Annotated in this window: 54 protein-coding genes (1 of these 54 running past the window's edge); 29 read left to right on the top strand and 25 right to left on the bottom strand. The window is 35.6% G+C overall.

Going from position 1 to position 57,671, the window contains the following annotated elements; genetic code table 11:
* The first annotated feature begins 745 nt into the window (after positions 1-745).
* Entirely contained in the window at positions 746-1,504 is a 759-nt protein-coding gene (locus J2786_RS08065; protein ID WP_047433451.1) for a response regulator transcription factor, read from the top strand.
* Positions 1,505-1,666: 162 nt separating this feature from the next.
* On the opposite strand, the gene J2786_RS08060 is transcribed toward J2786_RS08065, so the two are convergent.
* Positions 1,667-2,026: a hypothetical protein gene (locus J2786_RS08060; RefSeq protein ID WP_047435795.1), complete on the bottom strand. Its 360-nt coding sequence runs from the start codon at positions 2,024-2,026 to the stop codon at positions 1,667-1,669.
* Positions 2,027-2,277: 251 nt separating this feature from the next.
* On the opposite strand from J2786_RS08060, the gene gnd reads away from it, so the two are divergent.
* The 5 genes from gnd (at position 2,278) to J2786_RS08035 (ending at position 8,591) form a co-directional block, all read left to right on the top strand.
* Complete coding sequence (gene gnd / locus J2786_RS08055; protein WP_310024624.1) at positions 2,278-3,696, top strand: NADP-dependent phosphogluconate dehydrogenase; 1,419 nt, start codon at positions 2,278-2,280, stop codon at positions 3,694-3,696.
* Between the two features lie 13 nt (positions 3,697-3,709).
* The gene (gene zwf, locus J2786_RS08050; protein ID WP_310024621.1) at positions 3,710-5,191 is read left to right on the top strand and encodes a glucose-6-phosphate dehydrogenase; all 1,482 of its coding nucleotides are present in this window, start codon (positions 3,710-3,712) and stop codon (positions 5,189-5,191) included.
* 27 nt (positions 5,192-5,218) lie between these two features.
* On the top strand, positions 5,219-5,929 hold the full coding sequence (pgl, locus tag J2786_RS08045; protein ID WP_310024619.1) for a 6-phosphogluconolactonase: 711 nt from the start codon (positions 5,219-5,221) through the stop codon (positions 5,927-5,929).
* A gap of 684 nt (positions 5,930-6,613) precedes the next feature.
* Complete coding sequence (locus tag J2786_RS08040; RefSeq protein WP_310024617.1) at positions 6,614-7,243, top strand: TetR/AcrR family transcriptional regulator; 630 nt, start codon at positions 6,614-6,616, stop codon at positions 7,241-7,243.
* 709 nt (positions 7,244-7,952) lie between these two features.
* On the top strand, positions 7,953-8,591 hold the full coding sequence (locus J2786_RS08035; RefSeq protein WP_047433448.1) for a TetR/AcrR family transcriptional regulator: 639 nt from the start codon (positions 7,953-7,955) through the stop codon (positions 8,589-8,591).
* A 66-nt stretch (positions 8,592-8,657) separates the two neighbouring features.
* Here J2786_RS08035 and J2786_RS08030 read toward each other — a convergent pair whose 3' ends face one another.
* Genes J2786_RS08030 through J2786_RS08015 form a run of 4 tightly spaced genes read right to left on the bottom strand, consistent with a single transcriptional unit; the run spans position 8,658 to position 14,180 of the window.
* Complete coding sequence (locus tag J2786_RS08030) at positions 8,658-10,181, bottom strand: peroxidase, FMP-type (RefSeq protein WP_310024614.1); 1,524 nt, start codon at positions 10,179-10,181, stop codon at positions 8,658-8,660.
* Between the two features lie 18 nt (positions 10,182-10,199).
* Complete coding sequence (locus J2786_RS08025) at positions 10,200-11,654, bottom strand: ferritin-like domain-containing protein (protein WP_310024612.1); 1,455 nt, start codon at positions 11,652-11,654, stop codon at positions 10,200-10,202.
* Positions 11,655-11,658: 4 nt separating this feature from the next.
* Positions 11,659-13,737, bottom strand: coding sequence for a GMC oxidoreductase (locus tag J2786_RS08020; RefSeq protein ID WP_310024610.1), 2,079 nt, complete (start codon positions 13,735-13,737; stop codon positions 11,659-11,661).
* On the bottom strand, positions 13,734-14,180 hold the full coding sequence (locus tag J2786_RS08015) for a hypothetical protein (RefSeq protein WP_047433444.1): 447 nt from the start codon (positions 14,178-14,180) through the stop codon (positions 13,734-13,736). Before J2786_RS08015 ends, J2786_RS08020 begins: the two co-directional genes overlap by 4 nt.
* 469 nt (positions 14,181-14,649) lie before the next feature.
* Here J2786_RS08015 and J2786_RS08010 point away from each other — a divergent pair, with 469 nt between their 5' ends.
* A complete protein-coding gene (locus tag J2786_RS08010; protein WP_310024607.1) occupies positions 14,650-15,966 on the top strand; it encodes a M20 metallopeptidase family protein in 1,317 nt (438 codons plus the stop codon).
* Here the strand turns inward: J2786_RS08010 and J2786_RS08005 are convergent.
* Positions 15,963-16,379: a RidA family protein gene (locus J2786_RS08005; RefSeq protein ID WP_310024604.1), complete on the bottom strand. Its 417-nt coding sequence runs from the start codon at positions 16,377-16,379 to the stop codon at positions 15,963-15,965. The genes J2786_RS08010 and J2786_RS08005 overlap by 4 nt on opposite strands.
* 157 nt (positions 16,380-16,536) lie before the next feature.
* Complete coding sequence (locus J2786_RS08000; RefSeq protein WP_310024603.1) at positions 16,537-17,139, bottom strand: FMN-dependent NADH-azoreductase; 603 nt, start codon at positions 17,137-17,139, stop codon at positions 16,537-16,539.
* Between the two features lie 115 nt (positions 17,140-17,254).
* Between J2786_RS08000 and J2786_RS07995 the strand changes: the two genes are divergently transcribed.
* Both J2786_RS07995 and J2786_RS07990 read left to right on the top strand, forming a co-directional pair.
* Positions 17,255-17,611 carry a winged helix-turn-helix transcriptional regulator gene (locus J2786_RS07995; protein ID WP_310024599.1) on the top strand — a complete coding sequence of 119 codons (357 nt, stop codon included), beginning with the start codon at positions 17,255-17,257 and terminating at the stop codon, positions 17,609-17,611.
* A 113-nt stretch (positions 17,612-17,724) separates the two neighbouring features.
* Positions 17,725-18,321 carry a Crp/Fnr family transcriptional regulator gene (locus J2786_RS07990; protein WP_167497840.1) on the top strand — a complete coding sequence of 199 codons (597 nt, stop codon included), beginning with the start codon at positions 17,725-17,727 and terminating at the stop codon, positions 18,319-18,321.
* Positions 18,322-18,350: 29 nt separating this feature from the next.
* On the opposite strand, the gene J2786_RS07985 is transcribed toward J2786_RS07990, so the two are convergent.
* Both J2786_RS07985 and J2786_RS07980 read right to left on the bottom strand, forming a co-directional pair.
* A complete protein-coding gene (locus tag J2786_RS07985; protein WP_310024597.1) occupies positions 18,351-19,193 on the bottom strand; it encodes a universal stress protein in 843 nt (280 codons plus the stop codon).
* A complete protein-coding gene (locus J2786_RS07980; protein ID WP_310024595.1) occupies positions 19,190-19,666 on the bottom strand; it encodes a MarR family winged helix-turn-helix transcriptional regulator in 477 nt (158 codons plus the stop codon). The genes J2786_RS07985 and J2786_RS07980 overlap by 4 nt, the downstream gene beginning before the upstream one ends.
* Before the next feature lie 253 nt (positions 19,667-19,919).
* On the opposite strand from J2786_RS07980, the gene sph reads away from it, so the two are divergent.
* Positions 19,920-21,485, top strand: coding sequence for a sphingomyelin phosphodiesterase (sph, locus tag J2786_RS07975; RefSeq protein ID WP_310024593.1), 1,566 nt, complete (start codon positions 19,920-19,922; stop codon positions 21,483-21,485).
* Between the two features lie 49 nt (positions 21,486-21,534).
* Here the strand turns inward: sph and J2786_RS07970 are convergent, their stop codons facing one another.
* The 3 genes from J2786_RS07970 to J2786_RS07960 all read right to left on the bottom strand — a co-directional run bounded on the left by J2786_RS07970 (position 21,535) and on the right by J2786_RS07960 (position 24,426).
* Positions 21,535-22,740 carry an MFS transporter gene (locus J2786_RS07970; protein ID WP_047433437.1) on the bottom strand — a complete coding sequence of 402 codons (1,206 nt, stop codon included), beginning with the start codon at positions 22,738-22,740 and terminating at the stop codon, positions 21,535-21,537.
* Between the two features lie 88 nt (positions 22,741-22,828).
* Positions 22,829-23,743, bottom strand: coding sequence for a helix-turn-helix domain-containing protein (locus J2786_RS07965; RefSeq protein ID WP_047433436.1), 915 nt, complete (start codon positions 23,741-23,743; stop codon positions 22,829-22,831).
* A gap of 167 nt (positions 23,744-23,910) precedes the next feature.
* Positions 23,911-24,426, bottom strand: coding sequence for a hypothetical protein (locus J2786_RS07960; protein WP_310024591.1), 516 nt, complete (start codon positions 24,424-24,426; stop codon positions 23,911-23,913).
* A gap of 117 nt (positions 24,427-24,543) precedes the next feature.
* Between J2786_RS07960 and J2786_RS07955 the strand changes: the two genes are divergently transcribed.
* The 3 genes from J2786_RS07955 (at position 24,544) to J2786_RS07945 (ending at position 28,300) form a co-directional block, all read left to right on the top strand.
* On the top strand, positions 24,544-25,959 hold the full coding sequence (locus tag J2786_RS07955) for an aminotransferase-like domain-containing protein (RefSeq protein ID WP_310024587.1): 1,416 nt from the start codon (positions 24,544-24,546) through the stop codon (positions 25,957-25,959).
* A 305-nt stretch (positions 25,960-26,264) separates the two neighbouring features.
* Entirely contained in the window at positions 26,265-26,441 is a 177-nt protein-coding gene (locus J2786_RS07950) for a BF3379 family histone-like protein (RefSeq protein WP_002978882.1), read from the top strand.
* A gap of 287 nt (positions 26,442-26,728) precedes the next feature.
* Positions 26,729-28,300, top strand: coding sequence for a M28 family peptidase (locus tag J2786_RS07945; protein ID WP_310024584.1), 1,572 nt, complete (start codon positions 26,729-26,731; stop codon positions 28,298-28,300).
* Between the two features lie 261 nt (positions 28,301-28,561).
* Here J2786_RS07945 and J2786_RS07940 read toward each other — a convergent pair whose 3' ends face one another.
* A complete protein-coding gene (locus tag J2786_RS07940; RefSeq protein ID WP_047433433.1) occupies positions 28,562-28,900 on the bottom strand; it encodes a hypothetical protein in 339 nt (112 codons plus the stop codon).
* Between the two features lie 1,000 nt (positions 28,901-29,900).
* Between J2786_RS07940 and J2786_RS07935 the strand changes: the two genes are divergently transcribed.
* From J2786_RS07935 to J2786_RS07925, 3 genes are all read left to right on the top strand, one after another.
* Positions 29,901-30,344 carry a hypothetical protein gene (locus J2786_RS07935; RefSeq protein WP_310024581.1) on the top strand — a complete coding sequence of 148 codons (444 nt, stop codon included), beginning with the start codon at positions 29,901-29,903 and terminating at the stop codon, positions 30,342-30,344.
* Between the two features lie 318 nt (positions 30,345-30,662).
* Entirely contained in the window at positions 30,663-31,844 is a 1,182-nt protein-coding gene (locus tag J2786_RS07930; protein ID WP_310024579.1) for a LuxR C-terminal-related transcriptional regulator, read from the top strand.
* Between the two features lie 180 nt (positions 31,845-32,024).
* Positions 32,025-32,801 carry a hypothetical protein gene (locus tag J2786_RS07925; protein ID WP_047433431.1) on the top strand — a complete coding sequence of 259 codons (777 nt, stop codon included), beginning with the start codon at positions 32,025-32,027 and terminating at the stop codon, positions 32,799-32,801.
* Positions 32,802-32,951: 150 nt separating this feature from the next.
* Here the strand turns inward: J2786_RS07925 and J2786_RS07920 are convergent, their stop codons facing one another.
* On the bottom strand, positions 32,952-33,389 hold the full coding sequence (locus tag J2786_RS07920) for a transposase (RefSeq protein ID WP_047433430.1): 438 nt from the start codon (positions 33,387-33,389) through the stop codon (positions 32,952-32,954).
* A gap of 1,042 nt (positions 33,390-34,431) precedes the next feature.
* Between J2786_RS07920 and J2786_RS07915 the strand changes: the two genes are divergently transcribed.
* Positions 34,432-35,775 (top strand): LuxR C-terminal-related transcriptional regulator, encoded by a 1,344-nt coding sequence (locus J2786_RS07915; RefSeq protein ID WP_310024576.1) that lies wholly within the window; start codon positions 34,432-34,434, stop codon positions 35,773-35,775.
* A gap of 58 nt (positions 35,776-35,833) precedes the next feature.
* On the opposite strand, the gene J2786_RS07910 is transcribed toward J2786_RS07915, so the two are convergent.
* The gene (locus tag J2786_RS07910; RefSeq protein ID WP_047433428.1) at positions 35,834-36,484 is read right to left on the bottom strand and encodes an HAD family hydrolase; all 651 of its coding nucleotides are present in this window, start codon (positions 36,482-36,484) and stop codon (positions 35,834-35,836) included.
* A gap of 45 nt (positions 36,485-36,529) precedes the next feature.
* Complete coding sequence (locus J2786_RS07905) at positions 36,530-38,653, bottom strand: Tex family protein (RefSeq protein ID WP_310024574.1); 2,124 nt, start codon at positions 38,651-38,653, stop codon at positions 36,530-36,532.
* A 196-nt stretch (positions 38,654-38,849) separates the two neighbouring features.
* Here J2786_RS07905 and J2786_RS07900 point away from each other — a divergent pair, with 196 nt between their 5' ends.
* Positions 38,850-39,161, top strand: coding sequence for a hypothetical protein (locus J2786_RS07900; RefSeq protein WP_310024569.1), 312 nt, complete (start codon positions 38,850-38,852; stop codon positions 39,159-39,161).
* A 112-nt stretch (positions 39,162-39,273) separates the two neighbouring features.
* On the top strand, positions 39,274-39,951 hold the full coding sequence (locus J2786_RS07895) for a YceI family protein (RefSeq protein ID WP_047433425.1): 678 nt from the start codon (positions 39,274-39,276) through the stop codon (positions 39,949-39,951).
* Positions 39,952-40,037: 86 nt separating this feature from the next.
* On the opposite strand, the gene J2786_RS07890 is transcribed toward J2786_RS07895, so the two are convergent.
* Complete coding sequence (locus tag J2786_RS07890) at positions 40,038-40,394, bottom strand: hypothetical protein (RefSeq protein ID WP_047435782.1); 357 nt, start codon at positions 40,392-40,394, stop codon at positions 40,038-40,040.
* Between the two features lie 202 nt (positions 40,395-40,596).
* Between J2786_RS07890 and J2786_RS07885 the strand changes: the two genes are divergently transcribed.
* From J2786_RS07885 to J2786_RS07855, 7 genes are all read left to right on the top strand, one after another.
* Positions 40,597-40,851, top strand: coding sequence for a DUF1294 domain-containing protein (locus J2786_RS07885; RefSeq protein ID WP_310024566.1), 255 nt, complete (start codon positions 40,597-40,599; stop codon positions 40,849-40,851).
* Positions 40,852-40,939: 88 nt separating this feature from the next.
* The gene (locus J2786_RS07880; RefSeq protein WP_142016747.1) at positions 40,940-41,146 is read left to right on the top strand and encodes a bacteriocin-like protein; all 207 of its coding nucleotides are present in this window, start codon (positions 40,940-40,942) and stop codon (positions 41,144-41,146) included.
* A gap of 136 nt (positions 41,147-41,282) precedes the next feature.
* Positions 41,283-43,088: a translational GTPase TypA gene (gene typA / locus J2786_RS07875; RefSeq protein WP_047433422.1), complete on the top strand. Its 1,806-nt coding sequence runs from the start codon at positions 41,283-41,285 to the stop codon at positions 43,086-43,088.
* A gap of 130 nt (positions 43,089-43,218) precedes the next feature.
* Positions 43,219-44,835 carry a glycoside hydrolase family 10-like protein gene (locus J2786_RS07870; protein ID WP_310024563.1) on the top strand — a complete coding sequence of 539 codons (1,617 nt, stop codon included), beginning with the start codon at positions 43,219-43,221 and terminating at the stop codon, positions 44,833-44,835.
* Positions 44,836-45,079: 244 nt separating this feature from the next.
* Entirely contained in the window at positions 45,080-45,631 is a 552-nt protein-coding gene (locus J2786_RS07865) for a ferritin (protein ID WP_047433420.1), read from the top strand.
* Between the two features lie 178 nt (positions 45,632-45,809).
* Positions 45,810-46,901 carry a redox-regulated ATPase YchF gene (gene ychF, locus J2786_RS07860; protein ID WP_047433419.1) on the top strand — a complete coding sequence of 364 codons (1,092 nt, stop codon included), beginning with the start codon at positions 45,810-45,812 and terminating at the stop codon, positions 46,899-46,901.
* A gap of 82 nt (positions 46,902-46,983) precedes the next feature.
* Positions 46,984-48,063 (top strand): hypothetical protein, encoded by a 1,080-nt coding sequence (locus J2786_RS07855; protein ID WP_310024561.1) that lies wholly within the window; start codon positions 46,984-46,986, stop codon positions 48,061-48,063.
* A 56-nt stretch (positions 48,064-48,119) separates the two neighbouring features.
* Here J2786_RS07855 and J2786_RS07850 read toward each other — a convergent pair whose 3' ends face one another.
* A complete protein-coding gene (locus J2786_RS07850; RefSeq protein WP_156121511.1) occupies positions 48,120-48,377 on the bottom strand; it encodes a bacteriocin in 258 nt (85 codons plus the stop codon).
* Between the two features lie 37 nt (positions 48,378-48,414).
* Positions 48,415-48,573, bottom strand: a complete 159-nt coding sequence (locus tag J2786_RS07845; RefSeq protein ID WP_167497836.1) for a hypothetical protein — start codon at positions 48,571-48,573, stop codon at positions 48,415-48,417.
* Between the two features lie 729 nt (positions 48,574-49,302).
* Between J2786_RS07845 and J2786_RS07840 the strand changes: the two genes are divergently transcribed.
* Together J2786_RS07840 and J2786_RS07835 are read left to right on the top strand one after the other, a co-directional pair.
* Positions 49,303-50,241 carry a helix-turn-helix domain-containing protein gene (locus tag J2786_RS07840; protein ID WP_310024557.1) on the top strand — a complete coding sequence of 313 codons (939 nt, stop codon included), beginning with the start codon at positions 49,303-49,305 and terminating at the stop codon, positions 50,239-50,241.
* Between the two features lie 89 nt (positions 50,242-50,330).
* Positions 50,331-51,095 carry an SDR family NAD(P)-dependent oxidoreductase gene (locus tag J2786_RS07835; RefSeq protein ID WP_310024554.1) on the top strand — a complete coding sequence of 255 codons (765 nt, stop codon included), beginning with the start codon at positions 50,331-50,333 and terminating at the stop codon, positions 51,093-51,095.
* Positions 51,096-51,187: 92 nt separating this feature from the next.
* Here J2786_RS07835 and J2786_RS07830 read toward each other — a convergent pair whose 3' ends face one another.
* Together J2786_RS07830 and J2786_RS07825 are read right to left on the bottom strand one after the other, a co-directional pair.
* Positions 51,188-51,364 (bottom strand): hypothetical protein, encoded by a 177-nt coding sequence (locus J2786_RS07830; protein WP_156121509.1) that lies wholly within the window; start codon positions 51,362-51,364, stop codon positions 51,188-51,190.
* A 450-nt stretch (positions 51,365-51,814) separates the two neighbouring features.
* A complete protein-coding gene (locus J2786_RS07825; protein WP_310024551.1) occupies positions 51,815-52,963 on the bottom strand; it encodes a methionine aminotransferase in 1,149 nt (382 codons plus the stop codon).
* 219 nt (positions 52,964-53,182) lie between these two features.
* On the opposite strand from J2786_RS07825, the gene J2786_RS07820 reads away from it, so the two are divergent.
* A complete protein-coding gene (locus J2786_RS07820; protein WP_052187062.1) occupies positions 53,183-53,731 on the top strand; it encodes a DUF2867 domain-containing protein in 549 nt (182 codons plus the stop codon).
* 60 nt (positions 53,732-53,791) lie between these two features.
* Here the strand turns inward: J2786_RS07820 and J2786_RS07815 are convergent, their stop codons facing one another.
* The 4 genes from J2786_RS07815 to J2786_RS07800 form a co-directional block, all read right to left on the bottom strand.
* Positions 53,792-55,507 (bottom strand): hypothetical protein, encoded by a 1,716-nt coding sequence (locus J2786_RS07815; RefSeq protein WP_310024548.1) that lies wholly within the window; start codon positions 55,505-55,507, stop codon positions 53,792-53,794.
* A gap of 116 nt (positions 55,508-55,623) precedes the next feature.
* Entirely contained in the window at positions 55,624-55,821 is a 198-nt protein-coding gene (locus tag J2786_RS07810) for a hypothetical protein (protein WP_047433412.1), read from the bottom strand.
* A 107-nt stretch (positions 55,822-55,928) separates the two neighbouring features.
* Positions 55,929-56,660: a LytR/AlgR family response regulator transcription factor gene (locus tag J2786_RS07805; protein ID WP_142016729.1), complete on the bottom strand. Its 732-nt coding sequence runs from the start codon at positions 56,658-56,660 to the stop codon at positions 55,929-55,931.
* A protein-coding gene (locus J2786_RS07800; RefSeq protein WP_310024546.1) for a sensor histidine kinase crosses the window boundary here: on the bottom strand, positions 56,650-57,671 show its end. 1,885 nt of this gene lie beyond the right edge of the window; only the last 1,022 of its 2,907 coding nucleotides appear in the window; the start codon falls outside the window, past its right edge — the gene reads right to left on this strand; it ends in the stop codon at positions 56,650-56,652. The genes J2786_RS07805 and J2786_RS07800 overlap by 11 nt, the downstream gene beginning before the upstream one ends.

Raw genomic sequence — 57,671 nt, 5'->3', positions numbered from 1 at the left:
ACTGTTTTTAAAAGGAAACGCGGAATCATTCTATAGATCTGTTTCAGAAATCTATTAGCCAATCCTCTGTTTGTCAATTATAAAGACAATAAGTGGTTAAAACATATCACTGCATTTCCACATCACCTCTTTATATAAAAGGTGAGCAATGGATAAACAGAAAAATAGTAGGGTCTAAGTAAGTGGGAATAATTGCAGCGACAGGGTAAGCGACTGTTTGATATTTTTTAATAAAAATCACTCACTTTGCTGCATAAGTAGTTGTGGGTTGAATGTTTTTAGGTTTCTCTCATTTTTTCATAGTTTTCTTAGTTTAGTTTTTTATTATTATGGTTTGGGTAAAAATAATTTAATATAAACTTAATATGACTATACTTTTGTATAGTTTTAAATCAAATATTAATGAATTAAGTGGGGAATGTTCCATGTAAAATGCTTTTAGAAAGGCCAATGTAAAAAAGTCACCGTAAAAATGCATGCTTTTTTCTGATCTGTTTTTTTGTTTTTACATCCTTTAACCCGCTTATGCACCAGTATAAGACGTAAAGTGCTTTTTTAGAAATAGTAAAAATTTAATAAAATAACAAAGTGTAGATTTTTTTGATATTAAAATAAATGCTTTGTAGTTTTAATTTTAGTTATACTTAAGTTTTAACAGATTTTTTATTTAGCATAATTATGAATATGTTTGCAGAAAGTAGCCAAATAAAAATAGTTTTGAAACCCTTGTTATCATGTCAAAAATATGAGTGATAAAATAAATTCATTGTATGCCAGGAATGCGTCAGGCATATCAGTTTCTGGAAAAAAGAACGCATCCGACAGATATTTAAATGTGCTTAAAGCAGTCTCGGAAACCAGTCTGGGCTGTATTTATATCGCTGATCTTAAAACAAAGAAATTAGAGTTTATTTCTGAGAATCCTCTTCTTTTCTCCGGCTTAAGTTCTGCTGAAGTTGAAAAAATGGGTTATAACTTTTTTCGTAAATATACCAAGAAGGAAGATCTTGAAATTTTAAAGAAAGTAAGTACTTATGGATTCCAGTTTTTTGAATGTCTTTCACCTGAAGAGAAAAAAGTACACACCATTACCTATGATTTCCATCTAAAATATACCAATAGCATAGATGTACTGGTCAATCATAAGATTACACCCATAGAACTGTATGATGACGGAGAAATCTCCAAAATAGTCTGCGTAGCCTCTTATTCCCTCAACCGGTCTGCAGGAAATATCAGGATCGTTTCCAATGCCTCAGAAACGTATTGGAAATATAATCTCTCCACGGGAAAATGGACGGAAGAATCTAAAGTTGCCCTGAAATTGAGAGAAATTGAAATACTTCGGCTTTACCTTCAGGGATTAAAAATAGAAGAAATCGCAGAGCAGTTGTTTGTGTCTCCAAGTACAATAAAGTTTCACAGAAGCAAATTGTTTGAAAGAATCGGAGTGAAAAATATCATCGAAGCAATATCCTACGTAATAACGAATAATTTGATTTAAACTATACTTTTTTAAATATTTCCAGCTCAAAATCGCTGAGAATTAAAATAGAATGCTCAGTATCACTTACCGTTTTTATTTTAAAAACCGGCTGCTCTCTGTGTATTGTTTTCCTGACCGTTCTCCTTCTCCAAGTGATAGAAGGAGAATGGTCGGAACAGCTTAGTTAAGCTGATAATTTGTAATTACTAAACTCAGGATGAAATGAACATAATTCTGTTCTACGTCTTTTCTGTTAATCAGTTTGTTTTTGTATTCGTAAGAATTCAGGTCTCTGGATAATTTCTGATATGTTTCAAAATCATCTCCCTTTACCTTTACTCTTATATGACCATCTTTTCTGTTGATAATGACATTATCTAAAGTTCTTACTTTAAATAAAACCTCACATAAGGTAGGACGAGCCTTCATTGACCCGATATATCTTTCAACTATATTAATCTTGAACGAATCAAATATGATATTATTAAAAACGATTTTAGAATTAGGCTCCTGAGTGTTGAGTTCAAGTTTATAGTTCATTACTTTATAAATTTTGGCAAATATAAGTTTAATTATGCCAAAAACAGACTGTTTTCATAGATCATTCCCATATTAATGATTGAATTTTATTCTGTAAACACAAAATCATGTGAAAATGTGAATATTAGGGGATTATAAATGAGGGAAAAACAAAAGTGCTCTCAACTTTTTATTTCCTTTTATTTTTTTCATACTAGGCATTTCCGTAATTTTATTGTCTGTATAACAAAATTCATATTAATACCGATATAATGGAAAGATATAGTTATGGAATGGTTGGCCTTGGAGTAATGGGGCGGAATCTGCTTTATAATATTGCTGACAACGGGTTTTCAATCGCAGGATTTGACCTTGATCAGGAAAAAGTGAAAGAATTAGAAGGCGGAGCTGCTTCAGAAATGAAGGTGAAAGGTACAGGCTCTTTAGAAGATTTTGTGTCTGCGCTGGAAGTTCCAAGAAAAATTATTCTTATGGTTCCTGCAGGAAAACCTGTAGATGCTGTGCTGGAAAATATTACCCCACTTTTGAGTGAAGGTGATATCGTGATTGATGCAGGAAATTCTTATTTCGAAGATACCAACAGACGTGTTGCTGACCTGGCATCCAAAAAACTGCATTTTATGGGAATGGGAGTGTCAGGAGGTGAAAAAGGAGCCCGAACAGGACCCAGTATAATGCCGGGAGGTGATCCGGAAGCATTCAAACTTCTGAAACCAATGCTGGAAGCCATTGCTGCAAAAGTAGATAATGAAGCCTGTACAGCATACATGGGAAAAGGATCTGCCGGAAACTATGTGAAAATGGTACACAACGGTATTGAATATGCTATTATGCAGCTGATCAGTGAAGCCTATGACCTTCTTAAAAGAGGAGCAGGGCTAAATAATGAGCAGCTCTATCAGGTTTTCAAGGAATGGAATAATGGTGAAATGAACTCATTCCTTATTGAAATTACCAGAGATATCTTCACCCAAAAAGATTCATTAACAGAGGGCTATCTTGTGGATCAGATTTTAGATAAAGCAGGAGCAAAAGGAACAGGGAAATGGACTTCCGAACAAGCTATGGAAATCGGAGTTTCTATTCCTACGATTGATATTGCGGTAACTTCAAGAATTTTATCTGCCTATAAAAACGAAAGAGTTCAGGCATCAAAAATATATGCTGAAAGCGAAATTGTAAAGCCGGAAAATACAGAATTATTCATTAAGGAAGTAGGCGATGCTCTTTTCCTTTCTACACTGATCAGCTATGCACAAGGTTTATCTTTACTGGTAAAAGCATCTGAAGAATATGGTTTTGAAATTCCTCTTAAAGATGTTGTGAAAATCTGGAGAGGAGGATGTATTATCCGTTCCGTACTGCTGGAAAAATTCTATTCAGCTTATATCCAGAATCCTAATCTTTCTAATATTCTTCTTGATCACGATATTTCTGAACTGGTAAAATCAAAAATCAAAGCGTTAAGAAAAACAGCGGGATATGCTGCTGCCAACGGAATATCAAGCTTAGGAATCCAAACGGCTTTGGGATATTTTGATGCCTACACTACAGAATCTCTTCCTGTAAATCTGATCCAGGCTCAGCGTGATTATTTTGGAGCTCATACGTATCAGCGTATTGACAGAGAAGGTGTTTTTCATACATCTTGGCAAAGTGCAAACAATTAAAAATTCGGAAGAAATGAATCAAAATAGAATCTTGCAGCCAACAACTATCGTTATCTTTGGTGCTACAGGAGATCTGGCAAAAAGAAAACTTTTTCCGGCATTTTATAACTTATATATCGATGGCAGAATGCCCAAAGGCTTTAATATTGTAGCATTGGGAAGGGCAGAAAATACCAACGAGAATTTTAGAAATTATATCAAAGAAAATCTCGAGAGTTTCTCCAGAAAAAAAGTGACTTCGGAAGACTGGGCAGGTTTCCAGGCTCATATTACTTACTTTCAGCATCAGGTGGATGAGGAAAGTTCTTATGAGAAGCTGCAGCAGAAATTGCAGGAATTTGATTCCGTGTATGGGATGAGAGCAAACAGATTGTTCTACTTGTCCATAGGACCTAATTTTATTTCTACGATATCCAATCATATCAAGACAACCTCATTAGCTTCTGATCCGAAAAAGGACCGTATCATTATTGAGAAACCTTTTGGGCATAACAAACAGTCAGCGATTGAATTGAACAGCCTCTTGGCAAAGACTTTTGAAGAAGAGCAGATCTATCGTATCGACCACTATCTTGGAAAAGAAACGGTGCAGAATATATTGGCATTCAGATTCGGAAATTCAATTTTTGAACCGTTATGGGATCATAAATACATAGAATCTGTACAGATTACAGTAGCAGAAGAAGTTGGGGTCGAAACAAGAGGAGCGTTTTATGAACAGACTGGCGCGTTAAGGGATATGATTCAGAACCACCTGTTGCAGATCCTGTGTATGGTGGCTATGGAGCCACCTGCTTCATTGCAGTCCGGCGAAATCAGAGACCGGAAGGTTGATGTGCTGAAATCAATCCGGAGAATATCTTCCGATCAGGTTGATCATTATGCGGTAAGAGGCCAGTATGCCAAAGGAATCATAAATGGAGTGGAAGTGAAAGGCTACCGTCAGGAAGACGGAATTGCTTCGGATTCCAATACAGAGACTTTTGCAGCGATCAAGTTTTATCTGGATAACGAAAGATGGCAGGATGTTCCTTTCTATGTCCGTACCGGAAAGAAAATGAAAGAAAAGCACTCTTACATTACCATCCAGTTTAAACCGCTTCCTCATTCAACGTTCTCAGACAGTCCGCATCATTTATCAGCTAACAGGCTTATTATTAATATTCAGCCCATGATGGATATCAGACTACAGTTCATGACCAAAAAACCGGGACTGACACTGGATCTGAAACCTGCAGAAATGATTTTTGATAATTTTGCCTGTAAAGAAGATACTCCGGAAGCTTATGAAACCTTGTTACAGGATGCTCTTTTAGGAGATCTTACTTTATTTATGCGTTCCGATCAGGTGGAAGAAGCCTGGGATGTTGTCACAACGATCCAGGAAGCCTGGGAAAACAATAAAGATTTATCTTTCCCGAATTATAAAGCAGGAAGCTGGGGACCGGAAGACGTTAATGCTTTGGTGGAAAGACAAGGCCATAGCTGGGTATAAAACAATATAAATTTAAACAGACAAAAAATGAATATTACAGTATTTGACGATCTGGAAAAACTGTACAAAAAGGCAGCAGATGTATTTGTTGACCTTTCAAAAAAATCTATTCAGAAAAATGACCGTTTTGTGGTGGCGTTAAGTGGAGGTTCTTCTCCTAAAGCCATTTTCAAATTACTGGCAACACCGGAATATAAAGAACAGATAGAATGGAATAAAGTCTACTTTTTTTGGGTAGATGAAAGATGGGTTCCTTTAAACGATGATAAAAGCAACTTCCGAATGACGGATGAGGCGCTTCTTCATCAGGTTCCGGTAGATCAAAACCATATCTTTCCTATGTATGCTGAAGGAGTAACTCCTGAAGATTATGCAAAAGCATATGAACAGCAGATCAGAACTGTTCTGGGTGATGATGGTATTTTTGATTTTATCCTGCTGGGAATGGGAGATGACGGTCATACAGCCTCATTATTTCCAAGGGAAGAAGTTTTAAATGAAAAGGAAAAATGGGTGTCTGCCTATTATCTTAAGTCTCAGGAAATGTTCAGAATCACATTAACAGCACCTATCATCAATAATGCAGATAATATTCTGGCTATTGCATTTGGTGAATCCAAAAAGCATGCGCTGAACGAAGTTTTGAATGGTGAATATAACCCTTCACTATATCCAATGCAACTTATTGAGAAGAAGGATGGATTTCAGTTTTTTACAGACGAAAAAGCCAGAGGTTAATAGATTTTCAATATTAAAAAAATAAGAGACTGTCCGGGGACAGTCTCTCTTCATATCAACTATTCTCATACCGAATTCCCGGTATATACAATTTTCTGCAGAGTAAAATAAAAATAAGTCATACTAAATGAAAACAGCATCATTAGAGAATTTATGACGCTGCTGCATTTAGTGTTTTACCTTAGTTGCTTTTTGTTCGAAACTTTTAATTTTTCCAAATTACATTGTGTTTCTATATAAAATGGTTATTAGTTTGGAGCAAATATACAAAATAAGACACTGCGAAGTGTCTAAAATTTAAAAAAAATGAAAATTATTTTATCAGTCATTTGAAATCTAACGAAAACCCTTTATTATAAGGCGTTCTATGAAAGTAAAAATTTATAAAAGTAGATTAAAACCAGTCAAAAACTGAAATAAGATGGCGTAACCTCTTAAAAATATTGTCATTAATAAAAGCAGCATCATTAATTTGTGTAATGATGCTGCCGAAGTAATGTTTTACCTCAGTACTATTGATACTGAGGGAACTAACGGTGCAATCTAATCTCTCTCAACCTCACAACTCAGATTGTCTGTTTAAGTAAAAATGGTTATTAGTTGATGCAAATATATAAATTTAGACACTAAAAAGTGTCTAAAATGAAAAAAATTTCATAAACTTGTATGATTGAAAAGTGTACCATGGAAAGAAAGTCGGCAGCAGGAAGTATTCGGAACAAAGAACGCAGTAAAAAAAAATTTTTGGATGCAGTTGGAAAAATACTGAGAACAAAAGGGTATACTGCCTTGAAAGTGAATAGTATTGCTGCTACAGCCGGGGTGGATAAGAAAATGATTTATTCTTATTTTGGAGGAATAGACGGTTTAATAGATGAGTATATCCGGTCACAGGATTATTGGAGTAAAATAGAGACTGAAGAATTAAAGTCCCACTTGGATGATGGAGGAAAATCCTTCATGGAAAATATGTTTTTATCTCAGTTCGAGTATGTTTATTCCAGTAAAGAAGCACAAAAACTACTTCTCTGGCGGTTATCAGAATCCCGTAAATCCTTAAAGAGACTTACTGAAACCCAGGAAAAAAACGGAGAATATATTTTTAAACTTTTGATGGACCGCTATTTTAAAGATAATGCTGAAGATGCACGTTCCATTATGGCGATTATGGTTTCAGGACTTTATTACCTGAATATGTTTGCGTCTCTTAATGGAAGTATTTTCTGCGGGATCGATGTTGACAGTCCTAAAGGGCGGGATAATATCAGGAAAGCCGTTTCTTTCATGCTGGATCATACTTACAAAAACCTGTAGCTTTTTGTGTGAAACCTGAATTCCATAAAAAAACAAAACCATTAGAGTTCTAATGGTCTGTCTATAAGTTGTGTTACTTCTTTAGTTGTTTCTTATTCGAATTGTCTTAAAGGAAGGGAACTCAATAATACAATTTGGATTGTCTTATTTTTCAACCTAATAGTGTTTTAAAATATATAGTTGGTTTTAGTTTGTACAAATATATAAAATAAGACACTGTGAAGTGTTTAAAATGATAAAATTTTTCTTAATTTTATTTAATATTCTGAAATTCAATGAATTAATTTTCGTATTGAGTGTAAAAATTTCTATTAATTTGTGGTATTGCTTAGTTAAGCCTGTAAAATAGAGCAACGGATGTCTTAAAAATAAGAGCACTTTTAAGTACAAAAGAAAAACTGATCAAAAATTTCTATCGAAAAAGTTATTTTATTTAATATCAGATCAAATTGTAAATAAAAAACAGCATCATTATGGAAAATGATGCTGTTGGTTGTGTTTTTACCTCAGTCGTTGATGTTCGAAATATTTTAAACTGAGGGAACTAACGATACAATCTGAATAGTTTTTAAATTTTCAACTTCGATAGTGTTTTATATATATAATGGTTTTAGTTTGTGCAAATATATACAAATAGTTTAAATTAGACACTGGTTGGTGTCTAAAATGATAAAAAAATTTCTTAAACTTGTATATTGAATGTTTAGTCATGGAAAGAAAGTCAGCATCAGGAAGTATTAGAAATAAGGAACGCAGCAAAAAAAAGTTTTTGGATGCCGTTGGAAAAATACTGAAAACGAAGGGACATGCAGGGTTGAAGATTAATGATATCGCTGCTACTGCCGGGGTAGATAAGAAAATGATCTATACTTATTTTGGAGGAATGGATGGTCTCATGGACGAATATGTTCGTACACAGGATTTCTGGGTAAAAGTAACCAGCGAGGAAGTGGAAAAGATGAAACCGAATCTTGAAGATGGGGGTAGAGAATTTATCGAGCATATGCTTCTTTCACAGTTTGATTATGTATACGCCAATAAAGAAGCTCAAAAACTATTGTTGTGGACTATTTCTGAGCCCCGGAAATCATTAAAAAAACTGATTGACACTCAGGAAGAAAACGGAGAATATATCTTCAAATTATTGATGGAATCCCGTTTTAAAGATAAAATGGATATCTACCGTTCTATTATGGCGATCATGGTTTCCGGACTATACTACCTGAATATGTTTTCTTCTCTGAATGGCAGTCTTTTCTGTGGTATAGATACCAATACTCCTGAAGGACGGGAAAAAATCAAAAAGGCAATATCTTTTATGGTAGAACAAACACACGATAATCTTTAATCTATGATAAAGAGTATAAAAAAGAGGCAATAATCTGCCTCTTTTTTGTTTGATATTTACTATAGTTTATCCTTTATGATAAGGACATCCTGAAGCTGCACCATTTCCACTGGTATTAAAGAACTGCTCTTCAATTACCTTCCTCTGGTCCTCTGGAATATCCTGTATTTTACGAAGGGTATTTACCTGGATATGAGGCCAGCTTGTTGTTCCCCCATCGTTCCCGAAATCAAACTCAAAGAATACGATTTGTTCATATTGAAGCTGAAGAATTTCTTTTCCGTCTTCAATTACTGTTTCAATCCACATGTCCATATCCACTTCAACAGTCGGAACGAAACGGTTTACAAAAGGAACATTCAAAACTCCTCCCTGGGCTCCGGTTTTCATTTTGGAAGACATTTTCACATGAACATAGTTGCTGACTTTCTGGCCTCTTAAGGTATCTCTCAGTCGCAGATCAGGCCGTACAGAATAAGGATATAAATCGTCCGCCAATATTCTCTGGGTATAAATCTTGTTTGAACCCGGATCATTGTTATCATCAAGAGTTTCATGAACCCAATCCGGCGCAGGTTTATCAAGATCAATGATTTCTTTCGAAGTTACTCCTGCATTTCCCATGGTACGTGAAATTGAAAGATGATTGGTCTCCCACGCCTCTTTACCATAAGGGAACTGAGGTGAACCTTCAATTAAATAGAACGTTGTATTATCTTTATTTTGAGGAACGATATCTCCAAGCAAAGTAATAGTGCTTCCATGAGGAATAACACCGCTTCGGGAGATAGAGTAGTCCGGAATAAAATAAGGACCATCAATCCCTGCTCCCGGCTTTATTTCCTGTGCCGGAATGATCTCATAATATGCCTGTCCCGGTTGCAGCTGGCTTTGAAGGACATATTTGGGGTTGGCATCTCCGTCTGGTGTTATCCTTAGCAAAGGCTCATCTCTGTACTCACCGGTATATCCATACTTGGCATCTTCTGTCGAAACGGCATGAATACCACGGTCTCTCTTAATAGATTCTTTTGTCGCTGCATGATTATAGACGTCACTCAGCCACAGGTACATTCCGTTTTCTTCGTGGATGGGTGTGTATTTCAGAGCATCCTGCCCTGGTATTGCATTAACACTTTTAATGCTCTGTTCGTATTTAACTGCCCCGCAGAAAAGTTCACTGGCACCGCCACGGTTACGTACTCCTCCCGGAACGATGGAAAATGTCAGTTTCTCAATATATTCTTCACTGTCAAAAGCGAATTTCCCCGGTATGGTTCCTGAATTGGTTCCGGGTGAAGGCATGATAGTAGTATGTACTCCGCTTGCTAATGATGGCCTGGCAACATTTTCATTGTAATTAACATTATAACTAACCCATGTACCATCCAGCGCAGCCAGAATTCCATAATCTACATTATTTTCAATGGCCTGCAGGTTGTCTTCTCTGAATGGTCTTACCGGATCATCGATAAGAAGTTTTGAATATCCGTCCATTACTTGCGCCAGATTAACTTCATTCTGACCCGGCATTTTGCGGAATAACTGTTCTCCTCCCGCTTCCGGACTCTCTTTTTTTCTTTTAAGCATGATATATCGTTTTTATGGTTATAATTCAGTGTATTCGAAAGTCGGACCTGCATTATTTTGAGCATCCAACGGTTGTTTCATCAGATTAACAGCCTGTTCTTTCAAAGCATACATGTACATAATAGATTTCTCCAGTTCCCTCTGGTTTCCTTCCACAGCACTTTGTATAGCATCTAATAAACGTCTGTAGGTTTTATTGAACTCAACACCCTGGGCGTGTAATTCTTTGTTTTTGATGTAATCTTCAACTTTAGGGTTGGGTTTCATAGGATAGGCCTCATTCCAGTCTACCGGAAGATCTTTTCCTGTAGGAGGCGTTGTTACAGGCATCATTCCGTTTTCATCCATGAAATTTTCATAGTTTCCTCCCAGATAGAAGTGCTCGTGGAAAACCTCTTTAAATCTGAAATAATGAGCCAGTTCAACTCCTTCTTCAAACTGAGATGGGTCCACATCAAAAATAGAATCATCAGCACCTTCCCCCTGGCCTTTAATTTCCTGGAAAACAGCAATGACTCCAGCTAAAGCTTCTACAGAGTGCAGTTTTCCACCACTTCCATAATATTGCTCAGGGCGGATCTGTTTTGACGGGTTTCCAGTGAAAATTCCTCCGGTATTTAATTCCTCAAAATTTGTTGGAAATTTCCCATGCTCTTTGTAATAAGCAATAATTTGAAAAACAACAATGTAGAAGAATAAAACATCATAATACTCCCCAATCGTGTGTACATTTTCCATGATGAAACCTTTCATATTTTCAAGAGTCCAGAAGTTGCTATCCTGTACTGCTGCTCTTTGAGAATATAATGAAGAAGAATCGGTTTCGTAATCATATTTCGGAGCTTTTACCAAAGGTTTACTTGGACTTTCAATGGCTATAAATGTGGCAATGCTGTTGCTTGAAAATGTTTCCAGACCCACATAGAAATCCACATTCATTGGTAATTTCATAGGATAAGTAGGGTAGTTCTCCTTTTGATTGACAGAAGGCTGAATATCGATGGCATTCAGAACATTACAAACCATAATCAGGTGAAGCATTTCTTCTACAGCCACACTTCTGATAATTTGCGAAGCCAGAGCATTGGCTCCATCCTTGATGGAGTATAAAGCCGTAAGGTAAGGAGGAATGGTAGAATGTTCGATAAGGATTGCTGTTTGCAAAAGGTCCTGCAAAACAGGTTTGTAATCAATTTCTGTTACTCCTTTTTTTACTTCTGGAGCTACAGAACCGAATTGAGCTTCCAGATAGGCATTAAAGTCCTCAATCTGATCATTCAATAAAAGATTAGTAAGGGTTTTGCTGTGATGTTTTAATCCTTCTATCCAGTCTTCTTTGCTCAATGTTGAATCAAATAATAAAGAAGGTAATGAAATGGCTTCTGTAACCACGGCGCTTCTTGCTGCCATTCTTCCTGCGGTTAATAGGGTTTCCTGCGGTTGTGCTGTTTTATTGATAAGTCTTTGTCTCATGTTATTATTTTTTAAGTTGAATTTCAAGATCAGCAAGGATAGATTCTACAGAACGGATCGTGAATGCTGATAATGTTAAAGTAGGATTTGAAGTTCCCAGTGTGGTCATATTTCCTGCGCCTACGACATATAAATTCGGGTGATCCCAGGTTTTGCAATAGCTGTTGGTTACAGAATCTTCGGCTTTAGAACCCATTCTGTGAGTTCCCACGATGTGGCCGGCTCCGTTGTAAGAATATCTTTTCCCATTGTATATCACAGAGTTTTTGTCTTCTGCAGTATATTTTGTGAAATCCTTAATGTTTAATCTTTCAAACATTTGATCCGACGCATCTTTTGCCTGCTCCATAGCTTTCATTTCATACTCTGTCAGTTCATAATGAATGACAGGACGCGGAATTCCAAGCACATCCAGATATTGATCGTTAATGGTAACCCTGTTATTGGGATTAGGTAACTGCTCAATCTCAAAATGGAATAATACCTGTTTTGAAAGCCTGTTGGTAAGTTCTTTTCTTAATTCTGTTCCAAAAAGATTCTCCTCTGTGATAAAATAGGTAACATCTGATCCCGGAGAAAATGCCGGCCATCCCCATCCCCAATTGTCAAGCGGAGAAATCCATGCTGAAAATTCACCTCTGAAATTTCCGTCACGGAAAGACGAAATGTTTGTAGTAGAACCTGGACCTCTGTAAGGATAAACGGGTTCAGGGAAAAGTCCCCATGTCAGCATTACCATATGATCCATAAGGTTTCTTCCTACCTGATCACTGCTGTTAGCAGCCGTTTTTTCAACATTGTTAACGGTATATTTGGAGTTCAGCAGAATTTTGGGATTTTCAAAAGCGTTAGCAGCCAGAATCACAATGGCATCTGAAGTATCAACGGATTCTTCAACAAAATCTGTTTTCTCTTTTGAAGCATATCTTCTTAAGTGAACCCTGGATATCTTATCTTTATCATTGGGGTCAATGCTCAGCCTGTAAACCACACTCTGCGCCTGAATCTGCATGTATGGATTGCGCTTAAGATTTTCATTATCATTAAGTTTATATAAAGCTTTTTTCAATGTTTTTAATGCATTGTACTTCGCCTGAACGGGGCAGATCGGAACACAGGATGCGTTTCCTTCACAGCGTTCTCCCATGTAAGGATTCCATACAGAACCAAGAGCTTTGTATTCTTCTTTTTCTGAGCTGTCTAAAACCAGTTGATATCCGGAATCCTTCGGTTCAGCTTTGATGATCTTTGTTTTTCCGTATTTTGGATTTGGAATGGAATTCCTTCCCTGTGGAGAAGGTACCATCATTAAAGGAATCTCTCCGGAACTTAGTTTCACGCTTGTACCCTTAAGTCCCTCAATAATCTTATGATCCATGTAACTCTGAGGAATTTCTTCCATAGGAAATACATAATTTCCATAATATTCTTCCATTTTTTCATAAATAGGATATTCCTGTCTGGAAACATCCCCGGAAACCCCGATTTCAAATTCAGCCATCTCGTAATAAGGTCTTAATTCTTCATAGCTTATCGGCCAGTTAACAGGTGTTTGCTCATCAGAACCCGGCTTTGGAATGGTAATGCCATATTTTTCTGTAAGTTTGAAATCGTTGGGAAGCATTCTTGGAGTCGTTCCCAGCCAGTGAAGGGTTGTTCCGCCTCCCACTCTTATGGCATCACTGGCAAAGGGCATCGGTCCGAATTGCACCAGATACCCTTTTTTATCCGGATACGGCTGAATAATATGTTCCATATCCAACACATTGGGAGAAGGTGCCTGCTTTAAGTTGGGATAAGGAGAGTTGGGAACTTTGGCTTCCTCTCTGTAAAAAGTACGGATATATTCATTGTAAGTGGTCATTGAGGATACGGAATCCAGTTCAATACCTGCTTCCAGCCCCGCCTCATACATGAGTATTGATATTTCTTTGATATGATCCGATTTTCCGGCATCTGCACGGTGGATCATTTTTCCTTTGGTTACGTCAAATACATGATCAGACAGTAGCTTTGCGATCAATGATCCTGCGATCCCCGTTCCTACGATGATCACATCTTTTTTGTTGGTAGTCTGGCTCATGAGTTGCTGTTTACAGGTTTAATATTCCATGATTTATATCCCGGCTGTTTTGCTCCCGGAGGATGCGAGTGCATCAGATTCCAGACAAGACCTTCTTTATAAGAAAGATCATTGATATAGGCTCCTTCCCAGGTTCCCAAATACCACATGGTGATTACTTTTCCGGCAATGTCATTCATTCCCGGGTTGCCAATGATTTCAGATTGAATGGCCTTTTTTAATTCCTCTTCACCGGAAGAATTTTCAAGAATATTTTTAGAAACGGTAAGGAATTCTACGAAAGTGGCTGCTTCCAGGCTTTTTAAAACATAGGTGTAGTAAGTTTCTGCAAGCCCTGTTGACTGTAGTTCGTTTACCGTAAATCCGGCAAGCGCTTCCGAGATAGACATAAACACGTCGAAATAATAATCGTCGACGTTGAGAATTTTGTTAATAATATTCATTTCGTAAAAAATTTGGGTTAGATATCTTCAACTCCTTTCACCAGGAGGTTATCAAGCCTGTTGATCTACAGCTGCCGGTTTTTCAGATCCCACCTCTTTTTCAGAAATGATTGAAGGTATTTCAAGCCGTCCATAGTTATCAATTTTGTTTATCCGAAATTAATCAGAACTCAGCAGATACGATTCAGTATTTCTACGTAATTTGTTTTTATTTTATTTTAATTTTTTGTAAAAAAGTCTTTCTGATAGGTGGTTTCAGGAGATTGTATTTTCACCTAGTTTAGAATTATTTTAAATAATGTGGTATCAAATATAGAATCCGATTGTAATGTCGGAATGTCAATACCCGTGAAAAATAATACTTAAATTGATGATCAGAATGTAACGAAAGCGAAGAGTAAATGTCTAATCTTAATAAATGAACTTTTAACCCAATAACCAGCAACAATAAACGCAATTATCCCCGACCATGAAAAGACTTACCATCACTTTATTATGCTTTGCTTCCTCTGTTTTACCTGCACAAGGATTTAATAACAAAAAAGAAGCAACTAGTCATTCCAGGATTTTGAATGAGCAAATAGTACATCAAGCTATTCAAAAGGAAACAGACAAGATATTTAATAAATTGGTGAATATCAGACGGGATTTTCATGAAAACCCGGAGTTGGCAGGAATGGAGAAGCAAACTCAGGAAAAAATAAAAAAGTACCTTCTGGATTTGGGTATGGAAGTTCAAACAGATATCTACGGACATAGTGTTGTAGGAATTCTGAAGGGAGATAAAAAAGGCAGAAAAATTGCCTGGAGAGCAGATATGGATGCCCTTCCGAATGAATATTCCGATCCGGAAACTTTCAAATCAACAATAAAAGGAGTTCAGCATGGTTGCGGTCACGATATCCATATGGCCATTGGATTAGGAATTGCAGAGGTTCTCGCAAAAAATAAAAAGTCAGTAAAAGGAACCGTTTATTTTATATTTCAGCCTGAAGAGGAGACCTTTAAGGGAGCAAAAGAAATGCTGAATAATGGATTGCTTTCCAAAATAAATCCCGATGAAATCTACGGATTGCATGTGACAGCTATACCGGTCGGGCAAATTATGGTGAAATCCAACGAAATGTTTGCTTATCAGAAAAGAATAAGAATTCAGCTAAAAAACGGATTATCAGAAGACGAACTTAACAGCTTGGGAAAAAAGATCAGTCATTCTTTATTCCGGACTTCTAACGGCAGTAAACCCTGGGAAATACAATCCATTGTTGATCCTGAAGCAGGGCTGACAAACCCCGATACTATTTTCAAAGATTATCTGTTCACAGACGGAAAATTCAATATGTATTCCAAAAACAACGAGTCTTTTCTTGAAACCTATTTGTATGAGACCAATTCCTTTAATTTGGATAAAATAATTCCTACCGTTCAAAAAGCTATTGAAGACAGCGGATATAAAGATCATCTTCTTTCCGTTTCATTTGTTCAGGGAAATCCAACAGTTGTTAATGATGAAAAACTGACCCATTCGGCAACAGAAATACTTCAGAATCTGTATGGTAAAAATGCAGTTGCTCCAGATTATGGTCAGGTTCCGTTTTTTAATGATGATTTTTCTTATTTTCAACAAAAAATCCCAGGGGTATATTTCTTCCTGGGTGGTTCCAATGTTGAAAAAGGAATGATCGCTATGAATCATGCTCCCAATTTTCAGGTGGATGAAGAAAGTATCAGAACCGGAGTTAAAAGCTTTTCATCATTAATCATTGAGCGTCTTAACAGAAACTAATTTTTCACTGCAATGGCATCAATCTCAAACAACATTCCGGGTAAAGCCAGCTGATTTACAGGAATAAGAGTACTGGTAGGCAGCCATGAAGATGTCCATGTTTTTTTAGCTTCCTCTGCCCATATCTCAAGTTTTTCCTGGTTGTGATCAACAATAAGCAAGGTGATTTTAACTATATTTTCAAACGTCATTGAATGGCTCTGTAAAACAAGCTGTAAATTTTTCAAAGCATCCTGAACCTGAGTTTTAAAGTCATCTGCCAGTACGTGATGTTCACCTACGCCGCCACTCTGTCCAGATATAAAACAGATCCTGGAAGGAGTTTCCACAGAAATACTGTGAGAAAAACCATAAGGACCGGGATTAAATAGCCCGGTAGGGTTAATCAGTTTCGGTTGTTTATTATTTTCCATAATCTTTCATTTAATAAAGTAAAAATGAGAGAAAAAAATCGGAGAAGCCTTTACATATGTTGAGAAAAAAATTCTTTTAATTCTGTAAATACCGCTTGCATTGATCATGAGATTCTGATACAAAAAATGCTGTTCAGAGGAACAGCATTTTTAATTTTTACTCTACAACAATACTTTCAATTCCTTTCTGCAGAGCCGTATCCTGAATAACCGGAACAGAAAGCCCTTCTGCACGTACAACAGAAATATCCGTCATTCCCATAAAACCAAGAGTTTTTTCTAAGTAAGGAACTACAAAATCATAGGCCTGTCTTTCCCCTTCAGAGTACACTCCGCCACTCGAAAAAGCAAGATAAACTTTCTTATTTTTCACAAGACCTTCAGGACCATTTTCACTATAGCTGAATGTTTTTCCTGCTCTGGCGATATGATCAAGCCATGATTTCAATGTTGACGTGATACTGAAGTTGTATAGAGGAGCTTCAATAATGATAATATCAGCCTCAAGCAATTCATCAATGACGGTATCCGAAAGTTTTACAGTTTCAAGCTGCTCAGCAGTACGGTTTTCAGCTGGAGTGAAAAATGCATTGATATGCGTTTCTTCCAAATGAGGAAAAAGAGGATTGGTTAAATCACGTTTCTTTAAAACACTATCTGGATATTTGTCCGTAATTTTTTCTACAACAGCATTTCCCAGCTTTTTACTGATGGATGACCCGCTTCTTGGGCTTGAAGTAATATGAAGTACTCGTTTCATTTTTTATTTTTTTTAAAATTGATGTTTCAAAATTATCTATATTTACTAATAAAAAGATAGTAGTTACCAAAAGGTTAGTAATAACATTTAGGTTAGTAATAAAAAAAAAGAGACAATGGAAGAAGAGAAAATTGTGTATTCGAGACCGGAATGCAGTAATCATCTGTCTGCTACAGAGGATGCTTTGTATGTCCTGGGAGGCAGATGGACCATCCGGGTGATGATTGCTATTCTGGGAGGCCATACACGCTTCAATGAACTGCAAAGAACCATCAGTGGAATTTCAGCAAGAGTATTATCCAGTGAACTGAAAAAGCTGGAGATTAATCATTTGGTAGAAAGAACCGTTATTACAGATCAGAAGCCGGTGTTGGTAGAATATGTTCCCACAGAATATAGCGAATCACTGAAAGATGTAATTGCTGCACTGGCAGATTGGGGAGCAAGACATAAAAAGAAAATTACAGCCTGATAAAAAGATCGTAGTGTAGTGTTAAAATTAGGAATACTATGTTTTTGTGGTATTTGATAAGTTGTAGCATTGCTTACACTTTAACTATTTTTACTCAAATTAATAATAACAAGATGGTCATAAGCGAAGACTTATTATTTTTTCACAAAGCCACCCTGGAAAATTATGAAGCAGGAGATGCTGTTTTTCAGGAAGGTACTGCAGCGAAATATTATTTCCAGATCAGACAAGGCACCGTGAAACTGAATACGTTTTTGGAAGACGGAAAAGAATTTGTTCATGGGTTTCCTTTTGACGGGCATTGCATTGGTGAAAGCTATTTATTTACTGATCATCATTACGCCATTAATGCTATTGCCGTTACCCAGTGTGAAATTATTAGAATTTCCAAAACCAAAGTTCTCGAAATACTGATGGAAAATCCGGAATTACTCCTTGAGATTAATAAATACATGGCAGACAGAATGCATTTCAGGTTTATGATTTCCAGCTTTCTGGCCATTTCAGATCCTATTGTAAAGCTTATGAAGCTTTTTGATCATATTAAAAGATATTTCGGATTTGAAGAGCCCTATTCATTTCTGGTTCCCTATACCAGACAGCAAATAGCAACCTTAACCGGTCTACGGGTGGAGACGGTGATCCGGTATGTCAAGAAAATGGAAGAGCAGAAAATGGTTAAAATTGAAAGCACCAAAATTTATTATTAGCTTTCAGTTATTCACTTTCCGTTCACTTATTATTTTAAAATTAAAACAGGCTGATGGGTATTCTGGTAAATTCCCTCGGAAATACTTCTGCTTGCCAGATAGTACAGAAAGCTGTGTTTACCGGGTAGCGCTATTATAAGATCTGCGTTATCAGATGCCGCAAAGTTCAGGATACCTTTTATAATATTTTCATCGTGAGAATAATGAATGCTGCTCGGAATCTCTGTTAAATGTTCGCGGATATAATCTTCCAGTTCCTTTTTCTGGTTCTCGTCTTCTTTTTCGCGGGTATTGATATTTAAAAATGAAAGATGAACATCCTGTTTATGAATAACAGATTTGTGATGAAACAGTCTCTCCAATCTTTTAATACCCTTGATATCACAAGGAATAAATATATTCTTAACAGGAGTATATTGGTAGCTGTGCGGTACAATTAGTGTTTTTACAGGACTTGTTCTGGCAATACTTATAATATGCTCCGAAACAAAACTCTCAGTGGAGGAAGTCTGATCATCACTTCCCAGAATAATCAGTTCTACAGACGGCTGATTTTTTAAGAGCTCATTAATGCTTCTGGTTAATGTCCAATCACTCAATACTTTGGAAACCTTTATTTCTGGTGATTTTTCAGCAACAATTCCTATCAGTTGATCGAATAACAATTCTGTCCTTTGCAACAGGTTATTGACACTTTCTTCATTCACAAATGAATGCCCTTCTGCGATATGCAGATAATCAAATTCAGATTCCCCTGCTGTTTTGAGTAGGATAATATTTTGATATTCGTAGGCTTTTGCCCAATCTGCAGCAATTCTTACTGCATTTTCCGTGGTTGATGTAAAATCAACAGGTACAAGGATTGTTCTCATATTGTATGATGTTTTGGTCCTGATTCTTCCAGGTTTGCTGTCATTTTTTTTACCAGAAGCAGAGCTTTGATGATTTCTTCTTCCTGAATATCATCTGCTGCCTTTTTATAAAGATCCAATGCCCAGGGATAAACGGTTTCTACAATCTGTTTACCTTTTGGAGTTAAAAAGATCTGTTTATTTCTGCGGTCATTTTTATCAGCTATCCGTTCAACAAGATTTCGGTTGACAAGACTGTTGATAAGATAAGTAATACTTGACTTGTCTTTGCTTACTTTATTTCCTATTTCCTGCTGGTTGATACCACAATTTCGTGAAAGCAATCCGAGGATTTCAATCAGTTCAAAAGACAAATCCGGATCATATTCATTAATAATAGTCTGAATTTTCTGTCGAAGACGGCTTTTCATTTCACTCATGGCAAGGCCAAGCTCCAAAGCAAGTTCTGATATGTTATTCTGTTTTGCGGACATACTTTTATACTAATATAGCAGGATAAGGTATCTGTCAAAAGGATTTTCAGCATAAACTTACCCTAACAAATATACGTAAAATTAGTTTTAATTAAAACTAATTAGGCCGTTAGATTCTTACCTTTTTTAATAGTTAAATCGCGTAGCAGAAAATTATCATTTAGATAATATTGGGTTCATTTTAGTTAATGGGGTAAATCATACTTTGGCCACACAAAACAAAACAATTTTAACTTAAAAACTTATGAATCACATGCGAATTTCGTTGTGCCGGTTTCTATCGGTACTTTTTCTTCTTACCCTTTTATCGTGCAGATCAGACCAGTTTCAGCCTGATGAAACACTTCCTGTTGCTAAAGAAAATGCAATGAGGGGTTCTTTCCCCAATATTAAGGTATTATCTTACAATACTTTCCTATTGAAAGAACTCCTGGTATCTGGTATGACGCAATGGTCTCAGCAAAATAGAGCCGAGAGGCTGGGGGCAGCGTCCTTTTTAAGGAATTATGACGTTCTTATGCTTCAGGAATGCTTTGATAATTCTGCTGCTGCTAAGCTGCGTAACAAACTTCTTCCAAGCTTCCCTTATCAGACCCCTGTATTGGGACAGACGAAAGATGGCTGGGATAAGACTTCCGGTTACTGGCGTGAGTTTATTTCCGGAGGATTCGAAGACGGAGGAGTGATGATTGCCAGTAAATATCCCATAGAGAGAAAAGAGCAATATATTTTTCCGGCAGGATGTTCTTATGATGGAAACTGTCTGAAGGGCCTTGTGTATGTCAGAATCTTAAAAGATGGAAAACGTGTCCATTTTATAGCAACACACGCACAGTCTACACAACCTTCCTGTAATGGGAATGAGGTAGCGATCCGTAAACAGCAGCTGCAAATGATGAAGACATTTGTTGACCGGTTGAATATACCTGAAGATGAAATGGTGATCTATGGCGGAGATTTTAATATCATTAAAGATACTCCCGAATATGCCGATATGCTGCAAACGCTTAATGTAAGTGCTCCCATATACAAAGGATTGCCTTATTCATGGGATCCGAAAACCAATATAATGGCTTCCTATCATTATCCTTATCCGGAAAATAAACGTGAATATCTTGATTATATCCTGGTTTCCAATGATCATCTTGTACCACCAACGTGGCAGAATATCGTTTTTGACCCTGTATCTTCAAATCTCATGACGTATACAAATATAGCCGGAATTCAATATCATTGGGCAGAATATTCAGATCACTATCCTGTAGAAGCTAATGTTTACTCGGATGAGAAGACACCTACAAAAAGTCTGAAATTCAGAAAGCATGACCGTATTTCATTAAAATCTGTCTCTTCAGGGAAATATATCACTTCAAATCTTTCAACACCTAATGACTGGCTGACGGTCTCTTCTTCACAACCGGATGCAAGTACCTGGTTCAATATTGTAAATATCGGCGATTCTGATAATTATTTTGATCTGAAAGAAGGATATGTAAGAGTAGAAACCAGTGAAAGGCTTAATCATTTCTGGTATTGGTACTCAACAGGAAGTGGAAGCTATTATTTTTATCCGAAACATGGAAAGACAACTTACAACATGAGGATTCAGATTGTAAAGAAAAAAGCAGGAAATCTTTCAACAAGTGTTGAAGATGGAGATATTGTAGCTTTCAAGGATACAACAGGAATTGGAAATACCTATTATCTTCAGGTATATAAAAAGTCAGGAACAGATTGGATTTACCTGAATGGAACAAGTTTAACCCCTGATGTGCAGTTCGAAGTAAAAATGAACAATACGGTTGCAGATCCTTTTTAGAATTAATTGCCAATCCATTGATCTTTTAATAACTATAAAAAAGCAGAGATTAGTTCTCTGCTTTTTCTTTTTTAACGGCTTGATGCATAATTAGAATAATCCCCAAAAGGAAACACGCAATGATCAGATAGCGCCAGGAAAGACCTTTTTGATCTGTTACCGTTCCACTTACCGAGATAATGAAACTTGTTACCGAAGTGATCACATATACCAATCCACCCATCAATCCACCGGCAGTACCTGCATTTTTAGGAAAGTAAAGCATACTTGTCGTGAAAAATGAGGTGAATAAAATTCCGGAGCAGATATGGATAAAAAAGGCAAAAGGAATCATAATGAAAAGGCTTTCTGCAAAATAACTGGTAGTGATCAGTCCTGCAATCAGAATCAGCTGCAAAAGAATAGGCTGTAGAATTCGTGGTTTAAAATCCAGAGTCAGTCTGCGTTTTCCTATAAACCCTCCAATCATCCACGAAAATCCTAAGATTAAAGTACAGTATCCAATAACCACCGGTGTAAAATGAAAGGTGTTTTCAATAATAAAGGGTCCGGTAATATTAAACAACATAACAATAGAGTAGCTCAGTCCTAAAATGAAAATCCCCAACATGAAAATCCTGTTTTTAAGCATCATTTTATAAAGACTTATATTCTCTGAAAGATCCAGCTTCTTTTTCTGCGGAAGACTTTCCCCGCTAAAAAACCATTCGAAAAGAAACAGAAACCCGGCATAAGCTGCCAGAAAATAGAAATTAGCATGCCAGTTAAAGATTTTCTCAAGATATCCACCAAGGAAAGGCGCCAGAATAGGACCACACGACCAGACAATGGTAAAATAGCTTAAATAATGTTTCACCCTTTCTGCATCATAAATATCCACAAAAATAGCACGTGTTGCCACAACAAGCACTGAAACTGCAGCTCCCTGAAGAATACGAAGCAAACAGATCAGTAAAATACTATTTGTCATGGTAATTAAAATACTGGTCAGAATCAACAGAAATAATGCTATCAATTTGGGACGGTAGCGGCCAATGCTGTCAAGAATTCCCCCTACAAACAATTGAGAAATTCCGTAGCTCAACAGATATGAAGTCAGGGTAATCTGAATATCTTTTTCTGAAACCATCATTTCTTTGGCCATAGAAGGGAACGATGGTAAATAAATATCCGTGACAAACCCAGAAAGCGGGATAGACACGAAAGCCATAATGGTAATTAATCTGATTCTTTGCTCAGATGCTTCTCTCAACATATTCATTCATTTTTTACATTGCAAAAATAAGTCAAGAAATACAAAACCCGATTTTAAAAGACAAAGCAAAAATTACAAAAATCAAATATTAAGATAAATTCTTAAACTTTAAGGGCGAAGTCCGGGCATGCTTTTTAAAAAAATTATTAAAATGCGCAGGCTGATCAAACCCTAAAGTATAACCTATCTGGGCAATATCCCAATTCGTATATTTCAGCAGGTTTTTAGACTCTTCAAACATTTTTTCTTTAATAATCTGTGTTGTAGTAAGATTCGTTACAGATTTTACAGAAGAATTCAAATGATTGACATGCACATTCAGGTGTTCTGCAAAATCAGAAGGTGTTTTTAATGCCAGCGGATAAGCAGGAGAATCCAAAGGGAACTGTTTGTTGAGCAACTCATCAAATAACCTGTACAAGCGCACATTTGCGGGAAGTTCATTAGGATTGATATCTTCTACACGGTTTTCCAGTGCCAGATGCATTACAGAAGCAAGATTGCTTTTGATACTGCTGCAACGGAAAGGATATGAAGAATTATTCATCCGGTAGATCTGGTCAAAATAAAGAGTAGCCAGCTGGGCCTGCTCTTCTGTCAGAAAAACAACAGGCTTGCTCCATTCCTTGAACATTGAAGTTTTTTTAAACAGGTTAAATTCTGAATTTCCAGTGAAGAATTCCTGGTTGAACAAACAGAAATACCCTTCCTGAACATCACTTTCGCATTCCCATGAATAAGGAATACTTGGAGAAGGAAAGAATAGGGCGGGACCATCTATAAAAAGCTGATGTGCACCATAATGAATAGTTCCTTTTCCAATGATAAAGCTTATTTTATAATAATCACGACGGTTGTAGGGACTTTTGAAACTACAGTATCTCCGCATGGAAATATTGAAATGGGATTTTCCGGTTTCAAAATCCTCAGAATCAAATATTTTGATCTGATCTTTACGGATGCGTCTGTAATAATCTTCTATTGTTTCCAGCTGATCGCTCATAAGTAAAAATTATAAAAATCAAAGATAGGTAAACTGTTGCTTACTCAAATTAATTGTAAGCCAGATAATGAAAATATGAATTATAGTCTCTCTCAATATGATAAGGAATTGCCATCATAAAATATAGGTTACCACCTTTAGAAATCAGTGTTTCAGGATGAAGTAAGTTAGCGTTTATTGATTTCCAATTCCAAAATATGTGATGGCAGCTGGAAAGGACCAGTCTTTGAACTTTCCATAGCTATAAAACCGGACTCTTTTAAAAATTCAGAAAGCGGATCATGATCAAGCATATTGGTCCATATAATATCCGTAAAGCTTATTGCGGATCTGCATTTTTTCCAAAGAGACTGTCTTGTCTGCGGAGTGTCAAACTCTGAAAGAATCACAAAACTGATTTCTGTAGCCCTTTTTCCCTCAGGAATTCCCATGTGTAAAGAACCGCTCTTTATAATACTATATCCAATGGGTTTTTGATCAGCATACATCATGATCAGTTGGTTGGAAAGGTCATTCAGATCATTGATCATCTTTCTTGGATCTATTTCGTGGTGAATATATTTTTTTATGTCTTCCTCACTTACAAACTCTTTGTACAATGTATAAATGGAAGAATCAATAATGGTTATAAGATCAGAAATTCCCTCTTCAGAACCTACTGTAAATTTTGAAATGATATCCATGGGATTTTTTTTATTCAAAATTATAAGATTAATCTATTCAAAAAGGATACAGTTCGCTAAAATATCATCGGTACAGAAAGGTATTTTTGTAAATTTGTTCAGTACAGTTGATGTATTATGATGAAACCCTATAAGTACGAAATTTTTACAGCAGAAATAGAGAGACAGATCTACAATGGAATTTTACAGGAAAATGACAGGCTTCCTTCCGTTCGTATCATTAAGAAAAAATACAAACTGAGCACAAGCTCTGTACAAAGTGGATTTGAATATCTTATGATTAAAGGATTGATCAGGAGCAATCCACGGTCTGGCTATTTTGTCACAGGAATTCAGGAGGAAAATATTCCGGAAGTAAAAACAAAGCTTCCGGCCGTAGTGAGGGATGAGGTATTTATGAAAAATATGATGCTTACTTCCAAAAGAACTTCAGAATTCAGTTCTTTCAATACGGCTGTACCCGGAGATCTCCTGATTCCGCAGAAGCTTATCCTCAGAACAATGCAGGAAGTTATTCGTGAGAAAGGAGCATCACTGCTCAGGTATTATCCCTCAAACGGATTGGAGCTGTTAAGGAAACATATTGCAAAACAAATGGGAGCTTATGGCTGTGTATTAAATCCGGACGAAATAATTATCACTGATGGGGCTTTGCAGGCCCTTACAATTGCTTTAAAATCGGTTACAAAAGCAGGAGATGTAGTGGCTGTTGAGAGTCCATGTGTATTTTCTGTACTGGAAGTACTTACACATCTCGAACTGAAAGTCATAGAAATCCCTGTACATTATAAAACAGGTTTTGATACTGAATATTTCAAAACGATCTGTGAGGAAAATAAGATCTGCGCTCTTGTCACGACTCCCAATTTTCACAATCCCACCGGTGTTGTAATGAAAGATGAAACAAAAAAAGAAGTTCTGAGCATGGCAGAAACGTATCAGTTCTGTATTATTGAGAATGATATGTACTCCGATCTTTATTTTGAAGAACAAAGACCGCAAAGTATAAAAAGCTTTGATAAAAAAGGGATAGTAATGATGTATTCATCGTTTTCAAAGACGTTAGCTCCCGGAATTCGTTTAGGCTGGTTATATGCCGGAAGTTTTTATGCAAAATCCGAAAGAGTAAGGTTTGCTTTAGGGCGCACCGTTTCTCCTGTTTATCAGGAATTGGTTCTGAAACTGCTACAGGGAAGCAGTTATGAAAGACACCTTCGGTTATTCCGGAAAAAACTCAGCCAGCAGGCTGTTCAGGTAGTAGAGGTGTTAAGAAATTCCTTTCCTGAAGGCTCTTATTTTCACAGGCCCAAAGGAGGTTACAGTATTTGGGGACAGCTTCCTGAGAATACTGATATGAAAAGGTTTTACCAATATTGTGAAGAGCATCAGGTTTTGTTCACCCCCGGAAATACTTTTTCTTTCACGGATAAATATTATTTTCATTTCAGGGTGATTTTTACCGAAAGAATTACTTCTGAAAGCATTGTTTTACTGAAAAATGCAGGCGCGAAAGCAAAAGAGCTGCAGTTTTAAAACTTTAAGAACAATGAAGTAAGGTAAAGAAACTCAAATGGTTTCCTGCATAAAATTTATTAAGAGAATCTTGGTTTGTTTTTTTTGATTCTTATTGATTTTGAATGGTTTATTTAAATATTAACTACTGCTTAATATAGTACCCAATACATGGCTGGTTTTCTACAATAATTCGATTTTATTTTAAAAATTAAATTGAATTTACGGAAGACTTAGAAAAAATGATTAAATCCACTATTTTTTTTCGACACAATTAGGCTGGAATCGCCATAAAACCTATATTTGCAGCCTAAATTTTTAAATAAATGAAAGAACTAATTGAAAAAATCAACGCAGAATTTGAAGCGTTCACAACTGAGGCAAACCAACAAGCGGAAAAAGGAAACAAAGCAGCTGGTACAAGAGCTCGTAAAGCAGCTTTAGAACTAAGCAAATTGTTCAAAGAATTCAGAAAAGTTTCTGTAGAAGAAGCTAAGAAATAATTCTCCTTTAGCCGGCTTTTTGAAGCCGGTTTTTTTTTGCCTGAATTCAATAGTGTTTTAATGGGAAACAAGTTAAAGCTATTATCAGGGAAAATGAAATACTATTTCTAAAGAATACAAAGACTGTCGTATTGATAGTCTTTTTTTGTGAGTTATAGTTGTTTGTAGATTTTTATTATTTTTTTTGGATAAAATAGTTAATAATATAATTGTAAAGTTTCTTTTTTAAGCTTAATCTTTCATCATCTCCCCAATTTCCTTTATCTTTAAACCAATCAATAAATAGTATGAGGATAAATAGATTTTTTGCAGTGCCTGCAGTAATGCTGGCTGCTCAGTTTTCATGGGCCCAGGTAAAGGTTGACCCAAAAGAAAGGCTTAACCCTATCGTAAAAAGTTTTGTAGATGAAGTTAATAATAATTCCCAGCTGGAAAATCTTGCATCTGAACTGCTGGATGGGATCGGACCCCGTCTTGTGGGAACTCCCGAAATGCTGGCAGCAAACGAATGGAGTGCCAGTAAACTTCGTTCGTGGGGAGTAGACGCTAACCTTCAGCAATTCGGGACATGGAAAGGATGGCAAAGAGGAACTACTCATGTTGATATGACATATCCGCGAGTAAAATCTCTTTCCGCAACACAGCTGGCATGGAGCCCGGCTACTAAAAAAGCAATTGAGGCAGAAGTGATTGTTCTTCCGAAAGTATCTTCTAAAGCTGAATTTGATCAATGGCTTACTGCTGTGAAAGGGAAAATTGTATTGATGGCACAATACCAGAAAATCGGTCGTTCTGATGAGCAGATCAAAGAATTTGCAACGCCGGAATTGTATGAAAAACTGAAAGCCGAAAAAGAGCAGGCTACCAAAGATTTTGCTGCTTATATAAAGAACATCGGCTATGATAATAACACCCTTCCCGAAGCATTGGAAAGAGCAGGAGCGGCAGGTATTGCCATTTCAAACTGGACGGGTATTATGGGAGCTAACAGAATATTTGGAGCGAAAACAAGCAAGATTCCAATGATTGATATTGATGTGGAAGACTATGGAATGCTTTACAGAATGGCTGAAAAAGGAACTCAGCCTAAAATCAAAATTGATGCCCAGTCAAAAGTACTTCCTGAAGCCAAAAGTTTTAATACAATTGGAATGATCAAAGGAAAAGAAAAGCCGGATGAATATGTAATTCTTTCAGCTCACCTTGATTCATGGGACGGAGCTCAGGGAGCTACAGATAACGGAACCGGAACAATCACCATGCTGGAAACCATGAGAATTCTGAAAAAATATTATCCTAATAATAAAAGAACTATTGTAATCGGACTTTGGGGGAGTGAAGAACAGGGATTAAACGGTTCGAGAGGTTTTGTGATGGATAATCCTCAGATTATTAAAGGAGTACAGGCTGCTTTTAACCAGGATAACGGAACAGGACGTGTTGTCAATATCAGCGGACAAGGATTTGTAAAAGCTTATGATTACGTAGGACGATGGCTTGACGGAGTTCCAAAAGCAGTAAGAGGTCATATTAAAACTGATTTCCCAGGAATGCCAGGCGGAGGAGGTTCTGACCATGCTTCGTTTGTGGCAGCAGGAGTACCCGGAATTTCGTTAGGTTCTCTGAACTGGGGCTATTTTGGATATACCTGGCATACCACCAAAGATACTTATGACAAGATTGTTTTTGATGAGGTGAAAAATAATGTGGTTTTAACCGCAGCATTAGCTTATATGGCATCCGAAGATCCTGAATTCAGTAATCGGGAAAAAAGAGTAATGCCTCAGGATGAAAAAGGAGAGACTGTGAAGTGGCCGGAAGTAAAAGAGCCTAGAAGAAGCTCTAAAGATTATAAATAGAATCTTATTCACAACAAGAAAAGAAAAGATGTGATATTCTGATATCACATCTTTTTTCGCCATTATTGGCTAAACATTTATTTTAAAATTAATAATAAATATATGTTTTAGCCCATAATGGCATTTTTTATTATGAACTTCTAGGAAATAGAATGGCTCCTCATAACCTAATCTAAATAGGAAAGAGGTAAGATTCTGCAATCCTTAATATGAATACTGTAAATAGGATATCATAATAAATGTATAGAGAATGTGAATGGATTAAATATTGAATAAACTTTTCCATTTTGCAACGGTATTGCGACTCAGCTTAAAATGTAGAGCAAGCTGCGTATTATTAAGATAATTCTTTTTCTGGTATTCAAGAATTTTATAAATCGTTTCTTTATTGTAAGAACGATGAGACTGATTGGCCTTGATGTTTTGGCTGTAACTAAATATTATTCTATTAATTTCTATCACATCAAATGCCGAGAGATTCTTCTTCGATAAAATTTTTTCACACTCATGCTTTTTCTCCGGATATTTCATGTCAACAAGATCACTGTAAATTTTTTTGTAATCAGGCGTCACTGAGGGAGATTGTTTGTAATGATTCATTGTAATATAATGATGTAGATTTTGTCAATTTATAAGCCATTTTTAATGGCTGTATTTGAATAAATACTAGAGTTCGTAAATAATTAAAGAAGGTGTCTCAACCAATCATAAATAATGCTTTCAATTGAAAATAACAAAGTAAACTGCTTTTGAACTTTATAATAGTTTATTCTTTAATGCCTCTTACGGCTCTAGTATTTTTTGGTCTTAATATCAATAAATGATTTGCATGCTAATAAAAAATATGTAGTTTGTGTTTTTGCGCAAAAGTATATTTTCTGTCCTATATATTCCAATATTTTGAATACATCATGCATACAGCCTCTGCTGGGTGGCGGAAAAATAGGAAAATTCTCTATCAGTACAAGTTGACTGCTTCTTACATTAAGGTAAATCTATTTGCCTGAAAACATGTATGTTTTATATGTTGTTGTATCTATGATGTATGTGTTATTTGGTACAGCGCAATGCTTATTTTATACTTTTGCGGCGAAACCAAAGAACAGTAATTTGTATGGAAAAAGAAATTGTATTAACCTTGTTAATATTATATTGGCTAGGTATGCATTCCCAAGTCGAGATTAATATCTCCTGTCCTGACACTCAAAATATAGGACGAAACTCAATGAGGCCAACTATACTGGACAGTATAATCAACGGAGTTCAACGTAAAACAAAAAAATATAATTCTGCTGAAAGAAAAATTTTTGTTTTTGCTACCAATGCTGACTGCATCTTCCGGTCAAACATTGAATATAACTTCTTCAGGTTACTTTTTCTTTGATAGTAAAGTGTGGACAAAACTGGATAATTGAGATTTTAACATTACCAACGATACATTTATTAATAATTCTTCTGATGCTAATGCAAGAATAGTACCCGGAACTGATTTTAATGATTCTATTGTACGTACAGCAGGATCTGAATTTGTTGCTCAGGGTAATGTTCTCTAAAGTTTTGATAAATGATTAGTATGGCTTTTATACACAATAGATAAAAAATGAAAAATATCATCATAATTTTAATAAGTACGCTACTGGTTTCTTCGTGTACTGTAAATACCCCTCAAAAAAATATTTCATATAAACAAGCAAAGAAATATTTTTTAAAAAATGCTTACGATAATAAAGATCTTACTGAAAAAATAATTACTTCACAGGATGAGTTTGAGCGGGTTTTTGGAGCTGCAACAACAATGGGTATCAATGGGAAACCAACACCTATTGATTTCTCAAAAGAAAATGTACTTGCTCTCATTTACCCTAAAACCAGTTTGGAAGTGAAGATTATACCTATAAGTCTTCAGGAAAACGAACAGAATATCGTGTATTCTTATAAAGTAATTGAAGGACCTCAGCATAGTTTTACAACAATTCCCAACACAATTATTATCATTCAGAAATCAGATTCAAAAAAAATAGTTTTTCACAAAATAAAAGAATAATAAACGGCATTATTTCCAATTAATTTAACCTATTATCAAAAGAACAGTAATTGAATATACAATATGATCAGAGCGAGCATAAAAAGAATATTTCAATTTTTAATGATGGTCTTTGGCTGTCTGTCTATTTTCACTGTCTTATATTCCCAAAATTATACTCCAGGGCAAATAGATGACGCATTAATAACTAAATCCGAGAAACTTAGAATAAGAGGTCAAAAAAAAGAGTTAATTTCTTTAAATGAAAAATTTATTGCTATTTCTCAAAATCAGAATTATCTGAAAGGAGAGATTTTAGGTTATATTAATATTGCTAATATGCATGCAACCATAGGTGATTACAAAAATTCTTTTTATTATTTGCAGAAAGCTGAAAAAAACATCAAAAAAAGTAATAATGCTTATTTATCTGCAAAACTTTATCAGGAATACGGACAGGTTAATGATGCTATTGGTTTATATGTAAAAGCTCTGAAATACAATGCACAGTCTATTTATTATGGTAAACTGATTTCCGGTCATGACGAAAAGAAAATACTATCAGATATTTATGCAAACAGGGCAGATTTTCTGCATAATATTCACCGTGAGGATTCTTCGCTGATTTATTTACACAGAGCATTAAAAATAAAATCCAGCCCGGTAGTTAATTCATTGATAGGGGATTATTATATGGTTTATAAAAAAAATACGGATTCGTCTTCGTATTACATAAATAATGCATTGAAGCTATTGCAGAAAATGAATTACTGGAATATTCAAAGAGGGCTGACCTATTACTATTATGGTAACTTTCTTAATAAAATGAAAGAGCATGAAAAAGCTTTGTTATACTATAAAAAATCAGTTGCCATTCTGGAAAGAACCAAAAGAGTGTATAATATTCCTCTGCTTTACAGTACAATATCAAGTGCTTATGGTGTTTTAAATGATGAAGAAAAAGAAAAAGAATATCTTGAAAAGTATACCAAACTAAAAGATAGTTTGAGCAGGATATCCAATGAAAGTGTAAATACTTCAATTGATGAAATTATAAGAGAAAAAGAATCTGAAAATATTTCAAGAAAGAATATATTACTAATTTATAATATTGTAGTTTGTTGTCTTATTGTCATTTTGCTCTTTTTCTACATTCATTATCAAAAAAATAAAGATATTATAAAGCAGAAGGAATTCGAAACGGATGTTTTAAAAGAAAAGCTCAGTAATTCTTACGATTGTATCATTAATCTGGCTAAAAAAAATGATCCTAATTTTCTCAACAAATTTCAGGAAGCATATCCGGACTTTATTAAAAAAATGCTTACAATAAATGCTAATCTGTCAAAATCTGATTTAACTTTTTGTGCCATGATTTGGCTGGGATTTACATCAAAAGAAATTGGACAATATACTTTTGTGGAACATCGGTCTGTTCAGAATAAAAAGAACAGGCTTAGAAAAAAATTAAATATTTCTTCAGATGTTGATCTGTATTTTTTCTTTAAAAATCTCAGATAATTTAGGCTGAGAATAATAAATTAAGATAGGCATATTTCTTTAAAATAAAATTCGGGATGTTGATTTTTTAGAGCTTTGTAGGTGTTACTTCTTAATGATGTATCCTTGTTGTAGTAGGTTTTATCATCAAAAAAGTATTGTATTGTAACTTTAGCATGAAATTAAAATACAATATACAGTATGAAAAAGAAAACTATTCTTATCGCAAGTATTTTTTGTTCATTATGCTATCATTCCCAAATTGGAATTAATACTGCTACTCCTATGAAAAACCTGCACGTTAACGGATCTTTGCAGGTTGTAAATGAACTGAATGTAGGAGGAAATGCTTCTACTGCTGGTTCTGCGGGAGTTGCGGGGCAGGTTCTTAAATCTAATGGGCCCGGCAATGCTCCTACGTGGCAAACTATTGCAGGTGTTCCGAGCTCTACAGGAACTGTGATTGCGTTGAATGGCCAATTTGTGGTTGCTCAGGAAATAATAGTACAGATGACTAATGATTTTATAGTTACAGGTGGTTCCAATGGTGGTGTTCCGGTTGCTATAGGAAGTTTAAATAATGAAATTGTAGATAATGAAAACATGTATACGGGTTCGTTGTCAGCTAATTCATTTAAAGTTTCTGCAGATGGGGTATATCAGATAATGATGAACGCACAGTTATCAACAATCAACACTGCTGATGGTTCACCTTCAAGTCCAGTGGTGGGTATATGGGATGATACAATTAATGCTTGGGTGGCACGTGTGAATGATATTTATTGGGCCGGAGCATCAAGTGGAGCTGGGGGCGGACCTAAGCAGACTTATACTTTGATTACGTCAATTCCTATGTTAACTTCTCATACCTATTCTTTCAGGGTGTATAATACAGTGGATGTAACTATCAGGTATTTAAGTTCAGGTACTACAGGATCTGGTCCCGTAACACAAATGTCTGTAAAACGTCTAAAATAGAGTGATTATAGTGTCTTCTAATTTTATTTGAATTCTTAACAAAAAAAATAGACTAATTTCTTAGTCTATTTTTTCGTATTTATTGAATATTGTTTTACAATAGAGTATTCACTATAAAACTAATTATAACTGTACAAGACATACATAAACCTATATGTTTTTATCTGCATACTTTGCAATCCATTTATAGAGTGTTGTTTTTGGGATTTTATAATCATTTATTATTTCCAGCTTTGTTTTCTTTCCTGTTTCAATTTGTTCCAGGATAAATTCTATAATTTCCTTAGTATAGATATTTTTCCTAAACTCTGGTAAAGAAGAAGTTTTCTTATGAGAAGCATTAGAGGAAATTTCCTTTTTAGGAGGAGAAAAGAGGATAAGATGCTGTGAGTAGGCCCGGAAAAAATCATATTCTAACAGTTTGCTCCATCTTAGTAATTTATCAGTTGTCAGATCTTCTTCAAGAAACATTTGTTCAATTTCAGATTCAGTACACTTCATAAAGTTACATGCCCTCTGCATATCCAATGCTTCTTCCAGAAACCTGGCTTTAATAATGCTGCCAATATGTATTTTTTTAAAATTCAAGATAAACGGTATTATATGTTAAAATTTATTTTCGCAAAAAATAGTAAAGCCTTAGGACTTACTTTTGTTTGGCTGATGAAAAAAAGAATCTGAATTATAGTGATTGTCTTCACTGTATTGTAGACGGATGATCTTAATTCCTACTTGAGAAGATAATATAACAGATAAAAGCTTTTTCATCATTTTTGTTCAAATTTAGCACTGATTATTTTCTCCTAATCAAATAGCCATACAACATAAATACATCACTTTCTATTAAAGGTATATAGGCTCAAAAAAAAACTCCCGATAAACGGGAGTAGCAACTTTGATCAGAATTATAGATCTTTGTAAAATCAAAAATGAAAACTGATTTTGTTAATTAAATATTAAAAGAGTTATTTTGTTGTAAGAAGCAAAAACTTTAGTCAATTTTCAATCCACCAAGCTTTTTTTTCGTTTTTTAAATACCAAGCTATATCAGTAAATTTTACTATCATAAAGTTAGATATGATGTTTTATTTAAGCAAAATTTCATATACATCAAATGTACATCAATCGATTTTTTGACTTCATATTAACGGGATTCCAGACGATGAAATGTCTTTTTTGGGAAGGGTTACAGAATTTTATATAAAAAAAAGGAATTTATCAGATTGTTCCCTGTGTCAAAGAGTTTACGTTATTTAAATCAAGCTTTAGTGAATTATGTAGGTTTGATTATTATTTTTTTCAAGGATATTATTAATAATCAATAAATATTGATTATAGTAATGAATATATTTGTATTTTAACTAAAATTAATAAGAATTTTATGTATATTTTGTATATATTTTTATTTTATTTACTTTTATGGCAGGCAAAATCATAATGTGGTATCATGTTGAAAAATTTTATTAAGGCTGATGCCATTTTTATCACTTTAGAAAACTTATTATCAAAATTAACTATGCAAACATTAAAGCTTACCCAATTTTTAAAAATATTGCTAAGCATCTTAATATATTTTTCATTTTCTACCCTACTTTATGCTCAGACATATAGTCCTCAATATATAGATAGTATGCTGATAAAAGTCAATGAGGATTTAAGAGTAATTGGCAAAAAGAAGGAATTGATTGATCTTAATAATAAATTTTACAATATCAGTAAAAAACAAGATTATAAAAAAGGGGAGATACTTTCCTCTATTAATTTGGGTAATATCTACGCTACTGTTGGGGTTTATGAAAAAGCATTTCAACACCTGCAGGTTGCTGAACAAAATCTTGAAGGAACTGATGATTATTATCTGTATACGAAATTATATCAGGAGTATGGTCAGATCAACTATGTAATAGGCCTCTATAAAAAAGCCATTAAGTATAATTCAAGGGCAATTTATTATGGTAAACAAATAAAGGATAAATGTGATCAGGAAATTTTATCTCTGGTTTATGCTAACAGAGCTGATTTCTTAAGAGAAACAAATTCAATTGATTCTTCGTTAATTTATTTGCATAAAGCGTTAGATGTAAAACCTACACCGGTTATCAATTCCACGATTGCTAATCACTATATGCTTTTGGGTAAAAATGAGGATTCAACCCAGGTATATTTTAACAGAGCATTCTCTCTTTTAAGAAAAAGAGACTACTGGGATTCTCAGAGGGCTCTTACTTATTTTTATTACGGAAATTTTTTATTTGAAAAGGAGGATTATACTTTGGCGTTGGATTATTATATTAAATCAGTGGAGATCCTTAAAAAGACCCGAAGAGTATATCAGATCCCGGTATTATATCAGACTATTGCCAAGACCTATAAAAAATTAAACAATGGAGCGAAAGAAAAAGATTATCTGGTGAGATATGCTAAATTAAATGGTAGTCTGGAAAAGGTATGGGATAAATCAATCAATACTTCTGTTGATAAAATGACTGAGGAAAAAGAGAAAGAAGAGATAGAGCAGCAGAACTCAACCCATATGTATAATGTAATCGTTTTTTCATTATTGGGCACTATTATAATTGTGTATTATGTTTATAATAAAAGAATTATCAAAAAACGTAAAATTATAGAGGAAAGAGAACTGGAGACGGAATTTTTAATAAAAAAGATGTCCGTTAACGATGACAGACTAATGTCGTTAGCAAGGAAAAATGATCCTTTATTTTTTAATGAATATAAAAGTGCTTATCCTGAGTTAGTTGAAGGACTTTTTGAAATTAATCCAAAGCTATCAATTAATGAACTTTCTTTTTGTGCCATGATACAACTGGGATTCTCTTCTAAAGAAATTGCACAATATGGATTTATGCAGCACAGATCAGTTCAGACTAAGAAAAACAGATTACGGAAAAAATTAAATATTCCATCGGATGTGGATATTTACTTTTTTTTACAAGACTTAAATTCCAGAATATAGTGTGGAAATAAGGATACGCGGTTTGATAATAAAAAAGACTTCTCTGAAGAGAAGCCTTTTATTTTGTAATGTCAGAAATGTGAACATTCAGCTCTGAAAAGGTAGTAATTGCTGGTTCATACAAGGGATCACTGAGCTTCCCAAACCCGTATTTACAGTAAATAAATAATAATCCATTGGATTTTGCTGAGTTATAATCGGTTTGAGTATCACCAATGTAAACTGAGTCTTCAGTGGATAACTGATTTCTTTCTATGAGAAGCTGTATGTTTTCAGATTTATTTTTTTGGGTTCGTCCGTGAGACTCAAAATCAATAAACAGATCATTGAACTGATAATAATCTAAAAATGATTCAATATAACCATCCTGGCAGTTGCTTACGATGAAAAGGGAATAGATGTTGGCCAGGCTCTTTAAAGTCTCTTCTACACCATTATATAATATCCCACCTTCTAAGTGAAGGGTTTTATTTTCTTCGGCTACAATTTCAGAAAGGAGTTCCCGGGCCTGCAGGTCTGAAATGCCGGGAATAATATCTTTTACAATATCGTGGGCTAATAATCCCATATACTGATCCATGTCTTCAGGTTTCAGTTCTTTTTGGATCAGCTGATGCTTGCCCAATACTTTATTCCATATTTTGATAATCGTAGCTCTGGAATCCCATAATGTTCCATCCAGATCGAAGATTAGATTCTTTGTTTTCAAAATGATTGATTTGAGGTTTTAATTTAAATAGGGTTCAGTTAAAAATTACAAAATCATGCTCAGCTGTACTCTTTTTCTTGTTTCATCTACTTCTGTTACCTTTACGCGAACATGCTGATGAAGTTTTACCACTTCGTTTACATCTGATACAAATCCTTCTTTCAGCTGGGAAATATGAACCAGTCCGCTTTCTTTGATTCCCAGATCTACAAAGCACCCAAAAGCGGTAATATTATTGACAATTCCCGGAAGGATCATGCCAGTTTTTAAATCTTTAATGCTTTTAACATTCGGATCGAATTCAAATACTTTTGCTGCTTTTCTAGGGTCTAATCCAGGTTTTTCAAGTTCTTTCAAAATATCTTTAATTCCTAAGATCCCGATTTCGCCTGTCATATAGTTCTCGGGTTTTACCAGAGCTATTTTTTCTTTATTGGCTATCAGTTCATGGGTTTTAATACCTAAATCTTTTGCCATTTTCTCAACAATTCCATAAGCTTCAGGGTGTACAGCAGAGTTATCCAATGGGTTTCGGGCATTGCTGATTCTTACAAAAGCAGCAGCTTGCTGGAAGGCTTTTTCTCCAAGTCTCGGAACTTTTTTAAGCTGTTTTCTATCTTCGAATGCACCGTTTTCGGTACGGTAATTTACAATGTTTTCTGCCATTTTCTCACCGATTCCGGAAACATAGCTTAATAGGGACTTACTGGCAGTATTTAAATTAATTCCCACAGAGTTTACACATTTCATCACAGTGGAATCAAGCTCATTTTTCAGTTGGGTCTGATCTACATCATGCTGATATTGTCCTACACCAATAGATTTGGCATCTATCTTTACTAATTCAGCAAGAGGATCAGAAAGTCTTCTTCCGATGGAAACTGCTCCACGTACCGTTACATCATACGAGGGAAACTCATCTCTTGCAATTTTACTTGCAGAATATACGGATGCTCCAGCCTCTGAGACTACAAAAACCTGCAAAGGTTTATCAAAAGCAATTTTTTTGATAAAGAATTCTGTTTCACGACTTGCAGTTCCGTTACCGATAGAAATAGCTTCAATGTTATAAGCATTTACCATGGAACGGATTTTTTTCATAGCCATTCCGCTTTCATTCTGTGGGGCGTGAGGGTAGAGGGTTTCGTTGTGCAGTAAGTCTCCTTTCTCATCCAGACAAACTACTTTGCATCCGCTTCGGTAGCCAGGATCTATTGCCAGAATTCTTTTTTCTCCTAAGGGTGGAGCAAGCAGAAGTTGACTTAAGTTTTCAGAGAAAATTTCAATCGCTTTTCTGTCTGCTTTTTCTTTGGCTTCCTGTAGGGTTTCATTGGAAATGGCAGGTTCCAGAAGTCTTTTATAACTGTCTTTTATTGCCAGTGCAATTTGTTCAGAACTTTCATTATTAGATTTGATAATGGCCTTTTCAATAAAGTCAATAGCTTCTTCTTTGTCTATGCCTACATTTGTTTTTACGAAACCTTCTGCTTCGGCTCTCAGCATGGCCAGAAGTCTGTGAGAAGGAGTTCTGCCAAGACTTTCCTCCCATTCAAAATATTGGGAGAATTTTTGGGCTTCTTCTTCGTCTTTTTTAGCTTTTATAACCTTGGAGGTCACTACTGCTTTGCGCTGAAATAGCCTGCGAAGGTTCTTACGGACATACATGTTTTCATTAATCCATTCTGCCATGATATCTCTTGCTCCCTGCAGTGCCTCTTCTTCAGAACTCACTTCGCTGTTAAGATATTTTGAAGCCAGAAAAAGAAGATCACTGCTTTTCTGACTCATAATGATTTTGGCTAAAAGTTCCAGTCCTTTTTCCTTGGCTGCATCTGCTTTGGTTTTCTTACGTTTTTTGAAAGGTAAATAAAGATCTTCCAGCTCCTGGATATCAAAGCTTTCTGCTATCCTTTGCTGAAGTTCAGGAGTTAAAGAATTCTGTTCTTCTATTGATTTTAAGATCGATTCTTTTCTCTTGACAATGTCTTCAAATTGCTTGCTGATTTTTGAGATCTGCTCGATTTGTATTTCATCAAGATTCCCGGTTTTGTCTTTTCGATAACGGGAAATAAAAGGAATGGTACAGTCTTCGGATAGTAATTGTAAGGTATTGTTGATGCTCTTTTCGGAAATATTGAGTTGCTTCTGTATAAATTCTACGGTCGTCATTGTTCTGTTTTCGGATAGCTAAAATAAGGTTTTGGAATGAGAAAATGTAAATCGAAATGTATTAATCTCTTTTCATTGCTCTGTTAAATATATTTAAATGGATTGATAACTAATTTTTAATTTTCTGTTTCTTATGAAATGATGTTTGAATATTTACTTATTTATGCTCTCCTAAAATCTAATAACCATAATAAACATGAGAAAAATATTTACATTATTCATCTGTTATTCTTTTATGATATCTTGTATCAACACTGACCCGGAAGTTCCTAAAAAATGTAAATGCAGCGTACAGGAATACGAACGGACTGTAATTTTAAAAAACGGTAATGATGGTACCTATACTGATTATTCTGATACGGGATGGACTGTAAAAGGAAATCCGCAGAACGATAATTCCGAAGATTGCTCCAGGAATGGAACTCAAAAGAAGACGGATTTCTCCAGTCATTATGATTCCCAATACAGATGGGATGTGTATCGCAAATGGATGTATGACTGCAAATAATATAAAAAATACCACATTTCTTGATGTATGTTAAGGCTCCTCCAAATAGGTTTTTCTATTTTTGTATCCGAAAACAACAAAATTTCAATAAACTTTTTTAAAACAGTTCAATATGAAAAAAATTAGCGTAATTGCATTAGTAGGAGTAGGATTGCTTTTAGCATCATGTAATAAAGAAAAATCAGCAGAGTCTGCAGCGACAGCTCAGGAGCAGAAAGTAGCTGAAAGCAAAGGTGAAACACTGGCAGTAGATACAGTAGCTTCAGTAGTAAACTGGAAAGCATTCCATAAAGGAGGTATGGCACCTCGTTGGGGAACACTTACTGTAAAATCCGGAGATCTTAGCATTGATGGTGGACAAGTTGCTGCAGGAAACTTTATTATTGATATGAATTCTATCAAAGTAGATCCGGCTTCAGTAACAGAGAAAGATAAAAAGCCAGCAGACCTTGAAGCTCACCTTAAAAATCCTGATTTCTTTGATGTAGCTAAAAACCCTACTTCAGATTTCAAAATTACAAGTGTTACAGATTTGAAAGAAGCACCAAAAGATGCTGTAGCAGGAGCTAATAAAACAGTAAGCGGAAACCTTACATTATCAGGAAAAACAATGAACGTTACCTTCCCTGCGAAAGTAGAGGTAGCTGAAAATTCAGCTGCTATTCAGGCTAAATTTACTGTAAACAGAGCAGATTGGGGGCTTAAATTCGGTACTTCTGAAGCAGATCCTGCAGAATGGATGATCAGCAAAGATATCGAGATTGCCATCGATGTAAAAGCTAAAAAATAAGTTATTTAAAGTTTAAATAACTACTGGAGCTGCCTTCATGAAGGCAGCTCTTTTTATTTAGATTTTTTGTTCAATGGATGAAGAAACTAATTGACAATCTTAGAATTCTGAATTCTTACACAATATTCACTGCCAAGATACAGAGGATTACCGTGTTTCTCAGACCAGAATCCATCCAGGATATCTTTATTAAGGCAGCGGTAAACAGCAACTCCTTTATAGATTTTATCATCTTCTCCTTCGTAGTTGAAATTAATTACTAAAATCTGATCTTTATAAAATCCTGTTCCATTTTGCTGGTGATCGCCAATCATCCACTGGGCAATAATACGATTGTTCTCATCAATAGTTAAAGTCAATATACCATGATAAGTTGGTGTAGAGGACTCCGCTTGGTTGCTTCCTTCAATAGAGTAGGTGCCCACCAGATCGTGTACTGTCATTGATTTATTTTTAGAAGAGCAAATTTAAACATTAAGATCATTAAAATAGTCTTCATTGTAAGTTTAAAAAATGAGAATGATTAATCTTGACCATACCTTATTTGTTAAATCTTTTCTTAGATGGGTTAAATTATCGGATATTTTTATAAGTTTGAGTACCTTCTCTAGATTAAGCTTTATTTTTGCATCAAAATAATTGAAAATGGTTCCTTTTCTGTTGGTCATGAACTTTATTACATTTGGTGTCTTTGGTTTTGATAAATGGCAAGCCAAAAAACATCAATGGAGAATTTCCGAGAACATGCTTTTAGGAATCTCTCTTTTAGGAGGAATTTTAGGAGCGGCTTCCGGAATGATTCTTTTTAATCACAAAATATCCAAAAAGTCTTTTCTAGTGAAATTCATTCTTGTGGTTTTAATTGATCTGGTGTTTTTTTATCGATTGATAAGGCATTGATATTAAAAATGTTAAAAATTTAAATATGATGTTTCGTGTTATATTTTTTTATATTTTTATCATGCTAATAACAAATAAACAAAACAACATGAGAAATCTTAGAAAAATTTCCAGAACTGAAATGAAATCAGTTCAGGGAGGAATCGTTAAAGGAATGGTAAGATGCAAAGATGCAGACACATGTGCCGTAAGATGGGGCTGGGGAACCGGCTTCTCCAGTAATTGTGCAGAGTTTGACATCATATGCGGTGAACCGCCTGTAATAGATCCATGCGAAATACAAGCTTGTGTATAAATAACTTAAAGAGTGTTTTTCGGACACTCTTTTTTATTGTCTTGTAAATAAGTATTTTAAACAAATTATTAAATATTTAGATAACTAAATATTTTTTCATTAAAATTCACTACTTTTGCACCCGTAAAAATCTTTTATGCAAAACATTAGAAATATTGCGATTATCGCACACGTTGACCACGGAAAGACGACTTTGGTTGACAAGATCATTCACGCTACCAACATTTTCAGAGAAAATCAGGAGAGTGGGGAGTTAATTATGGATAACAACGATCTTGAAAGAGAAAGAGGGATCACCATCTTATCCAAGAATATTTCTGTTACTTATAAAGACACAAAAATTAACGTAATTGATACTCCTGGTCACGCCGATTTTGGTGGAGAAGTAGAAAGAGTATTGAAAATGGCTGATGGGGTTATTTTGTTGGTGGATGCGTTCGAAGGGCCAATGCCACAAACAAGATTCGTACTTCAGAAAGCATTGGAATTAGGATTGAGACCATTAGTGGTTATCAATAAAGTAGATAAACCAAACTGCCGTCCGGACGAAGTTCATGATAAAGTATTTGACTTGTTCTTCAACCTTGAAGCTACAGAAGAACAATTGGATTTCCCTACATTCTATGGATCTTCAAAACAAGGATGGTTCAATACTTCATTAGAGCCAACTGAAGATATCTTACCACTATTAGATGGTATTTTACAATATGTTCCTGAACCGAAAGTAACAGAAGGAAATCTTCAGATGCAAATTACTTCTCTTGACTTCTCTTCTTTCTTAGGAAGAATTGCAATCGGGAAAGTGACAAGAGGTGAGATCAAAGAATCTCAGTGGATTGGTCTTGCTCAGGCAGAAGGTAAAATTGTAAAAGGGAAAGTAAAAGAACTTTACGTTTTCGAAGGATTAGGAAAGAAAAAAGTAACTGAAGTACAAGCTGGAGATATCTGTGCTGTAGTAGGTTTTGATGCATTCCAGATCGGTGATTCTTTCGTTGATCTTGAAAATCCTGAGCCATTGGAAAGAACAGCAATTGATGAGCCTACGCTAAACATGACGTTCTCTATCAACAACTCACCTTTCTTCGGTAAAGACGGTAAATATGTTACTTCAAACCACCTTAAAGAAAGATTAACAAAAGAACTAGAGAAAAACCTTGCATTAAGAGTTCAGCAGACTGACGATGCTAATACATTCCTTGTATTCGGTAGAGGTATTCTTCACTTATCAGTTTTGATCGAAACAATGAGAAGAGAAGGGTACGAAATGACTATCGGTCAGCCACAGGTTATCTTCAAAGAAATAGACGGTGAAAAATGTGAGCCTTATGAATCTTTAGTTGTTGACGTTCCTGAAGAATTTGCTTCAAGAGTTATCGACCTGGCAACGCAGAGAAAAGGTGACCTTCACATCATGGAAACTAAAGGTGAAATGCAGCACATGGAATTCGAAATTCCTTCAAGAGGTTTGATCGGATTACGTTCTCAGATGTTGACAGCTACTGCTGGTGAAGCTATCATGGCACACCGTTTCACAGAGTACAAGCCTTTCAAAGGTGCTATCCCTGGAAGAAACAACGGTGTTTTGATCAGCAAAACTACCGGTCCAGCTACTGAATATTCTATTGCTAAACTACAGGATAGAGGTAAGTTCTTCGTTGATCCGGGAGAGGAAATCTACACAGGAATGATCATCGGTGAACAAAACAAACCTGGAGATTTGGTAGTAAACATCGTGGAAGCAAAACAGTTGAACAACATGAGAGCTTCCGGAAAAGATAAAGATACCGGTGTTGCTCCAAAAATCTTATTCTCACTTGAAGAATGTATGGAATACATCCAGGGTGATGAAGCGATCGAGGTAACTCCAAACTTCATCAGAATGAGAAAGAAAATCCTTTCAGAAGAAGAAAGAAAAAGAGTAGAAAGATCTGCAAAAGCATAATCTGAATCTTATATATAAAAATCAAAGCCTCGATTTTCGAGGCTTTTTTTCTATACCACCCATTAAAATGCTTATTTTGGCATAATAATCTCTGAAAAATAAAAATAAATTTTAAAGTAGTTTTGTGACTATGAGAATAAATAAATTAAAACTTATCGTTTTATTGGGCGTTTTTGCATCTTACACTACCTCATGTTCCGTTCAGAACAATGTTGTAAAAACACCTTCCACAAAGAATCCGACAAAACCAACCAACAATACAAACCCTCCAAAAGTAAATCCGGTAGCTGTAAAACCTGCAACAGGAACAGCAGCCTCAACTGAAGAAAATTTCAGAACCAACCTTCCGGAAATCAAAAGAGAATTCCGCGGAGCATGGATTGCCAGTGTTGCCAATATCAACTGGCCTTCGAGAAATGACCTTACAGTGGATCAACAGAAAGCAGAAGCAATCAGTATGCTTGATATGCTGAAGGACAATAATTTCAATGCGGCTATTTTCCAGATCAGACCTTCCGCAGATGCATTGTATACAAGTAATATCGAACCATGGTCTTACTTCCTGACCGGAGAAACAGGAACAGCTCCATATCCAAACTATGACCCGCTTCAGTTCTGGATTGAAGAAGCCCATAAAAGAGGTCTGGAATTGCATGTATGGTTAAACCCTTATCGTGCGCATCATACCAACGGTGGTGCTGTGAATAAGCTGTCAATGGCCAATAAATTGTCCGATATTGTGGTAAGACTAAAGAATGGAATGTACTGGTTCGATCCTGCCAATCCGAAAACACAAGGTCATGTTTCCAATGTAGTGAAAGATATTGTAAAAAGATATGATATTGATGCTGTGCATTTCGACGATTATTTCTATCCTTATGCTACCTATAATAAAGGTGCGGATTTTCCGGATAATGCAAGTTGGAGTGCTTATGTAAGCAGCGGAGGGATTTTATCCAGAGCAGATTGGAGAAGAGATAACGTGAATAAATTTGTAGAACGTATCTATAAAGAAATTCATGCAGAAAAAAATAATGTAAGATTCGGGATCAGCCCGTTTGGAATATGGAAACCTGGATATCCTGCAGGAATTATAGGGTCTTCTCAATATGACGAACTTTATGCAGATGCTAAATTATGGTTAAATAAAGGATGGGTAGATTATTTCTCACCACAGTTGTACTGGCCTATAGATTCCAAGGGACAAAGTTTTGAAGCCTTATTAAGCTGGTGGCAATCTGAAAATACAATGAACCGTCACCTGTGGCCAGGATTGAATACCGTTGAAATTAAAGTCTCAGACCGTCCTGCGGAAATCAAAAATCAGATCGCTATTTCCAGAAATATCCTTAAAAATGATGCCGGAGAAATTCACTGGAGCATTGCCGGGCTTACCAGAAACCCCAATATGCTTCCTGCTTTGAAAAGCGGACCATACAATGAAAAAGCATTAGTTCCGAAATCTCCATGGATTAAAGCGGTTCCATTGCAGACTCCTACCTTGTTTATTGCTGATAATGGAAGCTTTGCTCAGACAAGCTGGAGTACAAAAAACGCCGCTGATGTATTTTTATGGGTACTTTTCACTCAATACAACGGAGTATGGCAAACAGAAATTTTAACGCTTGATACCCTTTCAAAAGAAATTCCTAAATCTAAAGACGGAAAAAAATTGAATGCAGTTGCAATCAAAGCCATCGACAGATTAGGAAATGAAAGTGATTATACGGCAAGAAAAATTAAATAGTTGGGTTAAAAACCCGGTCACAATATGTCATTGCAAACCTTCAGGTGAAGCAATCTCAATAATAAATGTAAATACCAGTTCTCAAACAGAGCTGGTATTTATTTTAGAATAACTATAAATTATTAATTTAATTAATTGATAATCAGTGCTTTTTTAAAGTGAAGGGAGGGTTTTTAAGCCCCATAAGAACGTTATCGGAACTGTTTTTGCATGATTAATTCCGTAATCACCAAAATATAACATTATGAATACTAAAAGACTTTCCGACAACATGGAAAAGGCACTCAGTGACCAGATGAACAAAGAAATTCACGCATCACACGTTTTTTTATCGTACGGAATTTGGGCTGATGATAAAGGATATCAGGGTATTGCCAATTTCCTTTACCGCCATGCTCAGGAAGAAAGAAATCACTCAATCAAATTTATGGAATATATTCTGAACAGAGGCGGAAAACCAAAGGTAGAAGCTATTCCTGCCCCTCCGGCAGATCCGGAAAACCTTACTGCTTGTTTTGACGGTGTTTTTAAGCATGAAGTTGATAATACTACCGCTATCTACAGAATTGCAGACCTTTCTATGGAAGAAAAAGACTGGGCTACCTGGAATTTTATGCAATGGTTTGTACAGGAACAGATTGAAGAAGAAACATTAGCTCAGAACTTAATCGATAAATTAAAAATTGCTGGAGGTGACAGAGCAACAGACGAATCTTTATTTACTTTAGATAAAACTTTACAGGAAGCACCCAATGATGTTCCGCTTGCTCAGAATGCTACAGGAGACAATCCATAAAACATCTGGTGAACCTAAACCATTTAAAATCTGTCAGAACACTGACAGATTTTTTTATTATGAAACTCTCTTAAAAATCACTATCTTTGCACACTCGTAATTCAAGGTTCTGAGTGCAATGTTTAAAGTTGAAGATTCCTTGAGTTACTCCTAAACCTTAAACTTTGAATTTTACAATATGAAATGTGGAATCGTAGGCTTACCGAATGTAGGTAAATCAACTCTTTTTAACTGTCTGAGCAATGCAAAAGCTCAATCAGCAAACTATCCTTTCTGTACTATTGAACCGAACCTTGGAACGGTTTCTGTACCGGATCAGAGATTGTTTGAACTGGAGAAAATCGTAAAACCTGAAAGAGTTTTACCCGCTGTAGTTGAGATTGTTGATATTGCAGGTCTTGTAAAGGGAGCCAGCAAAGGAGAAGGATTGGGGAATCAGTTCCTTGCCAATATCCGTGAGTGTGAAGCGATTATTCATGTTTTAAGATGTTTTGACAATGGAAATATTGTTCACGTAGAAGGTTCAGTAGATCCGTTAAGAGATAAAGAAATTATTGATATAGAACTTCAGCTGAAAGACCTTGAGACCGTAGGTAAAGCTGTCGAAAAAGCTAAAAAGTTCATCAAGTCTGGGAAGAAAGAAGATATTCTTACTTACGAAACGCTTCAGAATTTACAGAAATTTCTTGAAGATGGTAAAAATGCAAGAGAATTTGCTACTGATGATTTTGCAAAATCAATTATCGGAGAAGTTCAGTTGTTGACCAATAAGCCGGTGCTTTACGTTTGTAACGTAGATGAAAACTCTATCAAAAACGGAAACGAGTGGATCGCTAAGATTGAAGAAATGGCTAAAAGTGAGGGTGCTGAAGTAGTCGTACTGGCAGCACAAATCGAAGCTGATATCAACGAGCTTGAGACGTTCGAAGAAAGAGAAATTTTCCTTGATGAGCTAGGTCTTACAGAACCTGGTGTTAACCGTTTGATCAGAAAAGCTTATGATCTTCTAAAACTTCAGACGTATTTTACAGCTGGAGTAAAAGAAGTAAGAGCATGGACGATCGGACAGGGATGGACGGCTCCGCAAGCTGCAGGAGTAATCCACACAGACTTTGAAAAAGGATTTATCCGTGCGGAAGTAATCAAGTATAATGATTATGTAAATTACGGTTCTGAAGTAAAAGTAAAAGAAGCCGGAAAACTTTCTGTAGAAGGTAAAGAATACATTGTACAGGATGGTGACATCATGCACTTTAGATTCAACGTATAAGAAAAGTATTAAAGTTAGTTATATTAAAAAGCGCTTCCATGTATTTGGGAGCGTTTTTTGCATTCATGTGCTAAACTTGACTATGAGAATCTTTTATTTCGTAATTTTTATTGTATTTCTTTCCTGCTCTCCATCTGTTGAAAAAAATTGTTTTGCCAGAAGCCAAGATCAGGTTTTTGAAAACTATAAAGAACAGAAACCGTATACTGTAAAACAGATCCTGAAAGAAAAAGCAGATTATTTGGAAATCAGTAACCTTAAAAAATACCGGAGCTTTAAGCAAGATAGTACCGAATCTTATACCCATGCCGGATCTGAAGTATATGTAAAAATGGAAAAAAGACTGGATCATGAATTCAAAGTTTTCAGAGAGAAATTCTCGGACCAGTTTATGCTTTATTCCTTGCAGAAGGTAGATAATATAATGTATGGGTTAGGACGAAACAGAGTAGGGTTCTGGCTTCTGGCCATTGAAAATGAGAAACCTAAAGCATATTTTCTGGGGTTAAGTTTTAGCCATTATTATATCAACGAAATTCAGGAGCTTCCCATTATTAAAAATGGATTTCTTCAGTTTGAAGGAAGTCTGGTGAAAATTGTAAAAATGGCCGGACTCCCCGGTTATGATGATTATTCTGCACTGGAAGACGGAAAACTGTTTAAAATAAATCTTAAAGCTTTAATGAAAGATTCCGATAAGGATGGTTATAATGATATTTTTGAAACAAGTTTTGGACTGAATCCAGATAATAATGATACAGATGGAGATGGGATCAATGACTTCGAAGATATGAATCCTTTATTTAAATCTGAGAAGAATAAATTTACTCAGCTCTATGAGCTTTTACAGCCAAATAATGGGATGATTAATATGAAAAAATTGCATTTTACATTTCAGATTTATAAAACTGATTGTGATTATTTTCACCAGATTAATCCTGATTTCAGAGTGTTGTTTACCTCAGAAAATTATGATAAGCAAACCAATTATGTAAAAGTGACTGATGTAACGGACAGAAGTATTTCCAAAATTCAAACCCATGATAAAGATCCGAATGTTTTTTATATTTACGTTTCAGGAAGTGGCTTTACAAATGATTATGGTGCAGAATATATAAAGGGAAAATGGATGCTAAAGGATCTTGGGGGTACGGTTAGCTAAATGCATATCGATAAAAAAATCGCTTCCGGTAAGGAAGCGATTCTGGTGTCTTATCTTTAAAGAGGAATACCTATATCGAATCGGCACTTTGGCTCTATACAGGATAGAGAGAAAACCACACAGTTATTAACGATATCTGTACATCTTAACTCTGCCTGGCCGCTTCGGCACTCCGGTTCATAGCATGATGGATGAATTTGTGCACAAACTCTGCCGTTTGCTCCACCGGTACTACATATCATTACGCCTCCTTTAATGGTCTTCAGCTCTTTTTTATTGAGTTTTTTACCATTGTTTAAATGAGGATTTCTCATTCATTAAAGTTTTTATGGTTTAATTTTTTTTGACTGATTACAATTCAATGCCAGGCTGGCACTGCAATTCTGCACAGGTAAAAGAAAATTTCTTACAAGTAAGATCTGGAAGCAGACACATTTCTTTTCCTCCGGTTATAACTCTTAATTGTTTTTTGTTCAATTTTTTGCCGTGCGTTAAATCTTGATTTTTCATACTGTTTTAATTGAGGATTAGTGAATGATAATATCCTAAGGTTGTGGTCTGCAAATTTTTTGTGCACAACCAACAGAAATCTTGGTACAGTTTCTGACATCGTCAGGTGGATAAGTTTCACATGGGAATTCCGTGCATGGTTGCGGTTCCATACAATCCAACATACCTCCCTGAATCATTTTTAACTGTTTTTTTTCAAGCTTTCTACCTTTGCTTAATTCTATCTTTTTCATAGTTTTTTGTTTATAAAATGGTACTTTAATTATAACTGCGGTCTGCACTCTTTCTGTGCACATTTTGGAGAAATGATCGTGCATCCATAGGGATCAGACGATGGCTCACAAGGGGTAGGACATAAAACTGGTTCCATACAGTTAATAAGACCTCCTTTAATAGTTCTTAGTTCTTTCTTGTTTAATTTTTTTCCGATTTCACTGATTTGTTTTCTCATTGGATTGATTTTTAATGGGTTAGTTTCGACTAAAGTAATAAAAATAAATGAATTATATCACTGTGTATAGAAAAAAAATGTGATTTTTTTAAATATTTATTATGATATTGATGATGAATATTAACTGTAATCGACAAATACGCTGAATTTTTCAATAGGTTAATAAGGTTTTATTTTTAAGGTTTAAATGACTTTTGGGCTTCGCCTGACAATCTGTAATCTTTTTCAAAAAGGTTGGTTGATAAGTTCGTATATTTGATTTTTACAAATCATTTGCGATGGAAAAAGTAGCACCTACCTCACTGGAAGATTTTTATAAAGAGATGGCTGCCAAACTGGGCAAAGATCTTGAAAGTATTTTCCCAAAAGGACTTCACAAAGACATCGGTCACTTTAATGTTTTTGATATTGCCCAAACAATCGAAAGAGTAAAGACTACTTCTGAAATGCCATATAACAGAAGAAAATACTATAAAATAAGCTTTATAAAAGGAAAAAATAGGGCAGAATATGCAGATAAAGTCATTTCAATACAACAAAATGCTCTGTTATTTGCAACTCCAAAAGTTCCCTATCACTGGGTTCCTGAAGATACCGATCAGTCGGGAAGTTTCTGTGTATTTACCGAAGACTTTTTCATTAAAGATAAATCGTACTACAATCTGGAAGATCTTCCTATATTTCAGCCGGGTGGAGTACCAATCTTTGAAATTGATAATGAACTGGCAGAAGAGATTGAAAATCTTTTTGAAAAGATTAAAAAAGAAATAGATTCAGATTATGTATTTAAATATGATCTGATCAGAAACTATGTTCTGGAGCTGATTCATTATGGGCAGAAATTACAGCCTGCATCCAGAATATCAGCTTCAAAGGATGCTTCCATGAGAGTGGTTTCTTTATTTGTAGAATTGCTGGAAAGGCAGTTCCCTATTGAATCCTGGGAACAGAGACTGCAATTGAAAACTGCAAAAGATTATGCGGACAGGCTGGCAGTTCATGTCAATTACTTAAATAAAAGATTAAAGGAAAGCACCGGAAAGACCACCACAGAATTTATTTCGGACCGGATTATCCAGGAAGCTAAAATACTTTTAAAACAGACGAAATGGAACGTTTCAGAAATATCGTACGCTCTCGGATTTGAAGAGATTGCCCATTTTTCCAATTTCTTTAAAAGGAAAACTACTTTTACTCCATTGGAATTTCGTTCCTGATTTGAATTTTGCAAATTTCAGATTGATTCAAGCAAACATTTCAATCTGAAAATATCCCAACTTTGTACCATCAAAATAATCAAAATACAATGAACACAAAAACAAATATTGCACTGGTAACCGGAGGAAGCCGTGGATTAGGGAGAAACTCAGCACTTAAAATTGCTCAAAAAGGATTAGACGTTATTATTACCTACAGAAGCAACAGAGAAGAAGCAGAAACGGTAGTGAATGAAATAAAATCAATGGGAAGGAATGCCGTTGCATTTCAGCTGGATACAAAAGACATCAAAAGTTTTGATAGTTTTGTAAAAAACGTAACAGATCATTTGCAACAAAACACGGGAAGTACTCATATTGATTATCTGATCAATAATGCAGGAACAGCCTTGTATTCTCCGATTAAAGAAGTGACGGAAGAGCAGTTGGATGATGTGGTAGACATTCACTTTAAAGGAGTGTTTTTCCTGACTCAGAAATTATTACCTTTTATTAATGATGGAGGAGGGATTATTAATGTATCTTCAGGGCTGGCAAGATTTGCAACACCGGGGTCTTCTATTTATGGATCAATTAAAGCAGGTGTAGAAATGCTTACGAAATACATGGCCAAAGAGCTGGGTTCAAGAAAAATCAAAGCCAATGTTGTAGCTCCGGGAGCTATCGAAACAGACTTTGGTGGCGGAAGAGTAAGAGACAATGAAGAAATCAATGCCATGGTAGCTGGTGCTACAGCGCTGGGAAGAGTAGGTCTTCCTGATGATATCGGTGGAGTAGTTGCCTTCCTGTGTACGGAAGATGCAAGATGGATCAATGGACAAAGAATAGAAGTTTCAGGAGGAATGTTCTTATAGTTTGATACTGGTGATCCCAATCAACCATTATCTTTAAATAAATCGGCCGGCTCATTCTGAGCCGGCCGATTCCGGATATGAAGTAATTTATTTTATTCAACAGCTTCAAGAGGCTCCGGCAGCTGGCATTTTTGTTCTGAACATCCGGGGCCGATGTATACGCAATACCCTGAAGAATTTGTACATCTTACATTACCCAGCCCTCCAATGAAGCTATGAAGCTCTTTTCGGGTTAATTTTTTTCCTTTGTTTACATTCTTGCTTTTCATGGTAGTTTTATTATTTTTTTTGATTTAGATAAAAATAAGAAAAACAAACTAAATAAATCACTATTTAATGATAAAAATAAACATTCGTTATTGATTATGATGGTATTATAAGATTACTGTCCGATAATAAGATTTAAATATCAATATTTATGTATAAATTAACAGGTCGCTCCTCCGGAGCTCTAATTTTAAAAACAAATACGTTCTATTATCAGTAAGCTCTCATAGGATCTGGATTGATCCCATCGGGATCTGCTGTTAGTGGAAAAAATGGAGTCCTGTAAACAATAAAGCTCCGGAGGAGCGACCTGCTAATCAGCTTTTATTTCATCGGACAGGAATGATATTATAAATAAAAACTCCCATTGATTAAACAGATAAAGGCGGCAGTTTGATTTGCCAATCTGAAAAATCAACGGGAGATAGGTGTTGGTTATTAATAGATAGCTGTTAAAGCTTTGATAAATTCTCAAGCGCTTTTTCCAGCGTTTCCTGCTTCTTGGCAAAACATAGCCTGATTACATTTTCATTCAGCTTGTTTTTATAAAATGAAGAGAAAGGAACGCTGGCTACTTTATGATGGATGGTAAGCTCTGAAGCAAAATCAAAATCATTTTTGTCTGAAATTTTATCATATTTTACCGCCTGAAAATACGTTCCTTCACAATCCAGAAGCTCGAATGAACTACCTGCAAGACCTTTTCTCAAAAAGTCTCTCTTTTCCTGGAAAAATTGACTCAGATAAGTATAATGCTCATCGTTTTTCATATATTCTGCCAGAGCTAGCTGGATAGGAGTGTTTACACAGAATACATTGAATTGATGCACTTTTCTGAATTCTTCCGTTAAACCTTTAGGGGCGGCACAATAACCTACCTTCCAGCCTGTAACATGGAAAAGTTTTCCAAAAGAGGCTACAAGAAGGCTTCTTTCTTTTAATTCTGGATATCTACAGATGCTTACATGCTGTTTCCCGTCAAAAACAATATTTTCATATACCTCATCACTCAGAATAAGGATAGAAGTTCCTTTTACCAGTTCAATAAGTTCTTGTAAATCATGTTCTTTCAGGATTTTTCCTGAAGGGTTGTTTGGATTATTAAGAATAATCATTCTGGTCTTTTCACTGACAAGGTTTTTTACTTCTGCCCAGTTGATTTCATAATCAGGAGCTTTCATTTCAAATCGTTTGACAATGCCTCCGAAAAGATCCACCGTAGGCTCATAACAATCATAAGCAGGTTCAAAAATAATCACTTCATCATCCTTTTTAATAAATGAGGCAATAGCCGTGAAAATGGCTTGTGTGCCACCTGCAGTAATTGTTATTTCAGAATCCGGATGGTATATTGCCTGATGACTGTTTTCGATTTTCCGTGCAATTTCTTCCTTTAAACCAATCATTCCGCCAAGAGGAGCATATTGGTTGAAGCCTTTTTTAATAAAATGATCTACGTGATTTAACAATTCTGAATCCGGCATAAAATCAGGAAACCCCTGAGACAGATTGATGGCTTCATTTTCATTGGCAAGCTGAGTCATCTGACTGAAAATAGTAGTTCCAACATTGGAAAGTTTCGATAAAGGAAGTTGTATCATAAAAACAGTTTTGTTGATCGAATTTAATGAAATATTTACACAGTCTGAACTTATGGTAATAAAAATTAGAAAATAACAGGTTAATTCGAATGATAGAAAATTTTAAGATCAAATGATTGGTTTCAGGGTATATAAATATCTAAACATTTGTTTAAATTTTCTTTTAAATCAATGGAAAGATACTTACATTTGTTAGACAACAACCATAAAACAATGACAATGAGTATTAAGAAGACAGAATTTCCCGAAAAGTCTATTTTATCTCCGGCAAAAAAAGATTTCGATTATATTGATAGTTTTCAGGGAGAACTTACAGATGTTGCCGGAAATATTGATATCTCAGAAATTGGAAAAGCTTTTTTTACAAGCGGACCGAAATGGGGAAAGAAAATGTTTGCATTCAGAAATAAAGCAATGGGAGTATTCGGCTTGAAGACAGGTTCTGAAAACGAGAGACAACAAACAGAGAAGAATTTTGAGTGCGAAGTAGGAGAGCGTGTAGGACTTTTTAAGGTGTTTGGTAAAACCAGCAACGAAATTATTCTGGGAGAAGATGACAAACATCTGGATTTCAGGGTTTCTCTTTTGATTGACCATAATAAAAGAGAGAGCAGCCAGAATTCCCTTACCATATCCACTACGGTAAAATTTCATAACTGGTGGGGAGTTCTGTATTTTCTGCCAGTTCGGCCTTTCCATAAACTGATTGTACCAGCAATGCTTAAAAATATGATCGGGCAGCTGGAAAAAAAAATGTGCACAGCCTAAAATAATAAGATAAAATGACCATCCTCATAACAGGATGGTCATTATTTAAAAGGGATACACTTAGTAAGAGCTTAATAATACATCAATCTGTGCATTGCTTACTCCTGCGGGCCTGTTCGCCTTAAGCTGAACACCTAAACTGCTTAATCCATAACAATATTTGAGAAAGTTATTTTCAATATTTGCTAAGGTATAGCCGGTAACCTGGTCATTTACCGTTCCCATAGGTTGAGGACTGAATGACTGTCCCAACTCGTTGAAGTTATCAACTAAATTGATGAATAAGCTTGTATAGTCAGAACTTGTATTCAAACTCCAGAACTGATACCCGAACCGGTTAGGAAATACAGGAGGATTAGCCGGATTATAATTGGGAGTTCCATAATTCAAAATACCTCTTTCTCTGTATTCTATCCCTGTTACAAACCATTCTACAGCACATGGCCAGCTTTCCTGAAGCATAGAGTTAACCTGTGAATACTGAACTAATCCGGTGTTCATTTTGATCACATGAGATGTGTGGGCAAGTTCATGTACAGTAGTTGAGAAATAGTCATCAGAGTTGTATTCTGTAGTTGAACCAGGTTGGAATCTTGCTATTTTCAGGTAGGGAAAAGCAACATAATTAATTCCCTGCCAATCTTTAGCTGTATTCTTAGCTATAATGTGTGAACGGTTTCCACTTGGTCTGACAGGTCTTTGTAGACCCCCAATGTCTTTGTAAAAATAGCGGTAGGCTGCTCTGAACATATGGCCCTGCATGTTTTCATATCCAGGCATGATGTCATGGCTCCAATGGTTACTTTTAATATTATTTCGTACAACATTGGAAGGCCTTACCATATTATCCTTTATGACAAAGTGCTTTCTATCCATATGCAGTTTAAAATCTACATTTCTGTTGTTGGGAAAAGGGGTGCCGCTCAATCCGTACTGGCCGTTTGCATTGGTGATGCCTTCTCTGGTTCTCAAACTCCTTTTGGCGGTAACTTTGGCGCCTTCAAAAGGGATCAGTGTATTTAATCTTGTATCGAAGATCCGGATGGTACCATATATTGGGGCACCACCTCCACCGCCTCCAGGATTAGGGTTTGGATTGGGATACCATTGCCCGGGTTCTCCTATATTATCCCATGGCTTATAGTCACTTGGCTCCCAAGGTGTGAAGCCGGATAGATTTTCTGCCCTGTGGACCAGGCTATAGACGAATTTATAATTCATATTGCCCGTGCCTAAAAGTTCGATATCCTCCTCGGGAAGATACACTTCCTGAAGAATTTCATAGCTAACCCCGGCAGGTAAGGGAGTCTCGTTCTTTACAGTTGCGTATTGAGGTGTAGGCTGATCAGCGGGAACATCGGGATCATGATAGAATTTACCGACGACCAATACTTCTCTGTCCAGCGGATAATCATAAAGAATAAGGCTGGATTGCTGAAGTGCTTCCAGTTCATCCTCTGTGGTAGGATTGAATTTAATGTATTTGTGTGTAGAACGGATATTCACAGCAGTCAGTGATCTGTTGCCTTCTGCTTTGGGTTCAGCCAGTAATGATTTGTAGGCAGCCATCATGCTTTCAATCGTGTAAGGAACGGGGAGCTGTTCTCCTAATACCGTTGGTTCTCCTTCTTCAGCATATTTTGTTTCATCCTCTGAAGTGAGATTCCTGTTCATGAGTTGAGAATGGGAAGCTTCTGTGTTGTATTGTTCCATTGTATCGGAGCAGGATGCCGTTAAAAGGCAAGCCATGGCAATATAGAGGGTTATTTTTCTCATGTTTTTGATTTTTCAGTTTTTTTGCATTGTTTTCTGATCCGGTAATCATACTACCGGATGTTTTTCTTTAAAAAAATAACATTCCAATCTGCAGACTGGAATGTATCTTTAAATGGTTATTTAGGTTCAATCCATGGTAATCCATTCCATGGCATTGTGTAGATAAAAGGAATTCCTCCAATGGGTTGTGGATTGGGTGCAATGGGAGGCTGGGGCTGAGAAATAGCTCCAGGGCTGCTTGGGGTAATAAAACCTGTTCCTCCGATAATGGAGTTCATTTGATTTCTCTCGAGTACTTTTCTGGTGATTTTCATGATAATTTTTTTTGTTTAACATGACGAAAATAGAAAAGAGGCGTAATACAAAACAGGAACAATTAGTATGTGTGGAGGATGAGCAAGCAAGTGCGCAGGAAATGCTTTTATTCCGTTTTTCCTATTGTAGAAAGAAAATCATTTTTTTTACGGTACGATACATCCAGAACAGATTCATCGCTCATTACTACCTGTCCGCCTCTCCCTTTAATGTATTCCTGCAGGTGATCAATATTGATAAGATGCTTATGATGTATCCTGAAAAAGTTCTGTTCAAGAAGTATAGGTTCAAATTCATGAAGGGTTTTGGATACCATGATTTTAGTTTTATTGGTAAGATAAAAAGTTGTGTAGTTTGAATCCGCCTCGCATCGGATAATGGAGGATATATCCACGATTTTAAATCCCTGAAGAGTAGAAAGAATGATTCTGTTATCTTTTAAAAGAGTAGGTTGTGAAGGCTGCATTTTTTTAATCTGATCCAACGCTTTATTGACGGCAATAATGAAATCCAATTTTTTTATAGGCTTTAAAAGATAATCTGTAGCCCCATTTTTAATCGCCTGAATAGCAAAATTTTCGTAAGCAGTGATGAAAATAATCTGGGAATGAACTTCATTTAGCTTTGATAGTAAATCGAAAGTGGTTCCATCACCTAACTGAACATCCAGAAACAAAATGTCGGGAGAACTTTTGATAAGGTAAATATAAGCTTCTTCAACGGAGGAAGCCTGAAATTCTATGTTGATCTCGGGAAATTCATTTTCCATAAGTAATGCAATATAATCTCTTCCATCTTTTTCATCATCAACAATGCATGCCTGTATTTTATTTCTCATAAGGTTGTATATAAAGTTTGATTTGTGTTCCCTGCCGGTTATTTTCAGTAAGGGTGTTGATTTCTAAAAATATATTGGTATCAAAAAGCTGTTTAAAAGTTTCAATCCTTTTATGAGAAAGTTTTACCCCAAAGGAGTTATCTTTTTTCAAAGTTTCCTTACTGGAGATTCCTATGCCATTATCTTCAATGGTAATACATAAAGAGACATTAGTATATTCAAAGCTGATGGTAATTTCTCCTTTTCTGTCTTTTAATCCTGAAATACCATGTTTAATGGCATTTTCTACGAAAGGCTGTATCAGTAAAGAAGGAATTGTCCAGTTTTGATCCACGTGTTCAGAAATGCTGATTTTATAATCAAAAAGATCTTTTACACGGAGCTTTTCCATATCAAGATACAACGTGAGATATTCCACTTCATCTTTAATAGACATGAAGGTCTTTTCTGAATAATAAAGTGTTTTTCGTATCATTTTGGCGAAAATGTCCAGGTAGTTTTCTGTTTCACGGTAATCTTTTTTATACAATAAAAACTGAATGGAGTTCAGGCAGTTGTAAATAAAATGAGGGTTGATCTGAGCTTTAATGGCCTGGAGTTCAAGTTCGGCAATCTTCTTTTCATATTCCATTTTTTCCAGCTTCTTATTCCGTTTTTTATGCAGATAAGAAAAGATAACCATCAACAGAACTCCGATAACGAAAATGGCTACTATCAGCCTGAACCACCATGTCTGCCAGAACAGAGGTTTTATATCAAAGGTGATGTCTGAAGAGGTGTAAGATTGTTTTCCGTTATATCCTAAACCGTAAACCCGGAAGGTATATTTGCCTGGCGGAATAGAGTTGAAGATGATTTTAGAAGAATTATTGATCTGCCATGAATTATTAAGGCCTTCCAGCTTATATTTATAGCTTATTTTTCCCAATGAACTATAATCAAGAAAGCTCAGATTAAAAATAACCGTATTGTGGGGGTAGGCAGTCAGACTTTTCTGTAGGTCATAATGCT

Source organism: Chryseobacterium vietnamense (genome assembly GCF_031454475.1).
Taxonomy (GTDB): domain Bacteria; phylum Bacteroidota; class Bacteroidia; order Flavobacteriales; family Weeksellaceae; genus Chryseobacterium; species Chryseobacterium vietnamense.
The sequence above is the reverse complement of the archived record's forward strand: the minus strand, read 5'-3'. Positions and strand labels throughout refer to the sequence as shown.

Bases quoted from the DNA above. Each gene is read 5' to 3' on its own strand.
- J2786_RS07890 (WP_047435782.1), bottom strand. From the start codon at position 40,394: ATGACAGTACACGATCTGGTGGGCACCTACTCTATTGAAGGAAGCAAC.
- J2786_RS08010 (WP_310024607.1), top strand. From the start codon at position 14,650: ATGAAAAGACTTACCATCACTTTATTATGCTTTGCTTCCTCTGTTTTA.
- J2786_RS07885 (WP_310024566.1), top strand. From the start codon at position 40,597: ATGGTTCCTTTTCTGTTGGTCATGAACTTTATTACATTTGGTGTCTTT.
- sph (WP_310024593.1), top strand. From the start codon at position 19,920: ATGCGAATTTCGTTGTGCCGGTTTCTATCGGTACTTTTTCTTCTTACC.
- ychF (WP_047433419.1), top strand. From the start codon at position 45,810: ATGAAATGTGGAATCGTAGGCTTACCGAATGTAGGTAAATCAACTCTT.
- J2786_RS07980 (WP_310024595.1), bottom strand. From the start codon at position 19,666: ATGTCCGCAAAACAGAATAACATATCAGAACTTGCTTTGGAGCTTGGC.
- J2786_RS07925 (WP_047433431.1), top strand. From the start codon at position 32,025: ATGAAAAAGAAAACTATTCTTATCGCAAGTATTTTTTGTTCATTATGC.
- J2786_RS07840 (WP_310024557.1), top strand. From the start codon at position 49,303: ATGGAAAAAGTAGCACCTACCTCACTGGAAGATTTTTATAAAGAGATG.
- J2786_RS08035 (WP_047433448.1), top strand. From the start codon at position 7,953: ATGGAAAGAAAGTCAGCATCAGGAAGTATTAGAAATAAGGAACGCAGC.
- J2786_RS07995 (WP_310024599.1), top strand. From the start codon at position 17,255: ATGGAAGAAGAGAAAATTGTGTATTCGAGACCGGAATGCAGTAATCAT.
- J2786_RS07960 (WP_310024591.1), bottom strand. From the start codon at position 24,426: ATGGATATCATTTCAAAATTTACAGTAGGTTCTGAAGAGGGAATTTCT.
- J2786_RS07990 (WP_167497840.1), top strand. From the start codon at position 17,725: ATGGTCATAAGCGAAGACTTATTATTTTTTCACAAAGCCACCCTGGAA.
- J2786_RS07805 (WP_142016729.1), bottom strand. From the start codon at position 56,660: ATGAGAAATAAAATACAGGCATGCATTGTTGATGATGAAAAAGATGGA.
- J2786_RS07815 (WP_310024548.1), bottom strand. From the start codon at position 55,507: ATGAGAAAAATAACCCTCTATATTGCCATGGCTTGCCTTTTAACGGCA.
- J2786_RS07865 (WP_047433420.1), top strand. From the start codon at position 45,080: ATGAATACTAAAAGACTTTCCGACAACATGGAAAAGGCACTCAGTGAC.
- J2786_RS07880 (WP_142016747.1), top strand. From the start codon at position 40,940: ATGAGAAATCTTAGAAAAATTTCCAGAACTGAAATGAAATCAGTTCAG.
- zwf (WP_310024621.1), top strand. From the start codon at position 3,710: ATGAATCAAAATAGAATCTTGCAGCCAACAACTATCGTTATCTTTGGT.
- J2786_RS07895 (WP_047433425.1), top strand. From the start codon at position 39,274: ATGAAAAAAATTAGCGTAATTGCATTAGTAGGAGTAGGATTGCTTTTA.
- J2786_RS07855 (WP_310024561.1), top strand. From the start codon at position 46,984: ATGAGAATCTTTTATTTCGTAATTTTTATTGTATTTCTTTCCTGCTCT.
- J2786_RS07945 (WP_310024584.1), top strand. From the start codon at position 26,729: ATGAGGATAAATAGATTTTTTGCAGTGCCTGCAGTAATGCTGGCTGCT.
- pgl (WP_310024619.1), top strand. From the start codon at position 5,219: ATGAATATTACAGTATTTGACGATCTGGAAAAACTGTACAAAAAGGCA.
- J2786_RS08030 (WP_310024614.1), bottom strand. From the start codon at position 10,181: ATGCTTAAAAGAAAAAAAGAGAGTCCGGAAGCGGGAGGAGAACAGTTA.
- J2786_RS07830 (WP_156121509.1), bottom strand. From the start codon at position 51,364: ATGAAAAGCAAGAATGTAAACAAAGGAAAAAAATTAACCCGAAAAGAG.
- J2786_RS07870 (WP_310024563.1), top strand. From the start codon at position 43,219: ATGAGAATAAATAAATTAAAACTTATCGTTTTATTGGGCGTTTTTGCA.
- J2786_RS07940 (WP_047433433.1), bottom strand. From the start codon at position 28,900: ATGAATCATTACAAACAATCTCCCTCAGTGACGCCTGATTACAAAAAA.
- J2786_RS08020 (WP_310024610.1), bottom strand. From the start codon at position 13,737: ATGAGCCAGACTACCAACAAAAAAGATGTGATCATCGTAGGAACGGGG.
- J2786_RS07965 (WP_047433436.1), bottom strand. From the start codon at position 23,743: ATGAGCGATCAGCTGGAAACAATAGAAGATTATTACAGACGCATCCGT.
- J2786_RS07810 (WP_047433412.1), bottom strand. From the start codon at position 55,821: ATGAAAATCACCAGAAAAGTACTCGAGAGAAATCAAATGAACTCCATT.
- J2786_RS07955 (WP_310024587.1), top strand. From the start codon at position 24,544: ATGATGAAACCCTATAAGTACGAAATTTTTACAGCAGAAATAGAGAGA.
- J2786_RS07845 (WP_167497836.1), bottom strand. From the start codon at position 48,573: ATGAAAAATCAAGATTTAACGCACGGCAAAAAATTGAACAAAAAACAA.
- typA (WP_047433422.1), top strand. From the start codon at position 41,283: ATGCAAAACATTAGAAATATTGCGATTATCGCACACGTTGACCACGGA.
- J2786_RS08005 (WP_310024604.1), bottom strand. From the start codon at position 16,379: ATGGAAAATAATAAACAACCGAAACTGATTAACCCTACCGGGCTATTT.
- J2786_RS07970 (WP_047433437.1), bottom strand. From the start codon at position 22,740: ATGTTGAGAGAAGCATCTGAGCAAAGAATCAGATTAATTACCATTATG.
- J2786_RS07825 (WP_310024551.1), bottom strand. From the start codon at position 52,963: ATGATACAACTTCCTTTATCGAAACTTTCCAATGTTGGAACTACTATT.
- J2786_RS07930 (WP_310024579.1), top strand. From the start codon at position 30,663: ATGCATGCAACCATAGGTGATTACAAAAATTCTTTTTATTATTTGCAG.
- J2786_RS08025 (WP_310024612.1), bottom strand. From the start codon at position 11,654: ATGAGACAAAGACTTATCAATAAAACAGCACAACCGCAGGAAACCCTA.
- J2786_RS08015 (WP_047433444.1), bottom strand. From the start codon at position 14,180: ATGAATATTATTAACAAAATTCTCAACGTCGACGATTATTATTTCGAC.
- J2786_RS08065 (WP_047433451.1), top strand. From the start codon at position 746: ATGAGTGATAAAATAAATTCATTGTATGCCAGGAATGCGTCAGGCATA.
- J2786_RS08040 (WP_310024617.1), top strand. From the start codon at position 6,614: ATGGAAAGAAAGTCGGCAGCAGGAAGTATTCGGAACAAAGAACGCAGT.
- J2786_RS07935 (WP_310024581.1), top strand. From the start codon at position 29,901: ATGAAAAATATCATCATAATTTTAATAAGTACGCTACTGGTTTCTTCG.
- J2786_RS07985 (WP_310024597.1), bottom strand. From the start codon at position 19,193: ATGAGAACAATCCTTGTACCTGTTGATTTTACATCAACCACGGAAAAT.
- J2786_RS07915 (WP_310024576.1), top strand. From the start codon at position 34,432: ATGCTGATAAAAGTCAATGAGGATTTAAGAGTAATTGGCAAAAAGAAG.
- gnd (WP_310024624.1), top strand. From the start codon at position 2,278: ATGGAAAGATATAGTTATGGAATGGTTGGCCTTGGAGTAATGGGGCGG.
- J2786_RS07820 (WP_052187062.1), top strand. From the start codon at position 53,183: ATGAGTATTAAGAAGACAGAATTTCCCGAAAAGTCTATTTTATCTCCG.
- J2786_RS07850 (WP_156121511.1), bottom strand. From the start codon at position 48,377: ATGAGAAATCCTCATTTAAACAATGGTAAAAAACTCAATAAAAAAGAG.
- J2786_RS07900 (WP_310024569.1), top strand. From the start codon at position 38,850: ATGAGAAAAATATTTACATTATTCATCTGTTATTCTTTTATGATATCT.
- J2786_RS07950 (WP_002978882.1), top strand. From the start codon at position 26,265: ATGAAAGAACTAATTGAAAAAATCAACGCAGAATTTGAAGCGTTCACA.
- J2786_RS07835 (WP_310024554.1), top strand. From the start codon at position 50,331: ATGAACACAAAAACAAATATTGCACTGGTAACCGGAGGAAGCCGTGGA.
- J2786_RS08060 (WP_047435795.1), bottom strand. From the start codon at position 2,026: ATGAACTATAAACTTGAACTCAACACTCAGGAGCCTAATTCTAAAATC.
- J2786_RS07905 (WP_310024574.1), bottom strand. From the start codon at position 38,653: ATGACGACCGTAGAATTTATACAGAAGCAACTCAATATTTCCGAAAAG.
- J2786_RS08000 (WP_310024603.1), bottom strand. From the start codon at position 17,139: ATGAAACGAGTACTTCATATTACTTCAAGCCCAAGAAGCGGGTCATCC.